Origin of the sequence: Kitasatospora sp. NPDC087314 (genome assembly GCF_044744365.1) — a bacterium.
Classification (GTDB): domain Bacteria; phylum Actinomycetota; class Actinomycetes; order Streptomycetales; family Streptomycetaceae; genus Kitasatospora.
Genome location: NZ_JBIUYE010000006.1, coordinates 56,098 through 112,397, shown reverse-complemented (window position 1 = coordinate 112,397; position 56,300 = coordinate 56,098). Strand labels below are relative to the sequence as shown.

General features: G+C 69.3%; 55 protein-coding genes and 4 pseudogenes (1 of these 59 running past the window's edge). 35 read left to right on the top strand and 24 right to left on the bottom strand.

From position 1 onward, the window contains the following. Positions 1 to 153, bottom strand: partial view of a RidA family protein gene (locus tag ACIO5E_RS14610; RefSeq protein ID WP_356290243.1) — the beginning only. The gene continues 258 nt to the left of window position 1, outside the view; 153 of the gene's 411 nt are visible here — the first part of the coding sequence; the start codon lies at positions 151 to 153; its stop codon lies off the left edge, out of view. Positions 154 to 778: 625 nt separating this feature from the next. Here ACIO5E_RS14610 and ACIO5E_RS14605 point away from each other — a divergent pair. Then, positions 779 to 916, top strand: coding sequence for a hypothetical protein (locus ACIO5E_RS14605; RefSeq protein WP_400667273.1), 138 nt, complete (start codon positions 779 to 781; stop codon positions 914 to 916). Positions 917 to 1,131: 215 nt separating this feature from the next. Here the strand turns inward: ACIO5E_RS14605 and ACIO5E_RS14600 are convergent, their stop codons facing one another. Both ACIO5E_RS14600 and ACIO5E_RS14595 read right to left on the bottom strand, forming a co-directional pair. Further along, a complete protein-coding gene (locus tag ACIO5E_RS14600; protein ID WP_400667272.1) occupies positions 1,132 to 1,305 on the bottom strand; it encodes a hypothetical protein in 174 nt (57 codons plus the stop codon). 96 nt (positions 1,306 to 1,401) lie between these two features. Next, the gene (locus ACIO5E_RS14595) at positions 1,402 to 2,424 is read right to left on the bottom strand and encodes an Lrp/AsnC family transcriptional regulator (RefSeq protein WP_400667270.1); all 1,023 of its coding nucleotides are present in this window, start codon (positions 2,422 to 2,424) and stop codon (positions 1,402 to 1,404) included. A gap of 47 nt (positions 2,425 to 2,471) precedes the next feature. On the opposite strand from ACIO5E_RS14595, the gene ACIO5E_RS14590 reads away from it, so the two are divergent. Continuing rightward, positions 2,472 to 4,097, top strand: coding sequence for an FAD-dependent monooxygenase (locus ACIO5E_RS14590; RefSeq protein WP_400667268.1), 1,626 nt, complete (start codon positions 2,472 to 2,474; stop codon positions 4,095 to 4,097). Between the two features lie 533 nt (positions 4,098 to 4,630). Beyond that, positions 4,631 to 5,470, top strand: a complete 840-nt coding sequence (locus tag ACIO5E_RS14585; RefSeq protein WP_400667266.1) for an NUDIX domain-containing protein — start codon at positions 4,631 to 4,633, stop codon at positions 5,468 to 5,470. On the opposite strand, the gene ACIO5E_RS14580 is transcribed toward ACIO5E_RS14585, so the two are convergent. Continuing rightward, entirely contained in the window at positions 5,377 to 6,105 is a 729-nt protein-coding gene (locus ACIO5E_RS14580) for a hypothetical protein (protein ID WP_400667265.1), read from the bottom strand. The genes ACIO5E_RS14585 and ACIO5E_RS14580 overlap by 94 nt on opposite strands. Positions 6,106 to 6,607: 502 nt before the next feature. Next, positions 6,608 to 7,150 carry a hypothetical protein gene (locus ACIO5E_RS14575; RefSeq protein WP_400667263.1) on the bottom strand — a complete coding sequence of 181 codons (543 nt, stop codon included), beginning with the start codon at positions 7,148 to 7,150 and terminating at the stop codon, positions 6,608 to 6,610. A 458-nt stretch (positions 7,151 to 7,608) separates the two neighbouring features. Between ACIO5E_RS14575 and ACIO5E_RS14570 the strand changes: the two genes are divergently transcribed. Further along, positions 7,609 to 7,770 carry a hypothetical protein gene (locus ACIO5E_RS14570; RefSeq protein ID WP_400667261.1) on the top strand — a complete coding sequence of 54 codons (162 nt, stop codon included), beginning with the start codon at positions 7,609 to 7,611 and terminating at the stop codon, positions 7,768 to 7,770. Between the two features lie 200 nt (positions 7,771 to 7,970). Here ACIO5E_RS14570 and ACIO5E_RS14565 read toward each other — a convergent pair whose 3' ends face one another. Further along, positions 7,971 to 8,333 carry a hypothetical protein gene (locus ACIO5E_RS14565; RefSeq protein WP_400667259.1) on the bottom strand — a complete coding sequence of 121 codons (363 nt, stop codon included), beginning with the start codon at positions 8,331 to 8,333 and terminating at the stop codon, positions 7,971 to 7,973. Between the two features lie 149 nt (positions 8,334 to 8,482). Between ACIO5E_RS14565 and ACIO5E_RS14560 the strand changes: the two genes are divergently transcribed. The 3 genes from ACIO5E_RS14560 (at position 8,483) to ACIO5E_RS14550 (ending at position 10,946) form a co-directional block, all read left to right on the top strand. Beyond that, a complete protein-coding gene (locus tag ACIO5E_RS14560) occupies positions 8,483 to 8,632 on the top strand; it encodes a hypothetical protein (RefSeq protein WP_400667257.1) in 150 nt (49 codons plus the stop codon). Positions 8,633 to 8,908: 276 nt separating this feature from the next. Continuing rightward, positions 8,909 to 9,700 (top strand): IS21-like element helper ATPase IstB, encoded by a 792-nt coding sequence (gene istB / locus ACIO5E_RS14555; protein WP_400667255.1) that lies wholly within the window; start codon positions 8,909 to 8,911, stop codon positions 9,698 to 9,700. A gap of 178 nt (positions 9,701 to 9,878) precedes the next feature. Continuing rightward, the gene (locus tag ACIO5E_RS14550; protein WP_400667253.1) at positions 9,879 to 10,946 is read left to right on the top strand and encodes a protein kinase family protein; all 1,068 of its coding nucleotides are present in this window, start codon (positions 9,879 to 9,881) and stop codon (positions 10,944 to 10,946) included. Positions 10,947 to 11,506: 560 nt separating this feature from the next. Here ACIO5E_RS14550 and ACIO5E_RS14545 read toward each other — a convergent pair. From ACIO5E_RS14545 to ACIO5E_RS14535, 3 genes are all read right to left on the bottom strand, one after another. Continuing rightward, on the bottom strand, positions 11,507 to 11,935 hold the full coding sequence (locus ACIO5E_RS14545) for a hypothetical protein (RefSeq protein WP_400667251.1): 429 nt from the start codon (positions 11,933 to 11,935) through the stop codon (positions 11,507 to 11,509). A gap of 64 nt (positions 11,936 to 11,999) precedes the next feature. After that, on the bottom strand, positions 12,000 to 12,200 hold the full coding sequence (locus ACIO5E_RS14540; RefSeq protein ID WP_400667250.1) for a hypothetical protein: 201 nt from the start codon (positions 12,198 to 12,200) through the stop codon (positions 12,000 to 12,002). A 278-nt stretch (positions 12,201 to 12,478) separates the two neighbouring features. After that, a complete protein-coding gene (locus tag ACIO5E_RS14535) occupies positions 12,479 to 13,096 on the bottom strand; it encodes a TetR/AcrR family transcriptional regulator (protein ID WP_072653288.1) in 618 nt (205 codons plus the stop codon). Positions 13,097 to 13,250: 154 nt separating this feature from the next. On the opposite strand from ACIO5E_RS14535, the gene ACIO5E_RS14530 reads away from it, so the two are divergent. Both ACIO5E_RS14530 and ACIO5E_RS14525 read left to right on the top strand, forming a co-directional pair. Further along, positions 13,251 to 14,111 carry an enoyl-CoA hydratase/isomerase family protein gene (locus tag ACIO5E_RS14530; RefSeq protein ID WP_072653289.1) on the top strand — a complete coding sequence of 287 codons (861 nt, stop codon included), beginning with the start codon at positions 13,251 to 13,253 and terminating at the stop codon, positions 14,109 to 14,111. A gap of 299 nt (positions 14,112 to 14,410) precedes the next feature. Then, positions 14,411 to 15,249 (top strand): annotated as a pseudogene (locus ACIO5E_RS14525) (IS5 family transposase). 268 nt (positions 15,250 to 15,517) lie between these two features. Here ACIO5E_RS14525 and ACIO5E_RS14520 read toward each other — a convergent pair. Then, positions 15,518 to 16,375, bottom strand: coding sequence for a helix-turn-helix domain-containing protein (locus ACIO5E_RS14520; RefSeq protein ID WP_400667247.1), 858 nt, complete (start codon positions 16,373 to 16,375; stop codon positions 15,518 to 15,520). Positions 16,376 to 16,502: 127 nt separating this feature from the next. Between ACIO5E_RS14520 and ACIO5E_RS14515 the strand changes: the two genes are divergently transcribed. The 7 genes and pseudogenes from ACIO5E_RS14515 (at position 16,503) to ACIO5E_RS14485 (ending at position 23,981) form a co-directional block, all read left to right on the top strand. Next, complete coding sequence (locus ACIO5E_RS14515; RefSeq protein ID WP_400667245.1) at positions 16,503 to 17,567, top strand: aldo/keto reductase; 1,065 nt, start codon at positions 16,503 to 16,505, stop codon at positions 17,565 to 17,567. Positions 17,568 to 18,964: 1,397 nt separating this feature from the next. Continuing rightward, on the top strand, positions 18,965 to 19,228 hold the full coding sequence (locus tag ACIO5E_RS14510) for a hypothetical protein (protein ID WP_400667243.1): 264 nt from the start codon (positions 18,965 to 18,967) through the stop codon (positions 19,226 to 19,228). A 66-nt stretch (positions 19,229 to 19,294) separates the two neighbouring features. Continuing rightward, on the top strand, positions 19,295 to 19,714 hold the full coding sequence (locus ACIO5E_RS14505; protein WP_400667241.1) for a hypothetical protein: 420 nt from the start codon (positions 19,295 to 19,297) through the stop codon (positions 19,712 to 19,714). Beyond that, positions 19,711 to 20,211, top strand: a complete 501-nt coding sequence (locus ACIO5E_RS14500; RefSeq protein ID WP_400667239.1) for a hypothetical protein — start codon at positions 19,711 to 19,713, stop codon at positions 20,209 to 20,211. The genes ACIO5E_RS14505 and ACIO5E_RS14500 overlap by 4 nt, the downstream gene beginning before the upstream one ends. Before the next feature lie 451 nt (positions 20,212 to 20,662). Then, the gene (locus tag ACIO5E_RS14495; protein ID WP_400667237.1) at positions 20,663 to 22,030 is read left to right on the top strand and encodes an erythromycin esterase family protein; all 1,368 of its coding nucleotides are present in this window, start codon (positions 20,663 to 20,665) and stop codon (positions 22,028 to 22,030) included. Positions 22,031 to 22,200: 170 nt separating this feature from the next. Next, positions 22,201 to 22,338 carry a helicase associated domain-containing protein gene (locus ACIO5E_RS14490; protein ID WP_400667930.1) on the top strand — a complete coding sequence of 46 codons (138 nt, stop codon included), beginning with the start codon at positions 22,201 to 22,203 and terminating at the stop codon, positions 22,336 to 22,338. Between the two features lie 446 nt (positions 22,339 to 22,784). Continuing rightward, positions 22,785 to 23,981, top strand: a pseudogene (locus ACIO5E_RS14485) (IS110 family transposase). A gap of 52 nt (positions 23,982 to 24,033) precedes the next feature. Here ACIO5E_RS14485 and ACIO5E_RS14480 read toward each other — a convergent pair. After that, positions 24,034 to 24,576 (bottom strand): CGNR zinc finger domain-containing protein, encoded by a 543-nt coding sequence (locus ACIO5E_RS14480; protein WP_400667236.1) that lies wholly within the window; start codon positions 24,574 to 24,576, stop codon positions 24,034 to 24,036. 194 nt (positions 24,577 to 24,770) lie between these two features. On the opposite strand from ACIO5E_RS14480, the gene ACIO5E_RS14475 reads away from it, so the two are divergent. Together ACIO5E_RS14475 and ACIO5E_RS14470 are read left to right on the top strand one after the other, a co-directional pair. Then, positions 24,771 to 25,451, top strand: coding sequence for an alpha/beta fold hydrolase (locus ACIO5E_RS14475; protein ID WP_400667234.1), 681 nt, complete (start codon positions 24,771 to 24,773; stop codon positions 25,449 to 25,451). Positions 25,452 to 26,266: 815 nt separating this feature from the next. Next, entirely contained in the window at positions 26,267 to 27,058 is a 792-nt protein-coding gene (locus ACIO5E_RS14470; RefSeq protein WP_400667232.1) for an IS5 family transposase, read from the top strand. On the opposite strand, the gene ACIO5E_RS14465 is transcribed toward ACIO5E_RS14470, so the two are convergent. The 4 genes from ACIO5E_RS14465 to ACIO5E_RS14450 form a co-directional block, all read right to left on the bottom strand. Beyond that, positions 27,015 to 27,560 carry a hypothetical protein gene (locus ACIO5E_RS14465; protein ID WP_400667230.1) on the bottom strand — a complete coding sequence of 182 codons (546 nt, stop codon included), beginning with the start codon at positions 27,558 to 27,560 and terminating at the stop codon, positions 27,015 to 27,017. The genes ACIO5E_RS14470 and ACIO5E_RS14465 overlap by 44 nt on opposite strands. Positions 27,561 to 27,689: 129 nt before the next feature. Next, entirely contained in the window at positions 27,690 to 28,331 is a 642-nt protein-coding gene (locus ACIO5E_RS14460) for a hypothetical protein (protein ID WP_400667229.1), read from the bottom strand. A gap of 468 nt (positions 28,332 to 28,799) precedes the next feature. After that, a complete protein-coding gene (locus ACIO5E_RS14455) occupies positions 28,800 to 29,030 on the bottom strand; it encodes a hypothetical protein (protein WP_280685146.1) in 231 nt (76 codons plus the stop codon). 135 nt (positions 29,031 to 29,165) lie between these two features. Then, complete coding sequence (locus ACIO5E_RS14450) at positions 29,166 to 30,137, bottom strand: LuxR C-terminal-related transcriptional regulator (RefSeq protein ID WP_400667226.1); 972 nt, start codon at positions 30,135 to 30,137, stop codon at positions 29,166 to 29,168. A gap of 383 nt (positions 30,138 to 30,520) precedes the next feature. On the opposite strand from ACIO5E_RS14450, the gene ACIO5E_RS14445 reads away from it, so the two are divergent. The 9 genes and pseudogenes from ACIO5E_RS14445 (at position 30,521) to ACIO5E_RS14405 (ending at position 37,232) form a co-directional block, all read left to right on the top strand. Continuing rightward, entirely contained in the window at positions 30,521 to 30,667 is a 147-nt protein-coding gene (locus ACIO5E_RS14445) for a hypothetical protein (RefSeq protein WP_400667225.1), read from the top strand. Positions 30,668 to 30,674: 7 nt separating this feature from the next. Then, positions 30,675 to 31,001 (top strand): hypothetical protein, encoded by a 327-nt coding sequence (locus ACIO5E_RS14440; protein WP_400667223.1) that lies wholly within the window; start codon positions 30,675 to 30,677, stop codon positions 30,999 to 31,001. Between the two features lie 136 nt (positions 31,002 to 31,137). Further along, positions 31,138 to 32,067, top strand: a complete 930-nt coding sequence (locus tag ACIO5E_RS14435; RefSeq protein ID WP_400667221.1) for a hypothetical protein — start codon at positions 31,138 to 31,140, stop codon at positions 32,065 to 32,067. Between the two features lie 53 nt (positions 32,068 to 32,120). Continuing rightward, a complete protein-coding gene (locus tag ACIO5E_RS14430; RefSeq protein ID WP_400667219.1) occupies positions 32,121 to 33,332 on the top strand; it encodes a hypothetical protein in 1,212 nt (403 codons plus the stop codon). Positions 33,333 to 33,426: 94 nt separating this feature from the next. Next, positions 33,427 to 34,458 (top strand): transglycosylase family protein, encoded by a 1,032-nt coding sequence (locus ACIO5E_RS14425; RefSeq protein ID WP_400667217.1) that lies wholly within the window; start codon positions 33,427 to 33,429, stop codon positions 34,456 to 34,458. Positions 34,459 to 34,676: 218 nt separating this feature from the next. Continuing rightward, complete coding sequence (locus tag ACIO5E_RS14420; RefSeq protein WP_360334868.1) at positions 34,677 to 34,988, top strand: transposase; 312 nt, start codon at positions 34,677 to 34,679, stop codon at positions 34,986 to 34,988. Beyond that, the gene (locus ACIO5E_RS14415) at positions 34,919 to 35,764 is read left to right on the top strand and encodes an IS3 family transposase (protein WP_400667928.1); all 846 of its coding nucleotides are present in this window, start codon (positions 34,919 to 34,921) and stop codon (positions 35,762 to 35,764) included. The genes ACIO5E_RS14420 and ACIO5E_RS14415 overlap by 70 nt, the downstream gene beginning before the upstream one ends. Continuing rightward, positions 35,761 to 36,042: pseudogene (locus ACIO5E_RS14410) on the top strand (hypothetical protein); the annotation flags it as partial. The gene ACIO5E_RS14415 and the pseudogene ACIO5E_RS14410, both read left to right, overlap by 4 nt. Before the next feature lie 365 nt (positions 36,043 to 36,407). Then, a complete protein-coding gene (locus ACIO5E_RS14405) occupies positions 36,408 to 37,232 on the top strand; it encodes an IS5 family transposase (protein WP_400667215.1) in 825 nt (274 codons plus the stop codon). A 429-nt stretch (positions 37,233 to 37,661) separates the two neighbouring features. Here the strand turns inward: ACIO5E_RS14405 and ACIO5E_RS14400 are convergent, their stop codons facing one another. After that, positions 37,662 to 38,069: a hypothetical protein gene (locus ACIO5E_RS14400; RefSeq protein ID WP_400667213.1), complete on the bottom strand. Its 408-nt coding sequence runs from the start codon at positions 38,067 to 38,069 to the stop codon at positions 37,662 to 37,664. Between the two features lie 866 nt (positions 38,070 to 38,935). Here ACIO5E_RS14400 and ACIO5E_RS14395 point away from each other — a divergent pair. Further along, complete coding sequence (locus ACIO5E_RS14395) at positions 38,936 to 39,136, top strand: hypothetical protein (protein WP_400667211.1); 201 nt, start codon at positions 38,936 to 38,938, stop codon at positions 39,134 to 39,136. A gap of 100 nt (positions 39,137 to 39,236) precedes the next feature. Next, positions 39,237 to 41,363 (top strand): NPCBM/NEW2 domain-containing protein, encoded by a 2,127-nt coding sequence (locus ACIO5E_RS14390; RefSeq protein ID WP_400667209.1) that lies wholly within the window; start codon positions 39,237 to 39,239, stop codon positions 41,361 to 41,363. Positions 41,364 to 41,904: 541 nt separating this feature from the next. Here ACIO5E_RS14390 and ACIO5E_RS14385 read toward each other — a convergent pair. Both ACIO5E_RS14385 and ACIO5E_RS14380 read right to left on the bottom strand, forming a co-directional pair. Further along, positions 41,905 to 42,780, bottom strand: coding sequence for a transposase family protein (locus ACIO5E_RS14385; RefSeq protein ID WP_400667207.1), 876 nt, complete (start codon positions 42,778 to 42,780; stop codon positions 41,905 to 41,907). Positions 42,781 to 42,838: 58 nt separating this feature from the next. Beyond that, positions 42,839 to 43,315 (bottom strand): hypothetical protein, encoded by a 477-nt coding sequence (locus tag ACIO5E_RS14380; RefSeq protein WP_400667205.1) that lies wholly within the window; start codon positions 43,313 to 43,315, stop codon positions 42,839 to 42,841. Positions 43,316 to 44,044: 729 nt separating this feature from the next. On the opposite strand from ACIO5E_RS14380, the gene ACIO5E_RS14375 reads away from it, so the two are divergent. Further along, on the top strand, positions 44,045 to 45,910 hold the full coding sequence (locus ACIO5E_RS14375) for an Ig-like domain repeat protein (RefSeq protein ID WP_400667203.1): 1,866 nt from the start codon (positions 44,045 to 44,047) through the stop codon (positions 45,908 to 45,910). A gap of 703 nt (positions 45,911 to 46,613) precedes the next feature. Here ACIO5E_RS14375 and ACIO5E_RS14370 read toward each other — a convergent pair. Then, positions 46,614 to 47,357 carry a TIGR04222 domain-containing membrane protein gene (locus tag ACIO5E_RS14370; RefSeq protein ID WP_400667201.1) on the bottom strand — a complete coding sequence of 248 codons (744 nt, stop codon included), beginning with the start codon at positions 47,355 to 47,357 and terminating at the stop codon, positions 46,614 to 46,616. A gap of 453 nt (positions 47,358 to 47,810) precedes the next feature. Beyond that, positions 47,811 to 47,912 (bottom strand): annotated as a pseudogene (locus ACIO5E_RS14365) (type I restriction endonuclease subunit M); the annotation flags it as partial. A gap of 43 nt (positions 47,913 to 47,955) precedes the next feature. Between ACIO5E_RS14365 and ACIO5E_RS14360 the strand changes: the two are divergent. The 5 genes from ACIO5E_RS14360 (at position 47,956) to ACIO5E_RS14340 (ending at position 51,779) form a co-directional block, all read left to right on the top strand. Then, complete coding sequence (locus ACIO5E_RS14360) at positions 47,956 to 48,366, top strand: HNH endonuclease (RefSeq protein ID WP_400667199.1); 411 nt, start codon at positions 47,956 to 47,958, stop codon at positions 48,364 to 48,366. A gap of 56 nt (positions 48,367 to 48,422) precedes the next feature. Next, positions 48,423 to 49,673 carry an IS256 family transposase gene (locus tag ACIO5E_RS14355; RefSeq protein ID WP_400667926.1) on the top strand — a complete coding sequence of 417 codons (1,251 nt, stop codon included), beginning with the start codon at positions 48,423 to 48,425 and terminating at the stop codon, positions 49,671 to 49,673. Next, a complete protein-coding gene (locus tag ACIO5E_RS14350; RefSeq protein WP_400667197.1) occupies positions 49,670 to 50,002 on the top strand; it encodes a hypothetical protein in 333 nt (110 codons plus the stop codon). The genes ACIO5E_RS14355 and ACIO5E_RS14350 overlap by 4 nt, the downstream gene beginning before the upstream one ends. Positions 50,003 to 50,125: 123 nt before the next feature. After that, positions 50,126 to 50,749 (top strand): hypothetical protein, encoded by a 624-nt coding sequence (locus ACIO5E_RS14345; RefSeq protein ID WP_400667196.1) that lies wholly within the window; start codon positions 50,126 to 50,128, stop codon positions 50,747 to 50,749. A gap of 352 nt (positions 50,750 to 51,101) precedes the next feature. After that, positions 51,102 to 51,779, top strand: coding sequence for a hypothetical protein (locus ACIO5E_RS14340; RefSeq protein WP_400667195.1), 678 nt, complete (start codon positions 51,102 to 51,104; stop codon positions 51,777 to 51,779). Positions 51,780 to 51,798: 19 nt separating this feature from the next. Here the strand turns inward: ACIO5E_RS14340 and ACIO5E_RS14335 are convergent, their stop codons facing one another. The 4 genes from ACIO5E_RS14335 to ACIO5E_RS14320 form a co-directional block, all read right to left on the bottom strand. Beyond that, a complete protein-coding gene (locus ACIO5E_RS14335) occupies positions 51,799 to 52,584 on the bottom strand; it encodes an SDR family oxidoreductase (protein WP_280686088.1) in 786 nt (261 codons plus the stop codon). Positions 52,585 to 52,667: 83 nt separating this feature from the next. After that, positions 52,668 to 53,243 (bottom strand): TetR/AcrR family transcriptional regulator, encoded by a 576-nt coding sequence (locus tag ACIO5E_RS14330; protein WP_400667193.1) that lies wholly within the window; start codon positions 53,241 to 53,243, stop codon positions 52,668 to 52,670. Positions 53,244 to 53,535: 292 nt separating this feature from the next. After that, positions 53,536 to 54,255 carry an IS6 family transposase gene (locus ACIO5E_RS14325; RefSeq protein WP_400667192.1) on the bottom strand — a complete coding sequence of 240 codons (720 nt, stop codon included), beginning with the start codon at positions 54,253 to 54,255 and terminating at the stop codon, positions 53,536 to 53,538. Between the two features lie 39 nt (positions 54,256 to 54,294). Continuing rightward, a complete protein-coding gene (locus tag ACIO5E_RS14320) occupies positions 54,295 to 56,166 on the bottom strand; it encodes a tetratricopeptide repeat protein (protein WP_400667190.1) in 1,872 nt (623 codons plus the stop codon). Positions 56,167 to 56,300 lie beyond the last annotated feature (134 nt).

The window sequence follows — 56,300 nt, the reverse complement described above, 5'->3', positions numbered from 1 at the left end:
GCCGACCGTGGCTCCCTGGGCATCGATCGGCGCCTGCCCTGATGTGAAGACCAAGTTCCCGACCCGGACGCCGAGCGAGATACCGGCCGACTCGTACCAGTCGGGTTCCGCGGAGACGCGCACGCGCTCGGCGGCAGGCTGTGTGACGGACATATTGCTGACACTCCCTCAAAACTGCACAAGCGGAGCCGGGCAGCTGTGATCACCCCGGCTTGATCGACAGCCACGAGATCCTGAGATTCATTCCCGAGGGCTTGCAAGTCCGCCTCGGCACGACTCGGGTGATGGTCGCCCACCTACGCGAGCGTGCCGCATTCCAGGCATGATCCGCAGGACAGGCCCTAACCGTCCCAACTGGTTAGGCGACGCCGACCAGCGCGCCCGGGAGGCCGCCGGACGCGAGCGGGCCGAAGCCGAGGCCGCGGCTGCCGAGGCGAAGCGCCGCAGCTCCTGGTGGCGCCGCTCCTGACCCGACCTCACCCCCAGGCGCAGGCCGCTGACCTGCACTGGGGAGTTTCGCCTCGGGCTGGTGAGTTTCGCCCTGGGGTCGCCGGTGAGTTTGCCCGCCCCGGGCACGGCCGCCCCGGCCGGAAACTCCCCACCGTAGGTCAGGGGCGGTGAGTTTCGCCCCGGCGTGGTCCGTTCGGGTGGCGGCCGGGTTCGGTGGGACGGCGCGGTGGGCAGAGCCTTCGGCATGACGACACCCTCGACCAGGCGCCGCCGTGGCCGCCGTCCGGCCGCGCCTACCGTGTCCGCTCCCGTCACCTCGGTCCACGCCGTGAGGCTGCCGCTCCCCGTCCGGCCGGGCGGCGGCGGGTGCTGCCGGACCTGGTCCAGCGAGCACCTCACCCAGGGCGGCCTGGTCGTCCGTACGACCTGGCACGAGCCCGCCTGCCCGGCCTGGGCCCGGCGCTGACCACCGGCGGTGCGGGGACCGGGACGGGCGCCCACTGGCCCCTGCGCCGGGCTGGACGGTACGTCAGCCACCCACGCCCACCGGTGCGGTACGGAACGGACATGGGCTGATCGTGGCCTTGCCGGGGGCGGTTTCGGCCGCCCGGGAAGGCAGAACAGCGATGGAAAGGGGCGGCCCGCGCTGGCCGCCCCTTCGCCGTTCCCGCCCACCGTGGCCTACAGCTCCGTCCACCCGCAGCCCCGCCCGCCCCGGCTGCCGAGCGAGTGCCAGACCGGAGCCGACGGTCCACGCTGCACCAGGTCCTCGATCCGGGCGGCCCCGGCCGGGACGGCGTCCAGCATCTCGGCGACGGCCGGGTTCTCCTCGGCGGCCAGCCGCAGATCCGCCACCGCGCCGCGCACCCCGGCGGCCGCTGTGCCGACCAGGACGACCAGCAGCCGCGGGAAGGACCGCCAGCGCCGCTCCCACCGGCCGCGCCGCGCCGCTCAGGTATCGGTGGCGGGGCCGTGGAGGCCGGCAGCGCCCTTGAAGGTCTGCAGCACCGGGGCGCTGTCGACGCCTTGTACGCCGCGCAAGGTGGAGATCCGCGTACTCAGGTACGTGTACAGCGCGGGGATGTCGCGTGTTGCCAGCGAGGCGTGGAGGTTGGGGGACCCGCTCGTGGCGGCGACGAAGGCGACCTCGGGGTGTTCGGTGAGGGCGAGCCCGACGCGTTCCAGGTACGCGGGTTTGACTGAGAGCCACAGCAGCGTGCGCACGCCGAGGCCGAGCATGGGCCACCGTGCGTCCACGTGGAAGTAGAGCACTCCGGCGGCGCGCAGTTCGGCGATCCGGCGCTGCACCGTGGAGCGTGAGGCGCCCGTCTCTGCGGCCAGCCGGGCGGTGGGCGCGCGACCGTCATCGCGCAGTAGGCCGAGCAGTTGCCAGTCGAGGTCGTCGAGGTCGGTGGGTTGCGCCAGGTCGGTGGCTGGCAAGTCGGTAAGGCGCAGTTGTGCGACTTGCTCGGGCGTGAGGGCGCTCAGCTTGGACACGACCCCCGTAGCACGTCCGGAGTAGATGTGGAGCAGGCAGTGGGCGGTGACGTCCAAGACGCGGGCGGTTTTGGGCAGTTCCCGCAGGAGCAGGCTGTCACCAGGGGTGGCGGCGGTGGTCACGCAGACCAGTTCGGTGCCGCCTGACGTGCGGCTGATCCACGAGGTGTCGCTCCGCCGGGCCAGGGACTGCGCGATCGCCTGCGCCGAGTCCGGGGTACAGCGGATGCGTACCAGCCACTCCACGTGTCCCAGCCTGGTTCGGTCGACCAGGCCCCGCACGCGCAGGGCATCCGACGACCGCAGGCGGCTGTAGCGGCGGGCGACGGTCTGGTCCGACACACCGATGACCTGGGCGACCCGGGAGAACGGAACGCGTCCGTCGACGTGGAAGGCGTGCATGATCTGTGCATCGAACCGGTCGAAACCAACAGAATGCATCAGGAAATCCTTCAGGGCATCGGATTGGTTCACCATATGCGAGGTGGATGGATGTACGGCATCCGTAGGCCGACGATCGGGTCATGAACGAGAACACTTCGACCCCGGCGCCGTGCAGCGCGGCCCCGGACCGCGCGTCGGTCCTGATCGTGGGCGGCAGCATCGTGGGCGTCTCCGCCGCGCTCTTCCTCGCGGCACGCGGCGTCACGCCGATCCTCGTCGAACGGCACACCGGCGTCTCGCCCCGGTTGCGCGCCAAGCTGTTCTACCCCCGCACCATGGAGGCATACCGCGCCGTCGGAGCCGCCGACGACATCTACGCGATCGAACGAGAGCGCCCCCGCAGCGAGTACGCCGCCGTCGTGGAGTCACTGGCCGGCGCCGAGATCCGCCGCTGGCGCCTGCCCGCCGCCGACGACTACAGTGCCATCTCCCCCTGCCAGGGCGCCATGGTCAAGCAAGGGGACGCCGAGCGCGTGCTCCGGATGCGGGCGGCTGCCGACGGCGCGGACCTGCGCTTCGGGCACCACTTCGTCGACTGTGAGCAGACCGGGCAGCGGGTCACAGCCCGTGTACTCGACGACCGCGGCGTGCCTTACACGGTTGAGGCCGACTACCTGCTGGCGGCGGACGGGAGCGCCAGCGCGATCCGGGAAGGCCTGGGGATAGCCCGAAGCGGTAACCAGGCCCTCGCGTCCTCCATGGAGCTGACGTTCACGGCGGACCTGCGGCCGCTGCTCGACGGCCGCGCTCTGGCCCTGGCGTTCGCCGACCATCCGGGCCGCCCGTTCATCTCCTGGACCACAAGCCAGGACGCCGGCACCGTCTCCGTCGGCTACGACCCTGCGACCATGGATACAGACACCGCGTTCGCCCCCGACCGCTGCCAGGCCATCGTCTCCGCGGCCCTCGGGCTGCCCACTTCCGGCTTCCAGATCACCGGAGCCCGCCCCTGGCAGATGGGCGCCTGGGTCGCCGACACCTACCGCGTAGGGCGGGTGTTCCTCGTCGGCGACGCCGCCCACGTCTGCCCGCCGGTCGGCGGGTTCGGCGCCAACACCGGTGTCCAGGACGCCTGGAACCTCACCGCCAAACTGGTGTCCGTGCTACGCGCGGACGCCGGGGAGCGACTGCTCGACCGGTACGAGACGGAACGCCGCCCCGTTGCCGAACTGACGGCGCGCCAGGCCGTGCAGCGCATGGCAGGCCCTCGCGAACACGCCGCCGGGAGCGGGCAGTCGCTCAGCGAAGCTGCCGTGGCGGTCGGCTACCGCTATCCCGCGCCCGTCACCGACGCCGTCGCGCCCTGTGCCGAGGCGCCGCTTCCACTGGCCGACGAACCTGAACGCTGGCGAGGCGAACCCGGTACTCGACTGCCGCACATCCCACTCGCCGAGGGCACGAACATGGGCTCCTCGACCCTCGACCTGGTACGCGGTGGACGCCATGTGCTCCTGATCGGCCGGCAAGGACGAACCTGGGCGCAGGCAGCCCAGACCCTCGACCCCGACCGCGCTCTCCTGGACACCGTCGTCCTCACCCCGCAGATCCTGGCACCCGGTTCGAGCTTCGCGGACCGCTGCGGCATCGGCGAGGACGGAGCCGTGATCGTCCGGCCCGACGGCGTCGTGAGCTGGCGCTCCGTCCACCGCGCCGACGCGCCGTGCGCGGCGCTGGAGACCGCGCTCCGGCAGACGATGCAACGGTGATATCGGCTGCAGACCCGGCCCACACGGCGGATGACCGCCACGATTCCAGGAGCCAGCCACCCAGGCCACACGCCGAAGCCGAGCGGCCGGACGGATCCCGGCCTGACCCACCGGGCAGGCCGCTGACCTGCGGTGGGGAGTTTCGCCCCGGGGCCGCTGGTGAGTTTGCCCGCCCGACCTGGTGAGTTTCGCCTCGGACCCGGTGAGTTTCGCGTGTCGCCGCAGGTCAGCGGCCGGCTAGAACGGACTTCAGTACGCCGTCCGGGTGGCGGCGGGGCTCGGCGGGAGGGCGGGGTGGGCAGAGCCTGCGACATGACGACACCCATGACCAGGCACCCTCGTCGCCGCCGTCCGGCCGCACCCACCGCGTCCGCGCCCGCCTACCCGGTCCGCGCCGGATGGCCGCCCGCCCCGGCCCGCCCGGGTGGCGGCCAGTGCTGCCGGACCTGGTCAGTTGACTGCACCTCACCCCCGGGCGGGGTGGTCGTCCGCACGACCTGGCACGAACCCGCCTGCCCGGCCTGGGCCCGGCCGTGACCACCAGCGAGGTGACCGGCCCGGCCCGGGTGCGGGTGTGCGCGGTGCTGGTCCACGACGGCCGCCTCTGCCTGATCCGCCGCCAGCGCTCGGCCGGCCTCCAGCACTCGCTGCCCGGCGGCCTGGTCGAGGACGAGGACGGCGAGGACCCGATCGACGCGCTGCGCCGGGAGCTGATCGAGGAGCTCGGCCTGGACCTGGCGGTGCTGCCCGCGCCGCCGGTGCTGCGCTTCGTCCAGGACCAGGAGACCGAGCGGCCGGGCGAGGTGGAGCTGTTCCGGCGCCGGCACCTGGTCTTCACCGCCCATCTGCCCGTCGCCCTGGCGCAGACCGTCGCCGAGACCGAGCAGGACGACCCGGGCCGGGCACCGGTGGTGTGGCTTCCGGCGGCCGACGCGGCCGGCCTCCACCTGTACCCGGACGTCGCTGCCGTTCTCGGCCAGGCCGTCCGGCCCGACACCGCCGCAGGCGGCCCGGTGCTGCTCCCGGCGATGACCGCCGCGTCCTACCAGTGGCGCGGACCTCCCGAGCGCATGTGTGCCGAGACACGCTGGTTGTCACCGGCGACAGAGCGAGACCTGTACGGCTGGTCTTGCTGGGACAGGCTGGTTGACGCCGTTTGGTCATGCTTCTTGTCACCAGAAGGGCATGGTCGGTCTTGTTGTCGCCGGTCACGAAGAGCTGCTCGGAGATCTGCAGGAGGTCTGCTCCTTGAGTATTCGACGGCCGTGGCGTCCGTGGATCATCCGCTGCGGCCGAGGCCGGGCCAGGCGGCCCGCAGCAGGGCGGTCTCGGCCGCAGAGAGCGGGCGATGGCCGAGGGCGACGTCGTCCTGATGATGGGTCCACTCCCCGTAGAGCAGGATCGCCCTGCCGTGCTCGTCGTCGGTGCACACCGCCCAGCGCCCGATGTTGCTCTGGATCGACCAGTCGTAGTAGCGCAGGCCACCCGAAGCGGCCTGGCTGGACGTCACCTCGATTCCACGGGGAGGGAGCAGGTCTTCCAATGACCCGGCGGTCGAGGGCAGGAACCTGTGGGCGGCCTCGACTATCTCCGTGACCTCCTCCACCCTGACGCGCAGCCAGGCGTACCCGTTTCCCTGAGCGAGCACGGAGAGGGGCGTGCAAGCGGCCATCGCGCAGTTCCGCATCAGCTCTGGATGCTCGTCCAGCCCGTTGAGCGCCGCGAGAGCAGGTGCGAACAGCGCCCAGAACGGGACTCGGCCGTCGGTGAGGAAGGGCCCGCGTATCCTGGCCACCCGCTCCTCGCCGGGCAGCGGCAGCGAGTCGGATCTGGGGAACGGCTCACTCGTTCCCAGCGGCAGGCCGGGGGGAGAGCCGTCCGCCCACTCCACACGCGCTGTGCCGGCCAGCGCGGCCCAGTGCGGCGCGGGACTCTCCGACCAGGCGGGTCGGGCGCATCCTGAACTCGTCGGGCACGGAACGGAGACGGCGATCGACATGTCGGGCATGATCGCAGACTCCTGCTCCGGCAGGTTGTGCCCCAGCAGCCGCGTCCACGCCACAACCGAGGGCCGGCAGGCTCGGCCACAGCTGCGCGCCCTCCCACGCCAGGCCTGATCGAGCTGGGTTTCGTCGGTCTGGACATGTTCACCCAGCGGTTGGAACAGGAGCACCGGGCCGGCCGTGTTCTGCACGGAACAGCATCGGTGCAGGTAGGAGGGCCTCGCAGTGGAGGGGGCGCGGCCAGTGAGCGGAGCAGCTGACGTTTGATTACTAGAACAAATGCTCGAATAATGAGGATGAAGCGGGCGCAGCTGAAGCGGATCAACGCCGCCCACTGTCCGGTGACACCGATCTTTGACCGCGTGCCACCGAACCTTGACGGACGCGAGTTCGTGTCATCGAAGATTGATCGCACTGGTCAGAGGTTCTGCGTGTAGTTCAGTCCCGCGTAGGCAGCTGGCTGCCACGGCATTGGAGCGCGCGTGTGCTCGGCTGCAGGAAGGCCGGTCAGGAGGTCTCGCGAACGATCCAAAAGCGGGATTGGCGGTACGCAGTGCCGTTGGGGTCGTCAGCCGCGACGCGAACCGGAGTGTGGAGACACACGACCCGACCGCCCAACTGCTTCTCCTCGGCCGCCAACCACCGCGACTGCCAGAGCATCGCGGCCGCCATACCCGCCAGAAACATGCCGACCGGTATCCCCGTCGCGTAGCTGGCAGTGAGTCCGATCAGCAGTACCAGGAGCAGCGGCTTGGTGAGGCTGCGGGAGAACAGGTCGAAGGTCTTGTCCCCCGCGACCATCTCAGCGGTCGGCGGAGGAGGAGACAGTCTTTCCAGCCTCGTCTCGTACCAGGGCCGACGGACCTTCAGAAGTCCCCAGAACGTCGTCACGAAGAGGATCAGAGCGGTTCCCACGCTCGTCGCGGGGTCCAACTGGTGGGATCCCCCCGTGTAGGCCGGCACGCAGCTCACCAAGCTCACAGGGAGCAGCAGGGACGCCTGAATCCGTACCGACGCGACGAGTCTTACCAGCCGCAGACCACCGCTCACGAAGCATCCCCCCAACTCGACCAAGATCCGCACGATCCTAACGCCGACGAGACGCCCACCCGGGTCTACCCCGTCACCGCCCAGCGGTTCCCCCGATACCGCCACCGCCTAGGAAGCGCAGGACCCCGGCACGGACCTTTACCTCGCCGGGCGCCCACCGCCGGACTCACCAGCTCGGCCCCGACCGGTAGGAGACCCTGGTCTGCCCCGGCGTGATGGGATTGCTGCTCTGGCCTCCCCAGCGCGCTTCGGCAAATCGGTCTCCAACCACGGTTTGAGCACTGGTGGGGGCGCCAGATCTGAGTATGGCAAGGGGGAGCCGCGCGCCGACCAGTCTGCCGGGGGAGCAGGGCGGGTCCGGTGTTCTGGGTCCGCGCAGAGTCTCTGACCAGTGCGATCAACCTTCGATGACACGAACTCGCGTCCGTCAAGGTTCGGTGGCACGCGGTCAAAGATCGGTGTCACAGGACACCCACGACGCCGTCCTGAACGGCGGTGCAATGCCCGGACGTCGGCTCACCGAGGCGCTGCACGCTCTCGACATGCCGCTGCGCACCCACCTCGACCTGCTGCGCACCACCCGCCCGCCGCAGCCGGCCGCCCTCGCCGGTGCCGGGTGACCAGGACCGCTTCACCAGCCGCTCCGAGCCCCCTACCCTCGATCCGGCGGTCGGGTCCCGTCTTCTGGCTGTGGGGTCGCCCCTGGTGGCAGGTGCAGCAGTGGTCTCGCTGTGGTCCACTGACCGTGGTGGGAGCGAACCCGCTGTTCATGGTGAACTGGATCTTCGAGACCGTGGAAGCGACCGGACCGACCGGTTTGTCACGCGATATTCCCGATGGCGGTGACCTGGTAGGTCAGCCTGAGCAGATTGCTTGTCCCGCGGACGGCAAGATCGCAGCTCAGCTGGATACGACCGTCCACGAAATGGAAGTTCGACCTGTCCACGGCCCAGCCGGCGTTGTTGCCGTCTGCCTCCGTGCTGATGGCGGCGAGGGACACCGCGGGGGCGACCGCCGGGGCGCTGGACCACGCGACCTCGTCGAGGATGAAGGTGATGTTGAAGCGCTGCCAGTCAGGCCCTGTCGCGTTGGCCGCCTCGATCACCGTGCCGCTGAAAAAGACCATGCTGCCTCCACCAGCAGCGGGCGTGATGAGGTGGAACCGGTTGTCAAAGGTAACCATTGCAGCTCAACTCCTTTGCACTGATGGCGAGTTGTGATACCTTGCAAGGTGAATCGTACGGTAACTACTTGGAATGCGCTCGTTGGCCGACCGGCTGTCGGCGGATCGGTCGAGGACACTGGGACCAGCATCGAGCCGCCCGCACGCACATGGTGCGGGTTCCGGACGACGGGCGCCTGGTGGTCTTGGCCGCCCGCCACACCGTGACCCTCGCCCGGATCCTGGAGACCCGCGTCGTCGACGAGCGCCTTCGCGGCGCCGGCGAGCTCTGTACCACCCGCGCCCGCGCCCCGTTCTAGGAACCCCGCCCGAACCGGCCGCTTCGTCGTCCTGCACCGAGATCCTCGACCGGCACTTCCCGCCGCAGGACGACCCTGCCTGATGAGCCCGGCCCCCGCAGAAGGCCGGCACCCCGCCCCGGCCTGGGCCGTTCGGGCGGTGCGCGCCACGGGCAATGGGATGCGGCGTGCACCGGCCGCCCGATCCTGCCAGGGGCCCGCCGCCCACCTCGCACCGGGTGATCTCTCGCCCACTTCGCCTGACGACGCAGCCCGGGCTACTTCGGCACTGCCAGTGTGGGGGTTTGGACGTTCACCCAGGAGGCTCCCGGCGACCCGGAGGACATGCTCATCGACGAGGCCTGCCGGGACCTGAAGCTACCCGCCTTCCGCGAGCGGTTCATCGAGCTCGCCGCCACCGCGCGGCGCGAGCAAGCCACCTACAAGCAGTTCCTCCTGGACCTGCTGCAGGTCGAGCTCGCCGACCGCGACGTTCGCCGCCAGCAGCGACTGCTCCGGATGGCCCGCTTCCCACGCCCGAAGCGGCTGGACTTCGACTTCTCCAAGAACCCGAACGTCACCCCAGAGGTCGTCGCCGACCTGAAGTCGCCCGCCTGGGTGCGCGAGGGCCGCCCACTGGTGCTGATCGGTGACAGCGGCACCGGCAAGAGCCACCTGCTGATCGGGATCGGCACCGCGATCGCCGAGGCCGGCCTGTCAGTCCGCTACACCACCACCTCGGCCCTGGTGAACGAGCTCGCCGAGGCCGACGCCGCGCGCCGCCTGTCCTCCGTGATCGCCCGCTACAGCAAGATCGATCTTTTGTGTCTGGACGAGTTCGGATACCTGAACCTGGACCGCAAGGGCGCCAAACTGCTGTTCCAGATCTTCACCGAACGCGAGGAGTGCAAGGCCACCGCCGTCGCGACGAACTCACCGTTCACCGAGTGGGACAAGACCTTCGGAGACGCCCGGCTCTGCGCGGCCATCGCCGACCGGATCACCTTCCGTTGCACCCTGATCCAGACCGGCACCGAGTCCTACCGCTACCAGGCCACCCAGGAAGGCCTCTTCGCAGCTCCGAAATGACCTCCGCCAGAGGCCGACCGATCGGCGTCGGACATCGTGCGGGCAACGGCCCGCCAACGGCAGATCAGCAGATCAGATGCCGAGCACTTTTGCGGTTCGAGGGTGACCTTGGCGGCGGGAGTCGATTACGTTTGAGCGATCACCGACGCCCTGGTCCGGGGGCGCAGAGGAGCCGTCGATGCGCTACGAATCTCAGCACGACGCACGTCTTGCCGCCTACGGGACCGTTGCTACCCGCCTGTCCCTGCTGAGCGACCGGCGTCTCGGCGAGATCGTGGCGTCCGCTCCTCCGGTCGGATCCGGTATCGGCGGCAGGTCGGCGGAGCTGGACATCGACGGGACGCGGGTCTTCGTCAAGAGGGTGCCGTTGACGGACGTCGAGACCCAGCCGGAGAACATCCGGTCCACGGCGAACCTCTTCGGTCTGCCGCTGTTCTACCAGTACGGAGTGGGCTCGGCCGGGTTCGGTGCCTGGCGAGAGCTGGCCGTCCACATCATGACCACCAATTGGGTCCTCGGGAAGGAGTACGAGGGCTTTCCCCTGATGTACCACTGGCGGGTCCTGCCCGACTCCCCTCCCGAGGGCTTCGTGGACGAGTTCGGGGGCATCGACGGAGCGGTTGCCTATTGGGAAGGCTCGCAGGCCGTACGCGAGCGCCTGGAAGCCATCGGCCGATCCTCCCGCAGCCTGGTGCTGTTCTTGGAACACGTGCCGCAGACACTCCGCGCGTTGTTGCACGAGCACGGGGAGACTGCGGTGGCCACCGGCGGCGACTCTCCTGCGTGGGCGGAGAATGCCTTGGCGCGGGGCACGGCGTTCATGAGCTCTCACGGACTCGTGCACTTCGACGCCCACTTCAACAACCTGCTGACCGACGGCCAGCTGATCTACTTCGCGGACTTCGGACTGGCCCTGAGCTCAGGCTTCGAGCTCTCAGCAGCCGAGCGGCAGTTCTTCTCGGACCATCTCGGGTACGACCGCGACTACACCGCAAGCCAACTGGTCCACCACCTCGTCGACCGCGTCCGGGGCGGCATGGAAGCAGACGTGTTCCTTCAGGACTGGATCTCACGTCGAAGGCCCGAGGCCGTTCCACCGGAGATCGCTGTGATCGTCGAGCGGCATGCCCGGGCCAGCGTCGTCCTGGACGGCTTCCACCTCCGGCTGCTGTCGGAGAGCAAGCAGACTCCGTTCCCCGGTGCCGAGCTCAACCGCGTCGCAGACGCCGGTGAGGCATCGCGCTGACATTCGAAGGAGCGGGCCCCGGCCGCGACTTGTCAGGGAGGCGACCCGCGGGCCCACAGCCACAAGCTAACGACATCCCTGGTACTCCAGCACCTAGACACTCCGCTCCGGTCGGGAAGGTCACTCGATCAGTGGCTCCCAATCTCGCCGAAAAACCTTGAGTACGGTCAAGTACATCTGCCTCACGAACGGCCCAACGATGGGGCCGACTCTCGCCGGAGACGTGGTGCCCTTATGACCCGATGAAATCACCGGTCGAGGGCCTGAGCTGCCGGTTCCGCCGTCGGGGCCGTGGCCGGCCCCACCGTCGGCCCGTCCCCTCACCGGCCGGGCCGTGACCGGCCCGGCCTGGCCCCGCCCCTGGTGTTGGTGAGTGGCCGAGCAGCGTGCGGTCCGTGGTGGCGGGTACCTGCCTCGGGGTGCGGGTCGTGTTCGGAACCGGGAGCCATCTGCGGATGGTCGGGTCGGTTGCGGGCGTGCGCGGAAGGGGCGGTGGACGGCTCTCGGGCGTGCGTTGTTGGGCCGCCGTGTTCGGGCTGCGGCCCGGTGGCGGGCTGTGGTCAGGTGTGGGTGTGGGGGACTGGTTCGCCGGTGAGGGTGTCGGCCAGGGCCCGGGTGCTCAGTGGCTGATGCAGGACGACGGTGAGTTTGGCGATGCCGCCGTCCTCGCATCCGATGTCCGGGCCTGAGGCGTCCCGGCGCCTGAGCAGCAGTGTGACCTGCTTGGTTGTCTCCCGTGCCACCAGGTCGGGTTTGTAGTCGCAGCCGCTCCAGGAGACTTCCATCGTGATCGTGTGGTCGTCCGCTGCCACGGTGGTGTTTTTCGTGGACGGGTCGGCGAGCTGGATTCGGCGCAGGACGGAGGCGTCCTGCCGCTTGAACGGGAGCGGATAGTCGGGGTCACGCTCCCTCGTGTCGCACGCCGACGTCATGACCGCGATCAGCCCCGCCGCAGCTATCCAGCGCATGTTGCGCACCGTCAGTTCCACGTCCCCGCCCTCCTCTTGTCGTGGATCAGGGTAGGTCCGCCGGGCGGCGGCGTTGCGGGCGGTGTCAACGGGTGGCGTCGACGGCGACGCCGACGAACTGGAGGATGGCGTGACCCCAGGCGGTGGCGGCGATCAGGACGCCGAAGACGACGGCGGTGAAGACGGTGAAGGCCTCGTCGACGCGGCTGCGGGCGTGGGTAGTGCGTCGCAGTCGGGCGATGATGACGATCGCGAGGAACACCGACGCGCTGATCGTGTACTGCACTGCCCACCCCGGGTCTCGGCTTGACGCTGTGTGAGGCTCCGGTCGCCAGGAGCCTGCTGTATTCGGGTGAGCATGCCAGAGCGGCTTAGAGGTCGCGCAGATAGGTGCTGCGGGGGCGCCGCACGGCTGCGAGTGGACACCGTCCGCTTCGGCCGGATCGACACCCCACTCCTGCACTCGCGGCCGGGGCTGGACTCCAACGACGCGATCACCGCCGCCGGGTCGATCACTCCTTTCGGCCGCTTCGGCACCGCCGAGGAAGCCGCCGCCTCGGCCCTTTACAACGGAGCGTCCGTCTGCTGGCATGCCGGGGTCGAGAAGGCGGCGAACGCAGCGTCCAGTAGTTTGCCGAGGTCCTCTTGGCCGTCGCTCGCACCCCATTGCCCGAGGACGATCCACAAGATTTCGAGCGCCGCCGCTACGCGAACGTTGGCGATGACCGATGACCCGTCGGTCGAGGAGGTTGTCTTCTGCAGTCGGGCGACGATCTCTGGTCGCCATTCAGCCTGCTTCTCGCGGAGGCGTGCGCACAGGGCTGGGGTCTGCTCGATGAGGCCGAGGATCGTCACGAGTTCCTGAACGTCGCCCACGAGGAACCTCACGGCTGACTCTAGGGCGTTGCGCAGCCTGCTCCAGTCGTCCTGGTTGGCCCGCTCGGCATCGAGCGCGTCAGTGATGACGCCACCGACAGGGTCGAAGACGAACAGGACCACGTCTTCCTTGGTGCCGAAGTAGCGCAGGAAGGTGCTCCGCGACACTCCGGCGGCTTCGGAGAGGTCGGCGAAGGTGACCTGGTTGAAGCCGGTGAGGCAGAACCGGTTGAACGCGACGCGGGCCAGCTCTGCTCGCACCGCGTGGCGGCTGATCTCACGGGTACCGACTGGCGCTGCGCTCATGGGGACGAGTGTACTCCGACACACTCGTTTGCTTCTTCGGATGCAGGTTTCTAATCTGATACTCAGTGTCAGTCACGATGCTGAGATTCGCGACACTGTCCCCAGCCGGCGGCCCGGTCACGGACCGTCCCTCACCGCGATATGGAGCCACCTCATGAGCTACGAAGGCCTTCCCGCCCTGACGATCGACGTCTCGGACGGGGTCGCGACAGTGACAATCGATCACCCGCCGCTCAATCTGATGGACGCGGTCCTCCTGCCGTCACTCCGGGCATTCGTCGCACGTGTGCGGGACGATGCCGACGTCCGCGTCATTGTCTTCGAGAGCGCTGACCCGGAGTTCTTCGTTGCGCACGGTGACATGGCGTACCTCACCGACCCTGACGCGCTGCCTGCAGCCACTCGCGCTGCGATCGCGGCCGCGCCGGGCTCGACCGTCCCGGAAGGCCTGAACATCCTCCAGGCGATGAGCGAGGAGGTCCGCTCGCTGCCGCAGGTCACCATCGGCAAGCTGGCGGGCTTCGCGCGCGGCGCGGGCAACGAGTTCTTCATGTACCTGGACATGCGATTCGCGGCAATCGGCAAGTCGGGGCAGGGGCAGCCGGAGTCCTTGATGGGGATCCTCCCCGGAGGCGGCGGCACGGTGAATATGACGCGCCTGGCAGGAAGGGCCCGCGCGCTGGAGCTCATCCTCGGCGCCGAACTCGTGGGTGCGGAGCTCGCGGAACGGTACGGCCTGATCAACCGTGCCCTGCCCGCCGCAGAACTCGATTCCTTCGTCGACACCCTCGCCCGACGGATCGCCGGCCTCCGGCCGGAGGTGATCTCCATCACGAAGGCTGCGGTCGACGCGGTCGCGCAGCCGATTCCGCATGCGGCGTATGCCGTTGAGAACGAGGGCCTGTTCGCGGCGTTCGGCGATGAGGTCACCGAGCTCGCCCACAAGCTGCTCGCCGCTGGTATCCAGACCCGCGAGGGCGAACGGGACCACGAGCGCATCGCCAACAGCATCTGAGTGCCCAAGCTCTCGCCATCCGTGCGCAGAGGCTTCGTGGGAAGAGTTCCTCAGCCATTGCCGGCACGCGCGTTGTCGAGTGGTCAGGTGGACCACCCTGGTTCGCCGGGCCTGTCGGGACCACGACCGGCTGAAGCGCCGGAAACGGCGGGCAGGTGAGTGGATGGCACAAGTAGCCGTAAGCTTGACAACGCTGTTCGGCCGCGCGGATAGGCGCGGTTGGGAAGGTAGGTAGCCGAGCGGGCACAGGTCCCGTTAATCATGGAGTTGCTGACGCTCTGTGATCACCGAGGAGACCCGTGCCTGCGCTTCCATCATGGCTGACCGAGCCGCTCTGGGACCAATTCGCGGTCCTGCTGCCCGAGCGGCCGGAATACCACCCGGACCATCCACTTGGCTGCCACCGCCGACGCATCAGCGACCGGATCTCGACAAGATGCTGCAACTGCTGCGCTTCGGCTGTTCTTACGAGGCGATCGCCGACACAACCTGCTCGGCCACCACGATCCGCAGCCGCCGCGACGAATGGATACGACTGGGCGTCTTCGCTCGACTCAAGCAGATCGCGCTCGACGCCTACGACCGGATCGTCGGTCTCGCCCTCGACCAGATCGCCGTAGACGGCTCCATCACCAAAGCTCCAGGAGGCGGTGAGATGGCCGGGCGTTCCCCGGTCGACCGCGGCAAACAGGGCCTGAAACGCTCGAACATGACGGACGGATACGGCATTCCACTGGGTCGTGTTCTGGCCGGCGCCAACTGCCATGACTCCCCGCTGCTCGCCCCGACCCTGGACCGCCTGGACGACCTGGGTCCGTTGCCCGACAAGATCACCGTCCACCTGGACGCCGGCTACGACTCGAACAAGACTCGCACGATGCTCGACGAACGCGGCCTGCACGGCCGCATCGCGCACAAAGGCGAGAAGGCGCCCGTCCAGGCCAGTCAGCGCTGGCACGTCGAACGCACCCATGCATGGCAGAACGCCTTCCACCGGCTCGCCCGCTGCTACGAGCGGCGCGCCCCCGTCGTCAACGCATTCTTCGACCTCACCGACACGATCATCACCGTGCGCAGCCTGATCCGGCGAGCATGGATGACTCATCGCTGGGACGAACGCCCGAACCGCCGACCATGACCGCACCCCTTTCCGCGCCACCTCTTACATGGAGCGACCTCGTGTCGCACACTGAGCGCTTCAGTTGGCGGGTTGAGCAAAAACCGCTGACCAGCAGCAATACCCAAGAGCGGCTTCCCGTGGAGCGGACATTCGAGCCACGCAGCCCGCTGATGAGCCTGGACACGTCAGTTGGAACCAGTCAGGGTCGGTGAGCTGTGGTTTCTGGTCCGTGGGACACGCTTGTTGGCACCAAGTGGTCACGCTTCTTGCAACCAACCGTGAATTGTCAGCCTTCTTGGCACCCATCACCGCCGCACAGCCGGTGCAGGGCCGCGCGGCTCTCGTCGTCTGCGGCGCGGTAGACCAGAAGCCTCAGCTCCGGGTCCTCCAGCGGGAGCAGGACCTCGAAGTCGACGGCGATCGTCCCGACGGCCGGGTGCCGCAGCAGCTTGCGGCCGCGGCCGTTGACGCGGACCTCCCGCTCGGCCCAGAGCCGGGCGAAGTCCTCGTCCTGCGCGGTGAATTCGGCGATCAGCCCGGCCAGTGCCCGGTCCTCCGGGTGGGCGGCCCAGGCCGCGCGCAGATGGGCGACGCCGTCCCGCAGCACCCCCTCGCGGTCGGCGTAGAAGCCGCGCATCGGCGGGTGCAGCAGGCAGAGCCACATCGCGTTCCGCCGCTCCGGCGCAACGGCGTCGAACTCCGGTAGCAGCCGGGCCATTTCGGGGTTCCAGGCCAGCAGGTCGTAGCGGTGGTCCAGCAGCGCGGCGGGCAGTGGGGAGAGTTCGTCGACCAGGTGGGCCAGCGACGGTGCCGCACCGGTGGCTGCCCCGCCGCGGGTGCCGCCGGGGCGGCGCCGTCGGGCCAGGTCGAAGAGGTAGTCGCGTTCGCCGGGTGCCAACCGCAGGGCCCGGGCCAGCGCCGCCAGCACCTCCGCGGAGGGCCGAAGCCCCCGGCCCTGCTCCAGCCGGACCACGTAGTCGGTGCTCACCCCGGCCAGCTCAGCGACCTCCTCGCGGCGCAGTCCGGGCGTCCGCCGGGCCCGCCGGTGCGCGGGCAGGCCAAGCCGGTCCGGGTCCAGCCGTTCGCGCCTGCTACGCAGGAAGGCGGCCAGTTCCTCGGTGGTGTCCACGGTTCGTGTCGTCATGACCGGTCCAACCGCCAGGGTGGGACCGGCCTTCCCAGGAAAGTCCCTCCCTTATCCGGGGCCCGCCGCCGCCGCAGACTCGGTCCCGGCAACGGAACACGAACACACGCGAGCACAGGAGAACCTGATGGCACTGGCCCTCGACGACTACCGGCTGCTGGGCCGCTCGGGACTGCGGGTCTCACCGCTGGCCCTGGGCACCGCGACCTTCGGCACCGAATGGGGGTGGGGCGCCGAGCGGGCCGAGGCCCGCAAGCTGTTCGACCGCTACGTCGGGCTCGGCGGCAACCTCCTCGACACCGCCGACACCTACACCGACGGCAGCTCCGAGCGCCTGCTGGGCGAGTTCGCCCACGAGGAGCGCGAACGCCTGGTGCTGGCGACCAAGTACTCGACCCTGCGCCGCCCCGGCGACCCGAACTCCGGGGGCGGGCACCGCAAGGCGCTGTTCGGCTCGGTGGAGGGCAGTCTGCGGCGGCTCGGCACCGACTACCTCGACCTGCTGTACCTGCACGTCTGGGACTTCCGGACCTCCGTGGAGGAGGTGCTGCGCGGCCTGGACGACCTGGTCCGGCAGGGCAAGGTGCTGTACGTGGCGATCTCCAACACCCCGGCCTGGCAGGTGTCCCGGATGCAGGCGATCGCGGACCTGCGCGGCTGGTCGCCACTGGTCGCGCTGCAGCTCGAGTACAGCCTGATCGAACGCACCGCGGAGCGCGACCTGATCCCGATGGCCCGGGAACTGGGCCTGGGCGTGGTCCCGTACTCGCCGCTCGGCGGCGGGGTACTCAGCGGCAAGTACGGCCGGGACGACGTGGGAGCGACGGGCGCCGGCCCCGACGGGAGCACCCGCCGGAGCCACAACCTCGCCCTGGGCACCCTCACCGAACGCAGCCTCGGCGTGGCCGGGGTGGTCCGGGAGGTGGCCGGCGAGCTGGGATACACCCCGGCCCAGGTGGCGCTGGCCTGGACGCTGCGGAAGCCGGGCGTGACGAGCACGCTGCTCGGCGCCCGCACCCCCGCCCAGTTGGAGGACAACCTGGGCGCCCTGGCGGTCGAGCTGACGGACTCCCAGCTGGCCCGGCTCGACGCGGCGGGCGCGATCACCCTCGGCCAGCCGCACGAGCTGCTGGCGAGCGAGCCCATCCGCCGGGTGACCACGGGCGACCTGCGGATTGAGACCCGCCGCTGACCCGGCCGCCAGCGGCGGTAGCTGGAGTCCGGAGCCGCAGTCGCTTACCGTCCGGGCGAGCCACGTCCGGATCGCTTCCGCGTCGGCGACGGTCGAACTGGTTCCAACTCTCGTGACCAGGTTCCAACCAGCGTGTCATGACTCATCGGTCGCGGGATCGACGCACGACTCGGGACGACAGATTCCGTGCTGACACGACAGTTAGCGTGCTGAGTCACAGTGGTCCGCAACGACTCCCGGACCACCGCTCGCAAACTACAGCTCGGATTCGCAATCTATCGATCGAAGTCACAACCCCCGCTGGTTGCTGCATTCAGCGTTGCACCTGCTGCACCTGCCGCTGCATCTGCGGTCGCCGCCTGGGCCAACGACGACCGTTGGAGCGAAGACGGCCGCTACCTCCTCAGCCTCACCGACGCGCTGCGCCGCAAGCTCACCGTCTGCGGACCGTCGCGCAGCGGCTGGACGGGCCACCGAGTCGCTTAGCCGTCGGCGAGGGCTGGGTAGTCCCGCCAGCCAACTTTGACATCCTCCTCTGGGCTGGCTCTTACTCTCAGTAGGCTCACCTCCATGGTCTCGGACACGGTCCTGGTCGGTGTGCTCACTTTCGTAGGGACAGGCCTGGCCACAACGACAGGGTTGTGGCAGTGGCAGCGTGTGCAGGTCCGCGACGCGCGAGCGAGCTTTCATAGCCAGCGGGTGGAGGCCCTGAGAGAGGTTTGGGAGGCCTTGTCAGCCCTTGAGGAGGGCCTCCGCACGTCCATGGCGAGTGACGGAGGCCCTACTACTACCCCGACAGGGACTGGGCAGCTGACACAAGTCAACCTTCTGCTGCTCCGGCGTTTTCCGTTCCTTCTACCAGATGAGCAGGAATGGGCACAGGCTTTCGTGCAGCATGTGACCGAAATCGACACCTTGCTCAGGGCAGAGATTGCCACTGGTGCGCCGGACGCCACGTGGTGGGCAACGTCCCGCGCCCAACCGCCGTCTTCAAGCATCGTGGTTCGAGCTGCATCCCAGCTTGAGACGGTCCGAATGAAGTTGGGCGAGCGGTACGCGGCGGTCGTTCGAGGAGACAGCAAATAGGGGCTGACGCTGTCGGGCTGGAGCCGGTATTCCACTGCTCCAGGGGCCGGCTGAGACGGTTTGTCCCGCCTGCCAGCCCTGGGGTTTCGCCCCGTCGCCGGGGTGCGGGGCGAAACCCGGCCGGTCCGCCCGCCCCGACTGCTCCAACCCAGTCTCGACGCCCCGCACCGAGGGCAAGCTGACCGGCCAGCAGACCGCGCTCCCGGACGCGCTCCACCTGCACGCCGAGACCGTCGCCGGCTGACCCGCCCCGCACCGACCACCTCGCCGTCCCGGCCCGCCAGTGGCCCGCCCCGTTCCGAGGAGAGACCGTGACGACCCAACAGCACACCTACAAGCCGCCGACCGTGAACTGGTGCGCCGACTGGTACGGCGGCGACTGCGGCAGCACGGGCGAGGCCTGGTTCGAGGACGGCACCCTCGTGGACGCCGACCACGACTGCGACGACGGCGACGGCGACCAGATCGACTGGGACGGCCGCGCCGAGTGCGGGCAGTGCGGCTGGACGCTCGACACCGACTTCGCCGACGGCGACTACGTCGAGGCCAACCACGACTGCGCCACCGACCAGTAGCACCACCCCCACGGGGCGGCCCCAACCCCGGGCCGCCCCGCCCCCGACCCCCGGAGGCACCACACGATGACCGACACCACCACCCCGGAGCCCACCGCTGACGAAGACCGCTCCGACGAACGCTTCCCGCTGGTGCTCTACCGCCACGACGGCGAGCTCATGATGCCGAGCACCCACGTCACCGCACTGCTGCGCCATACCGCCGAGACCGTGCGGCTGTGGCGGGTCCGGGACCGGGTGCCGCTGGACCTGATGACCACCGCCCGGATCTACGAAGCCCTGATGCAGTACGCCGCCGACCTCGACACCGCCATCGCCGGCGCGCACGGGCAGTGCGACCCGGTGGACCGGTCCCGGGCCGACGAGTTCGCACGGGACCTGGCCGAGACAGCCGACGCCTACCTCGCGGCCGGCGATCCCTCTCCGGGGTCGCCCCGGCCTGCCCTGTACCACGCCACCGACGCCTCGGAAGGCACCGCGCGATGACCGCCGACACCACCGCCCTGCCGAACCAGCCCCGGACCGGCTCTGAGCCGACCCCGCACCGCCCGGCCACCACGGGCACGCCGGCGTCCGGCTTCCCGCCGGTGCTGGTCCTGGACCCCGGCGCGCTCGCCGACCCGGTGGAGCGGGAGCGGGCGTTCGTGCAGCTGCTCCGTTACCAGGCCCAGGTCCGCACCAGCCATGTGCGCCTGGAGGAAGGAGACCGGGTGGAGCTGCTGGAGCCGGTGCGGGCGTCGTGGATCGACGAGGCCCTGGCCGCCGAGGAGTACTGGGAACAGGACGCCCGCGTCCGCGTGGCCGTCCCGGCCGGCGCCCTCGGCGTCATCACCCGGGTCCGCCGCTACCCGACCCCGTTCCCGTACGTCGTCGCGTTCGACCGCAGCCCCGAGTGCGGCGTACGCGACCACCAGATCACCCGCTGCGCCGACCAGTCGCTCACCCCCGCCGCGCCGCCCGCGCCGGAGCGGTGGATGCGCTGACCACCAGCCCGGCCGCCACCACCCGGTGGCGGCCGCCGAACCGTCACCCGGTCAGAAGGGAAGCACCCCCGTGACCAGCCCCCTGCCGATGCTCGGCGACCGCCGTGCCTACCCGGCCATCGCCAAGGCGGCCGCGGCCGCCGAGGCGGCGGCGCGGTTCCTGGTGGCGCCGCTCCTGATCACGCCTCACCCCAGGGGCAGGCTGCTGACCTGCACCGGGGAGTTCCACCTCACCCATGGCGACATGGTCGTCCATACCACCGGGCACGAGCCCCCTGCCCGGACGGGGCCCGGGAGGTGGCCGCCAGCACGCGGAGTGGCGGGACTTGTGTGCCTTCGGATGAGGGGGTTAGCCCCCGGAAGAGTTCGGTGGCTGCCCTCAGCGCGGGGCAACGGATCACGCGAAAGGATCTTCTTACGTCGTCATACGCAAGTTGAGGGGCAAGAAAGCATGGCTATTAGGTACCCGAAGCGCATCAGTCGGCGGGGGCTGCTGGTGACGGCGGTGACCGTGGCGGGGGCGGTCCTCGCTCCGGTGGCGGTCCAGGCGGCCACCGCCGACACGGTCCACACGGCCGACGGGAAGCAGGATCCGGTACGTGCACTGGAGCGGGCAGCCCACCCGCTGCGTGCGACCGAGCCCGGCGGAAGTACGGCCGACCTGCGAGCCCTGTCCGCAATGATCGGCAACGCCAAGGTGGTCGGCCTCGGCGAGGCCACCCACGGCTCCCACGAGTTCTTCACCATGAAGGAGCGGGTCTTCCGCCACCTCGTCGAAGAGAAGGGCTTCACCACCTTCGCCCTGGAGCTGAGCTGGTCCGCGGGACTCCAGATCGACGACTATCTCCAGACCGGCAAGGGCGGTGACGCCCGCAGCGTCGCCAAGCAGACCTTCGCCGACTCGCCCTGGGACCGCGAGGAGTTCGTGAGCCTCATCGAGTGGATGCGCGACTACAACCGCCACCACCCCGACCGCCCCGTGCACTTCATGGGCGACGACATCGGCGCCCCCTCGTTGAATGACGCGTTCTTCGGACGGGTGACCGGTTACGTGCAGAAGAACCACCCCGAGGCACTGCCGCGGCTCAACGAGCTCTACACCGGCCTGCGGCCCATCGACAACGTCTTCGCCTACCTGGGCAAGCCGCTCGCCGAACGGCAGCAGCTCGCAGCCAAGGCGCAGCAGGCCCTGGAACTGGTCAGCAGCCGGAAGGGCTCCGGCGGAGACGCGTTCGACTGGGCCGAGCAGAACGCCCGTTCAATCGCCCAGACCGCCAAGTTCCTCACCATCGACCCGAACGACCCCAAGTCGCTGCCCGACTTCGAGCTGTTCCGAGACGAGGTGATGGCCCAGAACGTGGCCTGGTGGCGGCAGCACACCGGCGACAAGATCCTGGTGTCGGCGCAGAACAACCACGTCGGCTACGTCTCCGACAACCCCGAGCTGTACTCCAAGACGCAGGGGTCGTTCCTGCGCGACACCATGGGCAAGGACTACCTGCCCATCGGCTTCACCTTCAACCAGGGTTCCTTCCTGTCGAAGGACGCCGCACTCGGCGGCGACTGGAAGAAGTTCACCGTGGGCGCCGCCGAGCCCGGCAGGAACGAGCACACCCTCGACCAGGTCGGTTACCAGGACTTCTACCTCGACGTCCGCAAGGCCCCGGCCGCCGCGCGCGCCTGGTTGAACGTCGCCCGGCCCACGCTCAACATCGGCACGCAGTTCCCCGAGAAGCCCCGCGACACCGCGATCGCCCAGTCCTTCGACGTCCTCATCCACCTCCACGAAGTCCGGGAGGCCAACAAACTGAAGCCGTGACGACGCTGCCGTGCGACCACGTCCTCGCCACGCTGTGCCTTGTCCACGCGAAGCCGTAGCAGAGGCAGCCGTTTCGATCCCGCCGAATACTTGGACGGCCCTGGTCCGCCGCGGGCGTATCTGTACTCACTACCCGGTGAAGTTCTCGGACGAGCGGCGACGGCACGAGCCTGCAGATCGGACAATGGCTGGTCAAACAGCGCAGCAGCTACCGCCGGGGAACTCTCGCCCCCGAACGCGTCGCCGCCCTCGACGCCCTGCGCATCGAATGGGATCCCATCGAGGCCGGCTGGCGGCGTGATGAATGACATTTGGGTTGCAGTGTCTGGGCGTCACTTGTTTTCGGTGGTTGGTTCCGGGTTAGTGCTGGTCAGGGCTTTGCCCGCTGAAGAGTGGTGTCGTCTTCGTACCGAAGAGAGGCGTCGTAGATGGGTGAAGCCCTGGGGACACCCGCTGTGACGGTGCGTCGGGTGGGCTGAACGGTGGTGTCCTCGTGCCGTGTCCACCCACTAGGGCATCAGGCGGCTCTACCTTCTGAGCTGGGTTGATCGAGCCACTCGTAAGGTTGGGTCGCCCAGGGGTGCTGGGTGTGGCTATCAGGCGGCTGCCGTTTCGTGGCTTCCGACGCTTCGCCGCTCGGTACCCCACGACGACTCGGCCGCCGATTAGGAAGTGCGAGCAAGTCGCTGAGTAGAGCAATGCCGGCGAGGTCGTCCGCAGTCCGAACAGCATGAACACGCACGTCAGGAGCACGATGAGCCGAATATGGGCGGGGATCGACAGCGGCAAGGGCCACCACCACGGCCTGGCCCTGGACACCGAGGGCAAGACCCTGCTGTCGCGGCGGGTCGCCAACGACGAGCCCGAGCTGCTGAAGCTGATCGGCGACGTCCTCGCCCTGGCGGACGGCGACCGGGTGACCTGGGCGATCGACATGACCGGCGGGGAGCCGGCCCTGCTGCTGAGCCTGCTGACGGCCCACGGCGAGGAGGTCCTGTACATCCCCGGCCGCCTGGTGAACCGGGCCTCCGACGGCTACCGCGGCGAGGGCAAGACCGACGCCCGCGACGCCTACGTGATCGCCGACCAGGCCCGGATGCGCCGCGACCTGCAGCCGATCCGCCCAGGTGACGAAGCCGCGATCGAACTCAAGCTGCTGACCGGCCGCTGAGCCGACCTGGTCGAGGACCGCACCCGCGCCGTCAACCGCCTGCGCGGCACCCTGCTGAGCATGTTCCCGGCCCTGGAGCGGGCCCTGGACGTGACCAACACCGGTCCGCTCAAGCTGCTGACCGAGTACCAGGCGCCGGCCGCGATCCGCCGCGTCGGCGTCGCGCGGCTGACGAAGTGGCTGGCCAACCGCAAGGTCCGCAACGCAAGGGCCCTTGCCGAGACGGCAGTTGAGGCCGCGCAGCGTCAGCACACCTCCGTCCCAGGGGAGAAGACCATCGCCAGACTGGTTCACACCCTGGCCGAGGGGGTGATGGCCCTCAACGAGCAGATCGCCGAGATGGACAAGCTCATCGAGGGCCGGTTTCGCGAGCACGAACTCGCTGAAATAGTCGAGAGTGTCCCGGGCATCGGCACCGTGCTCGGCGCCGAGTTCCTGGCCGGCGTGGGCGGCGGCCTGGACGGCTTCGCCTCCCCGGACGCCCTGGCGGCCTTCGCCGGTGTCGCTCCCGCGCCCCGGGACTCGGGCAAGGTCAGCGGCAACCTGCATCGGCCGACCGTCTACCATCGCAGGCTCCAACGCGTCTTCTACACCTCGGCGTTGGTCAGCATCCGCTGCGATCCGAACTCGCGGGCGTTCTACGACCGCAAGCGTGCTGAGGGCAAGCGGCACGTCCAGGCCGTGATGGCCCTGGCCCGTCGACGGGTCAACGTCCTGTGGGCACTGATCCGTGACCGACGGTGCTACCACGTCACGCCCCCAGTGACCGAGACGGCTTGACAACGACATTAGGAAGCGTGGGCGGCAAGCCTGGCCGCCTGGTCCGGCGCGCTCAGGTCTCGCGTGTCTTCGCGTGGTGGCGTGAGGCTTTCGCGCGGTTGCCGCAGGTTGCCATCGAGTGCCAGCGGCGGGTGCCGTTGCGTGAGGTGTCGAAGAAGTGCAGGATGCACGCCTCGTTCGCGCATTTGCGGATCCTGTCGGGGGCGGTGCGCAGGAGGTCGAGGTAGTCGCGTGCCGCAGTCCAGGCGGCGCCCCAGGACGGGTCCTCGAATTCTGTCTCTTCGCCGGGGCCCTCGGCGGTCAGGGTGGCGCGGATCCGGCCGTGGTCGAGTACGGCGTTGACTCGCTCGGTGGCGGTCGCGGTGCCCGGGCTTTCCACGGCCGTAGCGAGGGCCTCGCGGGTGAGCAGCAGATGCTCCCGTGTTTCGGCGTCGGGGGAGAAGCGGCGGTCGAGACCGTTGCCGGCCAGCCAGATGCGCAGCCCTTCAGGGCCGGCGAGCAGGTCGTGGTGCACGCCGTCGTGAATCCAGCGGGTGTTCAGTAGGTCCAACGAGACGGGTTCTCCGGTCAGAGGGCGCGGATCGGTGACGGGCATCTCTGGCTCCTGCTCCTGTCCGGATCTCCTCCGGGCTAACCGTTCAAGAGTACGTGAGCGGTTGACCTTGCAGCATGTAACCACTAACGTCCATAACAGTGGTTAGATCGGCGGGGTTGCTGCCGACCCGACCTGCGCGGGAGGCCCATTCGCCTCCCGTGCCACTTCCCTCACACTCTCCGGAGGTCTGCATCATGACCGCCATCGTTCTCGTCCACGGTCTGTGGGCCGACGGCTCCGCCTGGAGCGAGACCATCACCGCACTGCACGCACTGGGCCACGAGCCGATCGCCGTCCAGCTCCCCCTGGAGTCACTGGAGGGCGACGTCGCGGCCGTACGCCGGGTCCTGTCCACCGTCGACGGACCGGTACTGCTGGTCGGCTGGTCCTACGGCGGCGCGGTGATCACCAATGCGGCCGTCGGCCAGGAACAGGTCAAGGCCCTGTCCTACATCGCCGCCTTCGCCCCCGACCAGGGCGAGTCCGTCAGTGACATCGCGCACCGCCATCCGGGCAGCCTGATCGGCGAACACTTCAAGGTCACCGAAGACGGGCACTCGTACCTTGACCGGCCCGCCTACGGGACGGTCGTGGCCGCCGACGCCCCCGCCGAACGCACCGCGCTCGCCGCGGCCGTACAGAAGTTCCCGCGCCTGGGCATCGACGCGGCCCCCTCCGGCGCGCCGGCGTGGCGCGAGGTGCCCGTCCACTACCTGATCGCCACCCAGGACCGCGCGCTGCCCACGGTCACCCAGCACGAGATGGCCGGCCGCATCGGCGCCCAGACCACCGAATGGGACACGGGCCACGGCCCCATGTACTCCCGCCCCGGCGACCTGGCCACCTACCTGGACACCATCACCAAGGGCCTGTGACATGCCCTGGGACGGAACGAGCGTGCGGGCTCGAAGCTGGAGCTGACGGCGCGGGCCGACCCGGGACCGGCTGGAGTGCCCGGCCTGCGAGGGCAAGCGCGAGCGGAAGGACCTCGGGCTGCTGATCCTGCCGAACCTGACGACTAGTACTGCAACGGTGCTTACCGTGACGAGGCTTCAGCTTTTGGGCTGTGGCCTCGTCTCTTGTAGTGGCCGGCGCCACCCTCTACGACCGCACCGTGCGCCTGACCGGCTCTCCCTCCGAGCTGCGCACGAGAACTGACCTGACCTGTCGGACCGTCAGTACGGCGGCCGCCTTGTATTCGCATCGCTCCCAGCCGCCGCACTGACCCGGGCGCCAGGCCGCCCGGGTCAAGAAGGCCCGCCAGGCCCACCGCGAGCTGATGCGGACCCTCGCCTGCGTCGACTGCGGCGACGTCCCCGAAGAGGAGAGCTCCTGGGCACACGGCAGTCGACAGCGGACCCGCTGGCCCGGCGGCCGTTGCTGGACCCGTCAGGGCACCGCCGGCCGTCCCCGGCGCCTGAGTGGCTGTTGCCGTTCCGATCTTGAGCGGTGTTGGTCGAACGGGAGTCTCGATTGGGTGAGTGCGGCGGCCGCCGCGCATGAAAGCAGGGCCTCTTGGTAGCTCGAAGGGTGTCTACGCCAAAGAGCGGTCCAGGAGGCCCTGTTGTCGCAGTTCTACGGCATTGCGGGAGCGGGGTCCACTTCGGCCACTCTTGCGTGTGACTGTCTGGCTCACCGGTTCGGGAACGCCGGCGACCGCAGGGTTCGCGAGCGCCGGTATCCGTCGGACATGTCCGATGCGGAGTGGGCTGTGGTGCGGCCGCTGCTTCCGGTGCCGGGCTGGCTGCGCGGGCGGGGCGGGCAGCCGGAGGCGTACTGCCACCGAGCGATACTGGACGCGATCCGCTACCTCGTCGACAACGGAACGAAATGGCGGGCCATGCCGGCCGACTTTCCGCCGTGGGACCGGGTCTACGCCTTCTTCCGCCGCTGGCGCGACCACGGTCTGGTCAAGGAGTTCCACGACCGGCTCCGCCGCAAGGTCCGCGAGCAGGCCGGGCGGGACCCGGAGCCGAGCGTGGGCGTGATCGACTCCCAGTCCATCAAGGCGGACACCGTCGTCGGCGCCGACAGCCGCGGCTTCGACGGCGGCAAGCTGATCAACGGCCGCAAGCGCCACGCCGTGGTAGACACCCTCGGCCTGCTGCTCGCCGTGCTGGTCACCGCCGCGGACATCGGCGACCGCGCCGCCGCGCAGGTTCTGCTCGCCCGGGTCGCCGCCGCGCACCACCGGCTGGCGCTGGTCTGGGCTGACGGCGGCTACACGGGCAGCCTCGTCTACTACTGCCTCGCGGTCCTCGCCCTGGTCCTCGCCGTCGTCAAGCGCAGTGACGACATGCGCGGTTTCGTCGTGCTGCCCAAGCGGTGGATCGTGGAGCGGTTCTTCGCCCACTTGATGCGAAGCCGCCGGCTCGTGCGGGACTTCGAACGGTCCACCGGCAGCGCGGAGGCGATGGTCTACTGGTCGATGACGCATCTCATGACCCGCCGCCTGGCCCGGTCACGCTCTTCGAGAGCGTGAACCGGCCCGGCGCCGGCTCGGCCAGCCACCCGCGCGCTGTCAGCCGTTTCGCCTTCGACCGCAACGCCTCGATCTTCGCGGGCACCGGGTCCAGGCCGAAGCAGGCGGCCATCTCCTGGCACGTCAGCGGGCCTTGACCCAGACGGCCCCGGTCCGCGAGAGCCTGCAGGATCCGCTGGTAGTCCGCCGACAGTGTCGACCAGGCCAGCCCCGCACGCCACACCGGCACCACCGACTTCGGCTTCGCCGCCTCCGAAGATGCAGGCAGCGCGGGCCGTTCACCGCGATCCGACGGCTCCTCGGCGGCGTCCGGGCCGACGGTGTCTCCTTCGCTCGGGGACAGTACCTCGCCGACGCGTGAACGGGCGATGACCCACTCGTTCCACTCCCGCTCGGCCACGACCAGCTCAGCCTGGATACGGTCCGCCTCCTCCCGCAGCGCGTCCACACGACGGCGAGCGGTCAGCTCACGCTGTTCCAGCAGCCCCACGACCGACGGCATCCCCGACCTCCACCAGAGCGACGACTCGACACGTCACCACTCTCCGAGACCACCGACCCTATTCCTGACCAGCGGAAACGCAGCCCTCAAGCCCGGAACGACAACAGCCACTGACGCACCGACAAGACCTCAACCAGTGGCCGACGAATCCGTCCCGGTGCGAGGCGATACAGCGCCGGCGGCACCGGGAGCGGTCCGATCGAGCCCGACCGCACTGACACCGGTGATCCACACCGCGGCGAGCAACCGCCACAGCGGCTCCGCGCGGGTCACCGCCGGCACCGGTATCGAGACCAGGGAGAGCAGCAGCAGGGGGCCGACGGCGACACCGAAGAGGACCAGCCACCGTGGCCCGCGCCCTTGGGCGAGCGCGCGTCGCGAGACATACCACAGCAGCCCGGCGAGCCCGGCCAGGTGGATCGGGCCGCCCACCGCGAGCGTGAGCCGGGCCAGGACGAGAAGGGTGCCGTCACCCGCACGGGCCGCGACCGCCGCCAGAGCCAGCGCCAGCACGCTCGACACCGCGAAGGCCCCGGCGGCGAGCCACATCGCAAACCTCGCCCGGCGATCGGCACCCACTGCAGCGGATACCCCGAGGCCGAACCGGAGCAGTCCTGCGGCGGCGACCAGCTGGAGAAGCGAGGACACCGCAACCGCCGTACCGCTGTGGTCGTAGTAGCCCCTCAACTGGCCCGCTGTGGCGGTGGGCAGGAAAACGGAGCCCCTGGCCAGCACCGCCCCGAAGACCAGGCTGGCGATGAAGCCGACCACGAAGATCGGTCCGCCGAGTCGCCACCCCCGACGTAGATTTCTGCTGTCCATGTCCCCCTCATTCCGAGTCCGACCACACAGGAGCGGCCGCGTCGACGGAGGTCGCACCACCTGCCGTCGCGGCTCTGCCCAGCAAACCCGGAACTGCCGTGGGGCGGCGTCGTACCGATGGAGGCGGTTCCGCTACTCCCCGGGGAGTAGCTCCGGGGGAGAACGCGTGGCTGAGATCGGTGCCGTGCCGCGAGTACAACCGCGGAGCGGGGCCGGCCGCCAGCAGGCCACACTCGACGCGGGGCCCGGTCCGGTCCCTCCGCAGGGAGGTCGGCGGCGCCTTGGCCCCGGTGGTCTCGCCGCCCGGCCCACCGCCTGACGACACGCCGCAGCGGGTCCGGCAAGCCGTCGGGCCCGCGCTCACGTCCGTGGCCGGAGACCGCCCTGCTGCGTGGCGCCGTTCTCGGCGAGCCGGCTTCAGGCGAAGTCCCAGTCCGGGCGGCCGCAGGAGCGCCGGACGAAGTCCCGCAGTTCGTTGCTCGTCCCCGCCGAGCAGTCCCCTTCGATCCGCTGCCACCGCGTGGCCTCGTCGGCAGCGCGGTCGGTCAGCGCGTGGACCATCAGCGCAATCTTGAAGTAGCGAAGGAACGCCTCGCCGACCACACTCAACCGGCTGCCCGGCCAGACGCAGCGAAGCGGGGTCGGCACCGCCGGATCGGATGAGGGCCGGCGGGCCTGTCCGTCGGCCTCTCACGGCTACGTAGGTCTGCCCGCTGTATCGGGTATGGCCCCGGGACACGCCCGCTGGGGCACCGGGGCGGCCTGCCTTGTCGCCCCGGTGAATCAGAGCCAGCCTCTGTGGGCGGCTTTGATCCCGGCTTCGAAGCGGCTGGCGGCACCCAGACGTTCCATGATCGAGGCCATGTGGCGGCCGACGGTGCGTGAGGAGATGCCGAGGCGCTGGCCTGCCACGTCGTCGGTGATGCCGGAGCTGAGCAGGCGCAGGAGTTCGCGTTCGGTAGCGGTGAGGTTGGTCCGGGGGTCCTCGGGGCGGGTGGCTCCGAGGAGAACGGCCGTGTTCCACGCTTGCTCGAAGAAGTCGAGAAGGGCGGCGAGGATGCCGGGTTCGGTGACGTGTAGGGCGCCCTTGCGGTTGTCGGCGGGGTCGATGGGCACAAGGCCCTGGGTGCGGTCGACGATCACCATGCGCTGGGGGATCGCCGGGGCGGTGCGGATTTCACTGCCCTGGCTGAGTAGCCAGTGGGCGTAGGTGGTGACGTGGGGCTGGTTGCGGGCGGAGTCCTGGTAGAGGGTGCGCATGGTGATGCCGCGGCCGAGGGCCTCGGCGTCGGCGGGGCGGCTGGCGGTGAGGTCTTCGGGGCGCTGGTTGCCGGGCTGGCTGCTGAGGACCTCGGTGGTGGCGGAGCGGCCCATCTGTTCGAGGCGGCTGTGTATGGCATCCATGCCGAGGAGGCGTTCGCCGTGAGCTGTGCGATGCTCGGCGCGTTCGGCGACCATGCGGGTGACGGCGGCTCGTGAGGCGGCGAGCTGGGCCTGGCGGGCGGCGAGTTCGGCTTCCTGACCGGCGAGGATGTCGGCGAGGCCGATTTCGGGGCTCACGGCGCGCATCTGGCCGGGGCGCTCGGCGGAGGCTCGTATGAGTGTGAGCCGGCTCAGCTCGTCGAGGTGGTCGTGCACCTGGACGGGGGGCAGGGCACAGTGGGTGGCGATCTCCTCCAGGCTGTAGCCGGGATGGTCGAGCATCGCCTGATAGACCGCCGCGGCACCGGCAGTCAGGCCCAGTACTTCCAACATCGAACCCCCAGGTCATTGGCCCTGTCACGCGTCAACGCGTCACGTTTGCATCCAAACAACACACGGCCGCCTGATTCAAGATCCATTCATACCGCTTGTATCGCCTTGAGTCCTTTGTGCAGGGATTGAGTCCCGCATCACTTCGCGGAAGTGCTCGGGCGCACTCTTGGTGCGCTAGGTATGTCATGAGCATGACTTGATGTCGGGATTCGGACTGGCCGGTAGGCGACAGCCTCAAGATCTTCCGATGGCGTTGACGAGCGGCGAAGCTGTTCATCGCCGCCAGGGAAACGCCCCGAGGCGGCAGCCGAACTGAGCGTCAACCGCGGGGCGCTCGAACGGTGCAGGACCAACCATCCCACTATCAGCCAAGGACTCCCGTCGTGATCCACACCCGTATCGCCAAGGCCGCCGCGGTCGCCACCGTCTGCCTCACCGCGATCATCCTCGCGCCCTCCGCTGCCATGGCCGCGACCACGGCGGCGCCCGCCCCAGCCGCGGCCGCCGAGAGCCTCGGCTGGGGCGGATGAGCCTCGGATGGAGATCATCTACGCCAGCCTGGAATTCAGGCGGCCCGGCGAAGCCGCGAACGAGAGCGATGTCGCCGCGGCCGTGGACGCCCTGTGGGCCAGCGCCCTGCCCAGCGACGGACTCCAGCACGTCAGTGCGCGCCCCGAGCCCGGCCGGATCGACGTCCTGTTCTACCTCCTGAGCCAGGACGCCCCTGATACGACCGGCGCCCTGTCCCGCGCCCGCGCCCTGATCGCCCGAAGCCATCGGACCTCACCCCGGCTCCACCGGCTCTACCTGCCCCCGGAGCCGCTCGCGGAGAGCACGGAACCCGTCGCACGCCCCACCGCGTAACCCGCCAGACCGGCGAGGTTCGCACGTTACCCGTGGCCTGCCGGCCCACACCTGCGCGTTCGCGCGCCGTCCGGACCGCCTCGCAGTGGCCATCCGACGATCCATCATCATCTTTCTGCTTTAGGAGAGCCCGGCCGTGGCCATCAAGAAGTCGACCCTTGTCCGTGCCGCCGTCGCGCTGTGCGCCATCACCGCCGGCGGTTTTGCCTGGGCCGGCCTCGACACCGGCGCCCAGGCCTCGGCCGTGGTGCCCGTCGCCACGCCGGCTCCGGCGGCCTCGTCTCCGTCCTTCACCCCGTCCGCCCTGGCTACGGCGCCGACGACCGCGCCGTCCGGACAGGCCGCCCCGGCATCGGAGAGCACCTCCGCCCAGCCGGCAGCCACCGGCACGCCGACGCCGCCGCCCCGGCCGACAGGTGACACGTCGAACACGGCCGCTCCCCAGCAGGCACCCGGTGCACCGGTGGCCGAATCCAGCGACGCCCGGACCGCATCCGCCCCCCTGCCTCCCGCGCAACTGCCCGACAACGCGGCCGCCGCTTGGAAGCCGATCGCCCAGCCGCACACCCAGGCCGCCACCCACGACGTCCGTCTCAACGAGTGCGTGGCCGTCAAGGGCGCCGCGACCTGGCAGCAGCAGGGCTACGTCAGCAGCTTCAAGACGCCGGCCATTCAGGACACCTTCACCTTCGCCGACGCCGCGAGCTCCCAGCAGGCCTATGCCGACCTCCTCAGCGCGATGAACACCTGCCAGGAGAAGTCCCGTGCCCTGCAGAGCGCCGCGAAGCTGCCGCAGGACGCCCAGGTAAGCACGACGGATACGACCGCCGAGGGCACCGCCTACGTGCGGCAGTGGACCGCCGTCGCTGGGATGTCCGCGCCCGGCCCCCAGACCGGCCACATCTACCTCGTCCACCACAACAACACCGTGACAGCCCTGCAGTTCGCGATCCCCGCAGGAACCCCCGGATCCGGCGCCCTGACGGCGGCCGACGACCGGACCACCCTGACCAACCTCACCGCCCACCTGAGCACCACGCCGGCGGCGGCCGAGCAGCGCCCCTAGTGCCGCTCACCACTCGACTTCACCCCAGTCCGACGCCAAGAGGAAGCACACCCATGTCTCGCATATCCCGCGTTGCCGCTCGCTCGCTCGCAACCCTCGTCGCCGCCGGTATCGGCGCCACCATGTTCACCGCAACCGCACCGGCGCAGGCGGCCTCGACCGCGGGCGGCACCATCACCCGCAGCGAGGTGCTGGCCCGGGCCCAGAGCTGGGTCGACGAGGGTGTCCCCTACAACAAGGGGGGCTACAAGACCGACGCCAACGGCACCTACCGCGAGGACTGCTCCGGCTACGTCTCCATGGCCTGGCACCTGACGAGCAGCCTGACCACTCAGAGCCTGCCCAGCGTCTCCACCTCGTTCAGCGACTTCTCGCAGCTCAAGCCGGGCGACGCCCTCGACTACACCGCCGAGCACACCTTCCTGTTCGCCAACTGGACCAACAAGGCCAACGGAGACTTCACCTACTACGCCGAGAGCAACGCCCACAACCCCACCCACGGCCCGACCTCGGCCAACATCAACAGCAGCAGCCTGGAAGGCTGGCCCACCAGCTTCTACACCGGCCTGCGTTACAAGAACATTGTCGACGACAAGAAGCCGAGCTCGATCGGCGCGTACGACCCGGGCACTGGCACCTTCTACGAGGGCAACCATTCGGGCGCGACGCTGGGTTCGGCGAAGTTCGGCAACCCGGAGTGGAAGCCGCTGGCCGGCGACTGGAACGGCACCGGCACCAGCAAGGTCGGCGCCTACGACCCGAGCACCGCCACGTTCTATCTGAGCAACGACAACGCCAACACCACGACCACCGTGAAGTTCGGCAACCCGGGCTGGATCCCGCTGGTAGGGGACTGGAACGGCACCGGCACCAGCAAGGTCGGCGCCTACGACCCGAGCACCGCCACGTTCTATCTGAGCAACGACAACGTCAACACCACGACCACCGTGAAGTTCGGCAACCCGGGCTGGATCCCGCTGGTAGGGGACTGGAACGGCACCGGCACCAGCAAGATCGGCGCCTACGACCCGAGCACCGGCACCTTCTACGAGGGCGACCAGTCCGGCGCCACGCTCGGTTCCGCCAAGTTCGGCAACCCCGGCTGGACTCCGCTCGCCGGCGACTGGACGGGCAGGGGCACCGCGACGGTCGGCGCCTACGACCCGAACACGGGCACCTTCTACCTCAGCAACGACAACGCCAACTCCGCCGTGACCACCAAGTTCGGCAACCCCGGCTGGACCCCGATCGTCGGCCGCTGGTAACCCGCCGCGCCACCGTCCGAGATTCGTCCGGATCGCCGGTGGCCGGGTCCAGCCCGGCCACCGGCGGTCGTCCCTGCCGAGGAGCCCCGCAGCCATGACCAACCGTTCGTTCACCCGCCGCCTGCGCGCCGCCGCCACCGTTCTGGCCGGCGCGGCCTGCCTGACCGTCGCCATCCAGGCTCCGGCAGGCGCCGCGTCCGTGAGCACCTGGGACAAGATCGCCCAGTGCGAGAGCACCAACAACTGGAGCATCAACACCAACAACGGCTACTACGGCGGCCTCCAGATATCCCTGAGCAACTGGAGGAGCTATGGCGGCACCGCGTACGCGGCGCGCCCCGACCTCGCCACCAAGAAGCAGCAGATCCTCATCGCCGAGAAGATCCTCGCTTCCCAGGGCGCTCGCGCCTGGGGGTGCGCCCCGGGCACCGGGCTCGCGACCGACACCGCCGCCCCCTACCCGGACGGCATCGGCGCCTACGACCCGGGCACTGGCACCTTCTACGAGGGCAACCAGGCGGGCGCGACGCTGGGTTCGGCGAAGTTCGGCAACGCCGGGTGGAAGCCGCTGGCCGGTGACTGGACGGGCAAGGGCACCTCGTCGCTCGGCGCGTACGACCCGGCCACGGGCACGTTCTACCTCAGCAACGACAACGTCAACACCGCCGCCACCATCAAGTTCGGCAACCCGGGCTGGATCCCGCTGGTCGGCGACTGGAACGGCACCGGCACCAGCAAGATCGGCGCCTACGACCCGAACACCGCCACCTTCTACCTCAGCAACGACAACGTCAACACCACGACCACCGTGAAGTTCGGCAACCCGGGCTGGATCCCGCTGGTCGGCGACTGGAACGGCACCGGCACCTACGGAGTCGGCGCGTACGACCCGAACACTGGCACCTTCTACGAGGGCAACCAGGCAGGCACGACGCTGGGCTCAGCAAAGTTCGGCAACCCGGGCTGGACCCCGCTGGTAGGGAAGTGGACCGGCAAGGGACCCTCGACCATCGGCGCCTACGACCCGAGCAGCGGCACCTTCTACCTCAGCAACGACAACACCAACACCGCCGTCACCGTGACCTTCGGCAACCCGGGCTGGATTCCGATCACCGGCAACTGGTAACCCGGCCGCTCCTCATCGCACGCACGCGGTTCGACCGACTCCGGCGGACCGCGTGCGTTCCCGCTGCCGTCCACACCCGTGCCGAACACCGACACCACCGCGCCGACCACCGACATCGCGCGGAACCCGGCTACCGTTCCCAGACAGCTCGAGGTTCCCCCGAGGTGCGGAAGGTTGCCGGACATGGCCTGATTGGTCGTGAGAAGGGAGCCTCTGCCATGGCTGCACCGATGAAGTATCCGCCCGAGTTGCGGCAGCGAGCTGTTGCCGCGTACCGGGCCGCCGACCCGAAGCCGGTGATCCGGCAGATGGCCCGGGACCTCGGGGTTCACCACGAGGCCCTGCGCAACTGGATCCGCCAGGACGAGGCCGACCGGGGCGAGCGCGACGACCGGCTGACCACCGCGGAGAAGGAGGAGCTGGCCGCGCTGCGCAAGGAGAACGCCGAGTTGCGCCGGTCCTGCGAGATTCTCAAGGCCGCCTCGGCTTTTTTCGCCCAGGAGCTCGACCCGACCCGGCGACGGTACTGAAGCTCGTCGACGAGCACCAGGACCGCTTCGGGGCCGAGCCCGTCCTCCGGGAACTGCACATCCCCGCCTCCACCTACTACCGCTGGCGCCGCGACGTCCACGCGCCGTGCGAGCGCAGACGCCACGACGCCGAACTGACCGAGCACATCCGCCGCATCCACGCGGACTCCGACGAGACCTACGGCTCCCCGCGCATCCACGCCGTCCTGCGGCGCGAGGGCACCCGTGTCGGCCGCAAACGGGTCGAGCGCCTGATGCGCCAGGCCGGCCTGCGGGGCGTGAGCCCGCGCCGGCCCCGCTCCCTCACTCGACGCGACCCTGCCGCTGACCTCGCACCGGACCTGGTCCAGCGCGACTTCACCGCCCGCGCCCCCAACCGGCTGTGGGTCGCCGACATCTCGCTGATCCCCACCGGGGAGGGCCCGTGGTGGCTGGCCTCGATCCGCGACGCGTTCTCCCGCCGGATCGTGGGCTGGCACACCTCCGAACGAGCGGACGCCGACCTGGTCCTCACGGCGCTGGAGTACGCCCTCCACGGCCGCCCGGTGGATCCGGGGAAGCTGATCCACCACAGCGACCACGGGTGTCAATACACGTCCATCAAGCTCACAACCCGCCTGCTGAAGGCGGGAATTGAGCCGAGCATGGGCACCGTCGGCGACTCCTACGACAATGCCCTGGCCGAGAACTTCTGGAGCGTGCTGAAGACCGAGTGCGTACGTCGCACGACCTTTGGGACCCGCACGGACGCCGACCGACGTTATGCAGAGCACTGAGGAAGCCGAAAACCTCCGGGACGGCTGGACATTGGGCTGAGTCGCCCAGTGGCGGACCCGTAGGTACGGAGCCACCATGTCGGCGAGCGCCGCCCGTGCCCAACTCGTCGGGCGGCGCGCTCGACGGCCTCCTGCTGGACGTCACCGGCTGGGACGCCGGACAGCTCGCCGACGGCGCCGCGCTCTCCGCGGAGATCGGCTCCTACGGTGCCGGCGGCCGTGCCCACTACGAGCCCCGCCTCGTCGACCCGTCCCGCTGGGACTGGGCCGGCGACACCCCTGACGGACGCTGTCACGTTGATGCGCGCGTGTCGGGCCGAGGGTGTGCCGGGGTGCGTGGGGTGCTGGGTGGGGCGCCTGGCTCAGAAGCGATCCGCAAACCCGTCGCGGGGCTTGGGATTAGCGCGAGTGTTCGCGTGTTCCCGATTCGGGTGATCTCGACGTTGTCGCCGCATGAAGACAGGGCCCCTGTGCAGCTTGGAGGTTGTCGAGACCAAAAAGCCACAAGGAGGCCCTGTTGCCGCTTTTGTGTGCCGTCGCCGGAGTCGGCCGCAACTCCGTTCCCCCAAGGTGTGACTGCTTCGCTCACCGGTACGGCAACGCGGACGACCACCGCGATCGTGTTCGACGCTACGACGGCGACATGACCGACGCCGAGTGGGCGGCGGTGCGGGACCTGCTGCCAGTGCCGGCGTGGATGAGCGGCCAGGGCGGGCGGCCGGAGGGCTACTGCCACCGTCAGATGCTCGACGCGATCCGCTACCTCGTCGACAACGGCGTCAAATGGGCCGCGATGCCCGCCGACTTTCCGCCGTACAAGCGGGTCCACGCCTTCTTCACCCGCTGGCGCGACACCGGCCTGCCGACCGAGTTCCACGACCGGATGCGCGTCGCCGTCCGCACAGCGCACGGCCGCGACGCCGAGCCGACCGCGGCGGTCATCGACTCCCAGTCGGTCAAGGCCGCCGCCAGCGTGCACAGTGCGACGCGCGGCTGGGACGGCGCGAAGAAAATCAACGGTCGCAAGCGGCACCTGGTCGTCGACACCCTCGGCCCGCTCCTGATGGTCCTGGTCACGCCCGCCGACGCCGGCGACCGAGCCACCGCCGCCGACATGTTCCCCGCGCTGAAGGCCAAGTTCCGTCTCCTGCGGAGGATCTGGGCCGACAGTGGTTACACCGGCGACCTCGTCACCTGGGCGAAGGCCCGGCTCGCCCTGGTCGTGGAGATCGTCAAGCGCACCGACGACCTGTCCGGGTTCCGCTTCGTCCCGCGCCGCTGGGTGGCGGAAAGGACGTTCGGCTGGCTCGTGCGCTCACGCCGCCTCGCCCGCGACTACGAGACCCGCGCAGACAGCGCCCAGGCCGTGATCCTTTGGTCCATGACCATGGTCATGAGTCGACGCCTCGCCCGCCACCGCCGGGCCCGCAGTGTCACCCCGCGGCCTGGGGCCGGCGCTGCGGCATGAACCGGCTCCCGGACCCGTCGACCTCCAGCCAGCCCCGTTCCACCAGCCGCCTCGCCTTCTGCCGCAGGTTCTCCGTCACCGCCGAGACGGGCTCCCGGCCGACCGCGACCGCCACCTCCCGCATGGTCAGGCCGACACCGCCCTGCCCGCCGGACCACCGCCTCCACCAACCGCCGGTAGTCCGGCGCCAGCGCGTCCAACGGATCCAGACCCTCCCGCCGCTCCAACACCGCCCTCGCCGACCTCGGCTCACCCCCGAGGCGCTCCAACTCGGCCTCCAGATCCTCCACCCGCGCCCGGGCGGCCTCCCGACGCTCCTCCAGCAACCCCAGCGGCGACGGCGGCATCACACACTCCGTTCCGACCTCGACAACTCGACGCCGAAACCCTGCCGCCCAACCCCGCACACCATGCCTGAACAGCGAAAAGTCATACGCCGCAAGCGGATTGCGGATGCCTTCTGAAGCCGATCCGCGGGACGAGGTCGGTCCTGGCGCACTTGGCCGGGTCCGGGCCGGTGGCGCAGACCTGGTCGTCGGAGGTGAGCAGGGCGACCTTGCCGTCCTTGGCGGTCTGCACGACCTGCGGGCCGACGGCCGGGTCCGGGACGACGACGATCACGCCGTTGGTCTTCTGCGCGATGGCGGCCTGTACCTCGCCGACGAAGTACTCCTGGTCGCCCTGCTTCTGCAGGTAGGTGATCGAGATCTTCCCGCTCACCGGGGCGACCGAGGGAGCGCCGGAGGTGGTCTCCTGGCCAGTGGAACAGGCCGTGGTGGTCAGACCCAGGATGATCGGCAGATCCGCGGTGGCACGGCGGTTGATGGCACGGAACATGAGGGGGACGCTCCTTTGCGCCGAGGCCGCAACACGACCCGACGCGGGTGGGGATTCGAGGTGAGGGATGAAATCGGTCCGGCGACCGCCGGACTGTCGGCCCTGGCGGGGGCTCCTTGCTATCTCGATGGCGCGGCTGGGAAGGGGCACCTGACTCCGTCGTGCAGACCCCAAGGGCCCGTCAAGCCCTCAGAAACCAACACACTCAAACGCGATGTGACATATCACAGTGCCATTGCATCGCTAAGTCAAGGGGTCTGCACGTCGACACCCCCTTGCGATGTTCACTCCGAGGGCGGACGGCTCGCACACGCCACCGGCGAGTCGGAGGCTTCCATTCCCACGACGAGCTGCGTACGCCAGCAGCCCGTCAGGCAATCAAGCGCACTGGCGCCGCTTTGGACGTTCTCGTCGTTTCAGCCCCACTCGTACTGGCGCAAGTGGCCAAGTGGAGGCCGACGTGCCTGGTGGGAGATGCGAGAACCTGCCGGCCGCGTAGGCGCCGGGCGCCCCGGGCAGCGGCGGGGGATGCCGAATCCCGCAGGGGCGTCGCACATCCCGCCGCCATCCATGACGGTCCGTCAAGGCATGGGCTTCGCTGGGCGGCCTCGCGAAGACGGCGCGTGCGCGGTCTTGAGTAGCTCCTCCTCGTCTGGCTACCATGCGTTGCTTTCTGTTTGAAGTTTCCTCCAGCCGTCGACTCCTGGAGATGAATTCAACAGAATCAAACGTGACGCCCCACACCCCCACCCACGCACCTGGAGCATCCCGTGCGTCCACTCTTCCCCGTGCCGTGCTGCACGCCTTTGCGGCGTTGTCGCTCGCGGTATCCGGCCTCACCGTCGTCGCCACGTCCACTCCGGCGGTTGCCCTCGACAACGGGCTCGCCCTGCAACAACAGCAGCCAGGTGCACACCGCGCTCGCCTCGGGAGTGCCGGGCGGCGACAGCGCCTACCTGCTCAACTGCTTTCCCGGCAGCTTCTGGCAGGAGTGGCGGGTACCGGACCAACGGGGCAGCCACCGGCCAGAGTTGGACGCTGCTGTCCTGATGCGGCACACCTCATGAGCCCGGGCTGCGCCGACCGGGGCCGCTGGCCACGGCCGGCGCAGCCCGTACCCGCACCACCCGTCCCGCTCCACTTCCCTGGACCACAGGAGGAAGAGCCTTGCGCTCAGCACGCAGCAAGCCGCGCCGCCGGTTCGCCTCGGCGATAACGGCGCTCAGCCTGTTCATCGGCGGCGGTGCCCTCGCCGTCGGATTCGAACTCGCCGCCGCGCCAGCCGCATCGGCGCTCGACAACGGCATCAACCTGACCCCCCAGATGGGCTTCAACAACTGGAACACCACCTGGTGCGGCTCCCAGTTCAACGAGACCCTGGTCAAGGGCATGGCCGACCTGTTCGTCAGCAAGGGCCTCAAGGCGGCCGGCTACCAGTACGTCAACCTCGACGACTGCTGGGCGCTGCCCGACCGCGACGCCTCCGGCAACCTGGTCCCCGACCCGGTGCGCTTCCCGCACGGCATCAAGGCGCTCGCCGACTACGTCCACGCCAAGGGCCTGAAGTTCGGCATCTACTCCAGTGCCGGCACCAAGACCTGCGACGTCCAGGGCTTCCCCGGAGGTCTCGGCCACGAGCAGCAGGACGCCAACCTGTGGGCCTCCTGGGGCGTCGACTACCTCAAGTACGACAACTGCAACAATCAGGGCGTGGACGCCCAGCAGCGCTACAAGGCGATGGGCGACGCGCTGAAGAAGACCGGCCGCCCGATCCTCTACAGCATCTGCGAGTGGGGCACCACCGGCCCGTGGAACTGGGCGCCGCCGGTCGGCAACTCCTGGCGCACCACCGGCGACATCAGTGACACCTGGCAGAGCATGATCTCCATCGCGCACGCCAATCAGGGCCTGTCCGCCTATGCCAAGGTCGGCGCCTACAACGATCCGGACATGCTGGAGGTCGGCAACGGCGGCATGACCGGCACCGAGTACCGCACCCACTTCAGCCTGTGGGCGGAGATGGCCGCGCCGCTGCTGATCGGCGCCGACCTGCGCACCGCCCAGCAGGAGACCTTCGACATCCTCACCAACGCCGACGTCATCGCGGTCGACCAGGACCCGCTGGGAAAGCAGGGCTCGGTCGTCTCCAGTGACAACAGTCTGGTCGTGATGAGCAAGCCGCTCGCCGACGGCAGCCGCGCGGTCACCCTCACCAACGAGGGCTGGTACGACGCCACCGTCACCACCGACGTCCGGACCGTCGGCATCGCCGGCGCGCCCTCGTACACGGTCAAGGACCTCTGGTCCAAGAAGACCACCACCAGCACCGGCGCGATCAGCGCCACCGTCCCCGGGCACGGCACCGCGATGTTCCGGATCACCCCGAGCGCGCCCGTACCGCCGCCCACCGGTATGAGCTACCTCAGCGACCTGCCGTTCCTCACGCAGTCCAACGGCTGGGGACCGGTCGAGCGAGACCACAGCAACGGCGACTGGGCGGCCGGTGACGGCCGCACCCTCGCCATCCGCGGGACCACCTACGCCAAGGGCATCGGTGCGAACGCCTCCAGCGACATTGGCTTCAACCTCGGCGGCACCTGCAAGAACCTGGTGACCACCGTCGGCATCGACGACGAGGCGTACGGCAACGGCTCCGCCGTCTTCCAGATCTTCAAGGACGGCACCAAGATCGCCGACAGCGGAAAGCTCACCGGCGCCGATCAGCCCAAGCAGCTGACCGCCGACCTCACCGGCGCCACCACCCTGCGCCTGGTGGTCACCGACGCCGGTGACGGCATCAGTTGGGACCACGCCGACTGGGCCGACGCCAAGATCGCCTGCGGCAAGGGACCCGCCGCTGGAGCCCACCAGCTCTCCGACCTCACCTGGTCCTCCGCCAGCAACGGCTGGGGCCCGGTCGAGAAGGACATGAGCAACGGCGACAACCAGGCCGGCGACGGCCGGACGATTACCATCAAGGGCGCCACCTACGCCAAGGGCCTCGGCGTCAACGCGTTCAGCGAGATCGTCTACTACCTCGGCGGTACCTGCACCTCCCTCACCACCGACGTCGGCGTCGACGCCGAGGCCAACGGCCGCGGCACCGTCGCCTTCCAGATCTACAAGGACGGCACCAAGGTCGCCGACAGCGGCGTGCTCAACGCCACCGCCGGCGCCAAGCACCTCACCGCCGACCTCACCGGAGCCAACGAGCTCCACCTCGTCGTCACCGACGGCGGCGACGGCAGCAACAGCGACCACGCCGACTGGGCCGGACCTGTCCTGACCTGCTGACACCCGCTCACTCACCAGCACAGTGCGATGCGGTGCCGGACCACCCGTCCGGCACCGCATGTCGACGATGCCCGCGCGCGGTTCCGGACCGGATCGGCGCCGTTCCCCGTCGATGACCACGCATACTCGGCAACCACGTCTCCGCCACCGTACTCAGGCTCATCGTGAACGCTTCCCTTGCCGTCCAGGTCACCACGACGGCCGAACCACTCGGCCTCGCCTGCCACGGGCTTCGACCTGACGGAGTCGGTCCAGCTCCTCACCGGTCTGCCGGCGACCAGCCCGGCCGCAGCACGTGCAATTGGCGCCATGACCGCCGGCGACTTCGCCCCCCGACTTCCCGGCCCGGCTGATGACCGAGAACCTCGGCCATCTGACCGCGCCGACCGACGAACTCGCCGGCGAAGCCCCGATGACCCGTGCCTCATTGGGTTGTTTCCATCCTGAATTCGCAGGTCATGGGCCTGGCGTGAGCTGGTGGTGAGGTACTCACGCTGATGGCTGGCGTGATCGTCTTGCGGAGATCGTCCGCCGTGTCGGGTCAGCGGCTGATCTCCGCGTTCGTCAGAACGAGCAGGGCCCGCAGCAACGCGGTGCCGTGCTCGGCGTTCATACGGAGCTTGGTGGGGATCCTCCAGCTCTTCAGATCGGCGAAGCCGTGCTCGTTCGCCGCCCGCTCGCGGCTGACCAGCCGGTTCGCCTGCTTCTCGGCGTCGGTCAGCGGCCGGCCTCGGGCCGCCTTGCGGCCGGTGACGATCACGGGGTCGTCGGGGTCGTCGTCCAGGCCGACGAACCCGAGGTCGGCCAGAGCTCCGAGGCCGGCTTCCCGCAGCCTGGTGGTGACCTTGTCATGCCGGGCGGTGGCGATCTCCGAGGACCGCCCTGGTCGTGCCGCCGAGATCCACAGCAGATTGCCCCGCTCGTCCGTCAGAGCGAGGAAGAGCAGGCCGTGCACCTTGTGCTTCCCGCTGCAGTTCGGCCGGTTCTCCTCCCCGGTGCGGCGGCGGGTGCGAACGAGGGTGCCGTCGATCAACACCACCTCGCCACCCGATCGGGTGACCTTCTTCAGCGCCCGCTCCAGGCGCGGGGCGCGGGCGGCGAGCAGGACGATGACCTCCAGCAGCCAGCAGCCAGCAGCCAGCAGCCAGCAGCCAGCAGCCAGCAGCCAGCGGCGCACGGTGGAGGCGGAGACGTCGTTGCCGTCGGCCATGTCGGAAAGCCGCTGGTCGTGCCGCAGGGCCGCGAGGACGATCAGGGCGATCTTCCCAGGCGGCAGTTTGCGCCACCGGGAGCCGATCTTCTTCAGATGGGCGCGGATCAAGTCGGCGACCATCTCCAGGGTGGCGCTCGACAACGACGGACGGCACTGGTGGACAAGGCCGTCAGGGCCCTCGGCGGGGCTGGTCTTCTTTCGCATGGAATCCCCAACTCTCGCCGGGGGCCCATGCGTTACGCCGAAATCCAGTCCCAACCGGTTATGCGGCAGAAGCGGGCAGTGCGGTGAAACGTCCGGCGGGAGTTCGGTGTAGCCAGCCCCGGTCCGCCAGACGCCTGAGCTTGTCGCGCACCGGCTCGACCTGCCCGGGGCCGGTGCCCCTGCCGAGCTCGACGCTGACGTCCTTGGCCGGAACCGGCCGCGACGCCCCGGCCACGATCTTCATGATCGCCTGGTAGTCCACGGGCAGTGCGCTCGTGTCCATGCCCTCCTCGCGGTGCCGGACCAGCGGCATCCCGCCCGCCCCCGGTGAGGTCGTGACCCGCTCGAACTCCTCGGCCATGGCCGGGCCGTCGACCTTCCCGGCCCGCTGGGCGTCGGCGAACCGCCCGAACACCACCTCCGCCGCCTCCAGTCGGGCGACTTCGGCGTCGATCTCGGCGAGCTCTTTGCGCAGCCGCTCCGCCCGGTCGGCCAGCACCACCCGCCGCTGCATCACCCACACCAAAACATCCACGAGCAACCCCTCCCCGAACCTCCACCGAGCCTACGAGCCGCCCGCGGCCGTCACCGCGATTCCCGCGAACCCACCACACGACAGACGATCACCTGCCAACGATCACGCCCCCGACCGGCACGAGCACCCCAGCCGCGACCCACGCCAGCCCCGTGACCTGCAACTTCAGGATGAAAAATTCTCATTGGACGGCGATTCCTCCCGCGCCTACGGCACGGACTCCCGTGGGTCGCAGGTCGCCGAGGCGGGTTCCCCTACAACGCCGAGGACCGGCGACCACGCAGAGCTGGCGATCGAGACGTTCACGGTGGCGGGAGGTCAACGCGGCCACATTGCGTGGTAGTTCGTCCTCTCGTACGGCGTGCTCGGGTCAGGCTGCGGATTGGTCTGTTCGGGTGACAGTCGAGTCAAGGGGGTGGTGTCGTACTGGTTATTTCGGGTTAATGATGGTGACCGTTTTCCGGTGGGTTGCCCATCTCTCCGGCGAGAGAGGCAACCCCTGTGGCGCGCAGGTGCGCGGTGCGTGTCGGTATGTCCTCCCTCTGTCCCGGTGTGCAAGCGGTGATCCGGTTCGCGTATACCGGCGCCGTGCGACGTGGGCCCCGGTGGGAATTCTTGGGTGGCCCTCTCAGCTGAGAGAGGTTTGCCATGGAACCGAGTACGGGTTGGTTGGGAGCTCTGGCGATAGCCTGCGGGGTTCGGCCGGTTGTACCGGCGGGTGGATCCGAGGTGCCCGCTGTACGGGGGCTCGTGGCGCCGCTGTTGAGTGCGGCGTTCTCCACGGTGACGATCCCGGCGGGCACGACCCCGCTGGCGGTGACGGTGGCGCCGAACGGCAACGTCTACGTCGGCAACGCCAACTCGGCGAGCGTGACGGTGATCAGCAGCACCACGAACACGGTCCTGGCCACCGTCCCCGTCGGCGGGGACCCGGCCATGATAGCGGTGGCGCCGAACGGCAACGTCTACGTCACCAACCAGAGCTCGAGCAACGTGACGGTGATCGACAGTGCCACGAACACCGTCCTGGCCACCGTCCCCGTCGGCGGGGGCCCGTTCGCGGTGGCGGTGGCGCCGAACGGCAACGTCTACGTCACCAACTCCACTTCGGCGAGCGTGACGGTGATCAACAGCGCCACGAACACGGTCCTGGCCACCGTCCCCGTCGGCGCGGTCCCGGACGCGGTGGCGGTGGCGCAGAACGGCAACGTCTACGTCGCCAACCGGAACGCGAACACCGTGACGGTGATCGACAGCGCCACGAACACCGCCGTGACCACCCTCCCCTCCGGTGGTTTCCCGGGCGCGGTGGCGGTGGCGCAGAACGGCAACGTCTACATCGCCAACCAGACCTCGAACACCGTGACGGTGATCGACAGCGCCACGAACACCGTCCTGGCCACTGTCCCCGCCGGCACGGTCCCGGGGGTGATAGCGGTGGCGCAGAACGGCAACGTCTACGTCACCAACACCGTTTCGAACAACGTGACGGTGATCGACAGCGCCACGAACACGGTCCTCGCCACCGTCGGCACCGGCGCGGGCCCGTTCGGGGTGGCGGTGGCGCCGACCGGCAACGTCTTCGTCGGCAACTCCAATTCCAACAACGTGACGGTGATCAGCAGCGCCACGAACACCGTCGTGGCCACCGTCCCCGTCGGCGCGTTCCCGTTCTCGGTGGCGGCGGCGCCGAACAGCAACGTCTACGTCACCAACGCCAATTCGGCGAACGTGACGGAGATTTCGCCGTTGACGGTGACGACCTCGCCGGCGGCGCCGAGGTGCGGGCAAACGGTGACGTTCAGCATTTCCGGGGGGACTCCGAGCGGGACGGCGGTGGTGAACTTCGGGGACGCCAGCCCCACCGTCACCGTCGCCCTGGACGCCACCGGGAGCGGGCAGACCACCCACACCTACACCGCCGGTACGTTCACCGCGACCGTGAACGGCAACCCCACCTCCGTCACCGTGAGCCCCAACCCCACGACGCCGACGCTGTCGGTGACGCCGAACCCTTCCAGCTGCGGGCAGAGCGTGACCGTATGTGCCACCATCACCCCGACAGCGGCCACCACCTCAGTGCCGACCGGCACGGTCACCTTCACCCTCCCCAACGGCCAGACACAGATGCTCCCCGTCAACGTATCGGGGCAGGCCTGCTTCACCACCACCGCCCTGACCACGGGCACCCTCACCGCCGCCTACGGCGGTGACAGCTGCTTCAGCGGCTCCAGCTCCAGCACCCCCGTCACCGTGAACCCCAACCACACAACGCTGACCGCGCAGCCAGGCACGATCCGGCTCCGGCTGACCCCGCTGCCGGAGTACTACATCCCCACCCTCAGTGCCACCCTGACGACCGCCTCGGGGATGCCGGTGGCTGGTCAGCCGGTGACCTTCACCGCCACCACGCTCTTCGGCCCGGTCAACCTCGGCACCGCCGTCACCGACGCCAGCGGCACCGCCACCATCCACAACGCCATCGTCCCCGTCTTCGCCGTCGCCACCCCCTTCTACACCGCCACCTTCCCCGGCACCGCCTGCTACACCGCCGCCACTGCCCACAGCATCCTGCTGTTCATTCCCCTCCCGTAGTGACAGCGGCTCCAGCACCGGCACGGTGATCCAGCGGACCACGGCGCAGGGGGCGAGGTTGTCCGGGGCCGGCGCTCGCCTCGCCCCCGACGCGTGGGCCTGGAGGAACGGATCGTCGACGGCGCGAACCCGCGCACCACCCACGTCGCCCGGAACGCCAGGGCGCACGCGTCCTGGAACGCCCACGGATCCGCGTCGGCCACCGGGCCGGTACCCGGATCCACGACGCCGCCGTTGATCAGACACAGATGACGCTGCCCCACCACCGGTTTCCAGCCCCTGCCCCTCGTAGACGCTCATTCAGGCAGCACCTGAAAGCCACTGGCACCACCGGATGAATCAACGAGCCACCGAAGGAACCGCAACGCTGCCAACACGCCGACCCCGCATCCCAGTGCATTCGCGGGAGAGCCACTGGGCTTCGTCGCGGACCTGTCCGGTCGATCAGGTGCGGAGCGCCGGAACGGGCTCCGGGCCCGTCCTGACGTTGACCTGACGGGTGTCCACATCTCCTGGCCCGCTCTTCCCGGAAGCGTGGGCCAGGGCTCGTACGCTCCTGTGGTCAGGAGCCGCAGCTCGATCCACAACTGGTCCCGCAGCCGATCGGGCCACCGCCCCCGCAGCTCCTGCCGCTGTAGCTGCCCCCGCTGTGGGAGCGGCCGGCGGGCCTGTTGGCCCGAGCCCGGGTCCGGGCCCGGGAGGCTTACAGGCAGATCCGCAGGTCGTGCTCGGCGGGCAGGGCCGACAGCCCGGCCAGGGCCACGGCCATCGGCGCGTGCTCGCGACGGTCGGCCGACCGGGCTTCGGAGAGCACCCGGGAGCCGAGCCCGGTGTGCCGGCTGAAGTTCCCGTACATGTCCACCAGCGTGATGACCAACCGGGCCACCGCGAACAGCGCGGGGAAGGCCAGCAACGGGAGGAGCCAGTTCTCGTGCCGCACGAGTGCGTACACGAAGGCGGCCACGCCCACCACGGCCACCACGAAGGACACCAGGACCATCGACTCCTCGGCCAACGATGCCCGGTCGAGAAGCTTTCTGTCATTGAGCAGACCCGCGGCCACCAGTCGGCGGCGCACGGCGTGTGGCGGCGCGTCGTCGTCCAACCACTTGGTCAGCATCTGCAGGTCACCAGTGCGGGTGGGACCGAGCTCGCGGACAGCCGCCGCCTCGAAGTTGCCTGCCGGGCCGGTCGAGGTCGAGGTCGTGGTCGCGGTGACGTCCCCCTTGCGGGAGACGACGATCCGGCCCGCGTCATACATCTCCAGGAGCCTCAGCTCCACCAGGTGGCGCGCCAGGCAGGCTACTTCCTCCAGGCTGGGGTCGAACTCCCGTCCTTTCGCGCGCCGTTCTGCCCGGTACAGCTTGCCCATCCAGACGCCTGCATTCAGCCAGGTCGCGGCCACTGCCGCCCCTGTCCCCACCAGCAGCCCCGATACCACCCACATGACGCCCCCTCCGAATCACTCCAGTGTGGGTGCGCCCCGGGCCACCCGGCAAGCCCGGCGACGAGGGCGGGCGTCGGGCTTCGGTGAGGAGCGATACAAGAAGCGCAACACCGTCGAAGGGGTCACCAACAAGCTCAAATACCGCAGAGCGGTGGCCACCGGATTCGACAAACGCGGCAACGCCTACCTCGGCACGGTCACCGCCCCGGAGTCCCTCGTTTCGCCCCGGGGCGAAACAGCGGCCCCATCCGGCAGCGCCCCGGCCGCGGATGTGACTTCAACGGATAGATTGCGAGTCCGCCGTCTGCGACCTTGGGTTTCGACTTGTAGTTTGCGAGCCATTCCGAGGGTTACTTTGCGAGGTACCGTCCGGCAGTGGTGACCGCTGGCAAGGGTTTGATCGGGGTGTGGCGCTTCGTCACACCGAGCGGTCTCCCACCACCTTGCGGACAGCTAAGCCTTGATTGGTGCGGCCGACCTGGCGACTTGCTCGATCTTCGCGCGGTAGGCTGCGCGGGCTTCCTCGTCGATCTGCTTCTCGTGTTCGGCGCGCAGGGTGTTCGGTACTCCCGAGCACTACTTGCAGCAAGCCTCCTGGATGCCGATCCAGCGACACATCCTGGTCAAGGACGATGCGTCGCCCGATGATCCGGAGCTGGATGAGTACTGGGGGAACCGTCGACGCAGGCGGGTGCAGGCGGTGGGAGAGCCCAGGAACATCCTCTCCCTCGCCTACCGTCAGCGGGGGCTGTGTCCCAGGTGCGGACTGGATCTGATCGACGGAGCCGGGTTCGACCCGGACGACGTTCAGGACTGGGTCAAGTGGTTCACAGGGAGCCTTCGGGCGATCCACGTGCACCACCTGACCTACCGCAGCAAGGGTGGCAGCGACCACCCGAGCAACCTGGAGCTGATCCACACGACCTGTCATCGCCAGGTTCACGCTGGCGACCGGAAGCTTGACACCCAACAGCAGCTACAGGCCAGCTTGAGCCGGATGCGGGGATGACTCGCACGTCCGGTTCTGAGGGGGCCGGGACGCAGCAATGCGTCCCGGCTACCCGACTGCTCAGCGTAGTGAATGCCGACGGTTCGACCCAGTCCGGCTCCCTGATCGACGAGATCGTCCGCGAGGGTGCCCGGCGAATGCTGGCCGCCGCGCTGGAGGCGAAAGTCAACCAGTACATAGCCGAGTTGGCCGCCGAGACCGATGAGCGGGGGCATCGCCTGGTGGTCCGCAATGGCCGTCACCGGCCGCGGACCGTGGCCACTGCGGCCGGCCCGGTGGAGGTCACCGCGCCGCGGGTGAACGACCGCCGGGTCGACGAGGCCACCGGCGAACGGAAGCGGTTCTCCTCGGAGATCCTCGCGCCGTGGTGCCGCAAGTCGCCCAAGGTGAGCGAGGTCCTGCCGCTGCTCTACCTGCACGGCTTGTCGTCGGGGGACTTCGTACCGGCGCTGGAGCAGTTCCTCGGCTCGGCCGCCGGGCTGTCGCCTGCCACGGTGACCCGGCTGACGAAGCAGTGGGGCGACGACCACACGGCGTTCCAGGCTCGGGACCTGTCGGACCGCGACTTCGTCTACGTGTGGGCTGACGGCGTCCACCCCAAGGTCCGCCTCGGCCAGGCCCACTCCTGCATCCTGGTCCTCCTCGGCGTCCGCCTGGACGGCACCAAGGAGCTGATCGCGCTGGCCGAGGGGCTGCGGGAGTCCACGGAGTCGTGGGCGGACCTGCTGCGGGACTGCCGTCGCCGCGGCATGCGCGACCCCGAACTCGTCGTTGGCGACGGCGCGATGGGACTGTGGCGGGCCCTGGCCGAGGTGTTCCCCGCAGCCAGGCATCAGAGGTGTTGGGTTCACAAATCCCGGAATGTCACGAACGCCCTGCCGAAGTCCGCCCAGCCCGGCGCGACCAAAGCGATGCAGGAGATCTACAACGTCGAGGACCGCGCCCATGCGGAGAAGGCGATCGAGGCGTACGCGAAGACCTACGGGACGAAGTGGCCCAAGGCCGTCGCGAAGATCACCGACGATGCGGAGGAACTGCTGGCGTTCTACGACTTCCCGGCCGAGCACTGGATCCACCTGCGGACTACGAACCCAATCGAGTCCACGTTCTCCACGGTCAAGCTGCGGACCAAGGTCACCCGTGGGGCCGGCAGCCCGGCCGCGGCCCTCGCGATGGTGTTCAAGCTCGTCGAGTCCGCCCAGGAACGCTGGCGCGCGATCACTGGAGCTCATCTCGTCGCCCTGGTCCGCTCCGGCGCCCGCTTCGAGAACGGCATCCTGGTCGAGCGCACCGAGGCGGCGGCATGACCGAGCCCCTCAACACCGGCAGCCACGCGGTCGAGGTGGAACTGGCGATCGATCAGGTCACCATCGTGAGCCCGGCCGAGGCTACCGCCACGGTGCGCTGCATGCTCGGGCCGGTTCGCCTCGGCACCCGCTTCGACCGCATCCGCGACTCGGCCGAAGCCATCGACCTGGAACTGACGCAGATTCTCGCCTACCACCGTTCCGTCGAGGAACTCGACCCCGTCCACACCGCGCTCGTGACTCTCCGAGGCACAGGAGTCCAACTCCTGACTTCAGCTACACCGCGCTCCCGCTGGCAGTCCATCCGGGGAACCAACCCGCTGCCATGACCAGTGGCGCGGGCCTGTTGCGTGACCGGGGTCAGGCAGCGCCATTTGGTCCTACTCGCCTTCGAGGGCTGGCGGTTGGGCCCGACGATCCGTTGCCAGCGGGCGGTGCCAGTATGTCTCACCATGGAGATAGCAGAGATCCTTGATCGGATCGCGCGTGACCACCACGGCAACGGATATGGCTGGTGGCCGTACCTTGGGGGCCTTGGCGTGTTTCACCGGGTCAGCGACATCGTCGTCAACGGAAGCCTAGGCTGGGCGCAGCCCGCGCCCGGAGAGCTCGTCCCGATCTACGTTCCGCCCGGCCGCTATCCCGTGTACCTGGAGTTGGTCGCCAATGCCGATCCCAAGAAGCGTGGGGAGTACGGCCTGCCCGCGTCCTGGGTGTCCCTGGCCGTCGTTCCGCTGGCAGCCCCCCAGGTGATCGCCGAGGCCCTGGCCGCCGGACGTCTGGATAACCCGATCGAGGACTACCAGCCCCTTGGTCCCGTGGGTGCGATCTGGAGCGACGACGGACCGATGCCGATCGGCTGGGACCGGGCCTTCGCAGCTCGCGCCGATGCGCAGCTGGCGGCCGGGGCGGAGGCCGGACGCGTGCCCAACGTCGTGGAGGTGCCGGCCGAGTCGGGTGACGGGGCGAAGTGCATCGCCTTCCACGTCGAGACCGCCGCCGGGTGCGGCTCTGCTGCCGCTGTCCGCGACCCCGCTGGAAACCTGGTCTGCCTCATCCTCGGCAACTCCGGTTGAGAGCCTCGTGGCAGTCCTTTGACCACAGGTTTTGACAATTGCTCGAAGACCAGGCTCATCATCCGCCGAGGCTTCGGCTTCCGCTCCGCCGACTCCGTCATCGCCCTCGTCATGCTCTGCCTCGGCGGCAACCGTCCCGTCCTACCCCGCCGCCAGCTCACATGACCCGACCCACAGGTCCAGCACAAGAGCCGGAAATATCTGGCCGTACTCGGGGAATCCCGCGGCCATAAAATGCGCCGTATACGGCCGCCAGCGGGGAGCTTACGAAGGCCGCCGTCACGCACGCCTGCAGGCCGGGGCCTGCACAAGGACCCCATGCTCCGTCGGCGCCGACGAGTAGGCTCCGACGGTGGAGAACGAGTACAGCGCGGCGGACATCACGGTCCTGGAGTTCCGCGAGAGTGTCCGCCGACACCCGGGCATGTACTTCGGCATCGGCCCCACCCACCCCGACTTCCCGACCCGCGTGCTGCGCCGACTCATCGAGTGGCAGCTGGCCCCGGCCCCCTCCGTGCGCGCCGGCCGCGTCCTGCGGACGGTCGCGGACATCCACGGCCCTCTCGCGTTCACGGTCACCGACGACCACCCGGACCTGCCCGAGCCCGGCACGCCCATGGGAGGCTACTTCGACAGCCTGCTCGCCCGGGACAGGTGGCTGCACGCCGCCATCGCAGCCATCAGCACCCGCACCGCCGTCGAATCCTGGAACCACAGCCGCGCCCTGCGCCAGCAGCTCGACGGCACCACACCCACCGCCCCAGCCCGGCCGGTACCCGCGCGGCCGGGGGCTGGCACCCGCATCGCCTTCCACCTCGACCCCGCCTACCTGGGCCCGAATGCTGCCATCACCACCGACCTGACCGCCTTCATCCCACCCGACCTGGCCGACGCCAAGGCGCACGACATCGGCGGACACATCACCATCCGCGACCACCGCACCCCGTCGGGGGTCCGACTCAGGCTTCTGAGTCGGAACCCCCGCGTTCTTGACCCGCGTAGTCGACAGAACCCCTGCCGACTGCGCTGAGCGGCCCGCCGCAGCCCTGTCAGACGGCCTTGAGGGTGCCGCCGTCGATGACGTGGTCGGCGCCGTGGATGTTGGCGGCACGGCCGGACAGCAGGAATGCGACCAGGTCCGCCACCTCCTCGGGTTCGGTGAGACGTCCTGAGGCGATGCCGAACTGCCCTGGCAGGGCCGTGAGCAGGTCGCTGTGGCCCACCCCGGACGCGGCGGCCACCTTGCCGCCGAAGCCGTCCGGGTCGGTCCACACCGGAGTGGCCGTGGGGCCCGGGGAGACGGTGTTCACGCGGACCCCGCGCGGCGCCAGTTCCTCGCTGAGCCGCTTCCCGAACTGGTTCAGCGCGGCCTTGGCCTCCGCGTAGCCGACCGGCGCGCCGGTGGGCATGCGCGCGTTGATCGAGGAGATGTTCACGATCGCGCCCTTGCGTTCCAGAATGCTCGGCAACGCCGCCTTGGTGGTCCACACCGCGCTGAACAGGTTGAGGTCGAAGATCGTCTGCCACTGCTCGTCATCGACGTCCAGGAACCCGTCGAGGGACAGATTCCCCGTGTCGCCGCCGACGTTGTTGACGAGGAAGTCGATTCCGCCGACCGCGGCGAGCGCCTGGTCGATGACCGACCGCGCTCCGTCGCGGGTGCTCAGGTCGACGGACACGGCCGCGACGGCGACCTTCTCCAGCTCGGGCGTGACGGTTCGGGCGGCACCCACCACCCGGACCCCCTCCGCGGCCAGGATCCGAGCGATCGCGAGGCCGATGCCGCGACTCGCTCCGGTGACCAGAGCGGTCTTCCCACTGATGCCGAGATCCATGATCTCCCCCTCTTGAATGACTAATTCTTGAACTTAAGGTCTAAAATCAGGGCGCAAAAAGCCGCCGCCCGAGACGTCGCGCCTCAGAGGCCTGCCAGAGCCGTGTCGATGATCTGATACAGAACCGGCCGGTCGAACGTCTTGGCCATGACCCGCAGCCCCGCAAGGATGGCCTGGAGAAACAGCGCCTGGGCCCTGGCGTCGACGTCCCGGTCGACGTCACCGTCCCGCTGCCCCTGTTCGATGCGGGCGGCGAACAGCCCGATCATGCGCTCCTCGATGCGGCGCACCGCGCGGGTGGCCTCCTCGTCCCGCCCGCCGAGCTCCTCGACCGTGTTTTGGGCCAGGCAGCCGCGACGGGCCGGCCCGTCCAGGTCCATGTCCACGAGCAGCACGAAGTACGCGCGGATGCGCTCCTTGGCGGTGCCCGGCCGCGAGAGGAACTCCTCGGTCACCTCCGAGCCCGTCCGGCCATAGAGGTCCAACGCCATGGCGAACAACTCACGCTTGGATCCGAAGGAGTGATACAGGCTGCCCTTGGCCACCCCGGTCGCCTCGGCGAGGTCGGCCGGGGAAGTGCCGGCATAGCCCTTGGTCCAGAACGTCTCCATCGCCTGCGCGATCACCACGTCCGGTTCGAAGCTCTTCGGTCTGCCCATGCCGCTACCGTAGTGATTATTTGACCTATGGGTCAAATAATCGTGCCCCGGGCTGGCGCCGCCCGGGGATCGGCCGCCGCGCGAGCCGCGATCGGGCCGTCAAGATCACCTGGCAAACGGCCGATATCGCCTGTCAGAGGACAATCAGAACCGTTCGGTTGCTCGCGCGTCGCCGGTCAGCGCGTACCGGCGGCACGCGAGCAACTCCTCGGCGCGGCGTTGTCACGTTGTTGGGTGCGAGAGTGCCTGAGGGTGTGTCGGGGTGTGGTGGGGCCGGGTTGCAACTGTGTGTTCAGGCCGTGGTGGGCGGGCTGGCGGCTCCGGTGACCTGCTCCCAGATGGTGAAGCGGAGGGTCGTCTCGGCTCGGTAGCCGGTGGCGGCCATCAGGTGGCGTCGGGGTCGGAAGTGGGGTGAGATGCCGCTGAACGCGGACAGGAACCGTTGGGCGGCGCCGGGTGAGCGGAAGCCCTTCATGGCGCGTTCGCGCTGGCGGGTGGGCTGGTGGGAGTTCTCGGCGCGGTTGTTCAAGCCCTTGTGCGAGCGGTGCTCGACCGAGGTCATGAGCTCGCGGTGGGCGACGCCGTAGCTTTTGAGCTTGTCCGTGACCAGCACCCGCGGCACACGGCTCCGCTTCTTCATGAGCCTGGCCAGGAACCGCTTGGCGGCCCTCGTGTCCCGCTTCGACTGGACCAGGATGTCCAGGACGTCGCCGTGCTGGTCGACAGCCCGCCACAGGTACCGCCGCTCGCCGTTGATCTTGACGAAGACCTCGTCGAGATGCCATTTGTCACCGGAGCGCGGCCGGCGGCGACGCAGCCCGTCGGCGTAGGCCTGCCCGAACTTCAGGCACCAGCGGCGGATCGTCTCGTGGGAGACGATGACACCGCGTTGGAGCATCAGCTCCTCGACCTCGCGAAAGCTGAGCGGGAACCGGAAGTACAGCCACACGCAGTGCGCGATGATCTCCACCGGGTACCGGTGGCCCCTGTACGACGGCGAAGCGCTCTCCACTACAGGCCCTTCCCAGCCACGACCAACCCGAAGATCATCTCACTCACCGATCAACGTGACAGCACCCTGCTCACGCAGGACGTCGTACTCCAGCGCATGGAAGACCAGTCCATCGGCGATGATTGCGGCTGCCGCACACAGGTGCCCCTCAGCGTCCGCGAGCCGACCCAATTCCCGGAGGGCACCGGCAAGGTTGAGCGACACGTCGCCGTGCATCCGCAACTCGAGGTCGGCCTGGCGGCAGATTTCCAGAGCTTGCCGTGCCAGGTCGGCCGCTTTCTCGGGCTGTCCCATTTCGCGGTAGGTACTGGCCAGGTTGTCCAGCGCGACGGCGCTCCACTCCTGCTGCCCCTGTTCGCGGGCCAGAACGAGGGTCCGCTCGAGGTACTCGACGGCCGTGTTCAGCTCGCGCAGCTCCAGGTGGATCCGACCCAGGCTGTTGGCCGCCTCCAGCATGCCGAGTCGCTCGCCGATTTGCTGGTGGATGTCGAAGGCCGCGCGGAAGCAATCGGTGGCCGGCCCCAGTCGGTTGCGCTTCCGGTGGGCGTAGCCCAGGATCTGGTGCATCGTTGCTTCGGCGCGATGGTCGCTCAGGCGTCGCGCTGCCGCGAGACCGAGTCGAGCCGTTTCGAGTGCGTCCTCCACGGCGCTGTGCGCGTCGTGTAGCGGATCCAGCGTCGCGGGCAGTTGCCAGGTGATCTCGTCGAGACCGGCGGCAGCCGTGGCCCGCGCGAGAGCCAGCAGATTGGTCCGCTCTGTGATGTACCAGTCCGTTGCCTGTGCGTAACCGGTAAAGGTGAGAGGTTCGACTGCGGGCTCGGGTGGCCCTGCGATCCGTGAGGGGTAGAGGTGCTGCACGTTGCGGACTGCGGCGTCGGCGGTGTGCAAGTACCACTGGGCGACGCGGGCCAGGGCCGCTTGCTGCTGCCCGGGACTCTCTTCCCGGCGGGCTTGGTCTGCTGCGTAGGCGCGCAGCAGGTCATGGAATTGATAGCGGGCGGAACCAGTCTGCTCCAGGAGGTGGGCGCCGGCCAGCAGGTCGAGGTATTTTTGGACTCGACGGTGTGTGTGGCCGGTGAGGGCGGCGGCCGCAGCGGTGCCGAACTCAGGCCCGGGGTGTAGGCCCAGGAGGCGGAAGACACGCGCGGCCGGTGCGGGCAGGGCGCGGTAGGACCAGGTGAAGACAGCGCGCACCGCATCGGCTTCCGAGTCGTCGTCGGTGGTCAGGGCCTCCCAGAGGGAGGATTCTTCTCGCAGGCCGGCGATCAGGTCGGTCAGGGGCATGTGCGGGCGGGCGGCGGCGCGTTCGGCGGCGATCCGCAGGGCCAGCGGCAGCCGGGCGCACAGCCGGGCGAGTTCGGCCAGGTGTTCGGTCTCGTCCCAGCGGCGGTAGCCAGCGGTGGCGGTGGTGAGAAGGTCGACGGCTTCGGTCTCAGTGAGTAGGCCAAGCGTGAGGCGGTGAGCGCCGTTGCGGGCGGACAGGCCAGACAGGCGTTCGCGGCTGGTGACTACCACTAGGCAGCCGGCGTCGCCTGGTAGCAGGGGGCGGACCTGTCCCACGGCGGCGGCGTTGTCGAGCACCACCAGCACCCGGCGCTCCGCGAGCAGCGAGCGGTACAGCTCAGCCCGCTCCTCCAAACTCGCAGGGATCGCGTCCGCCGCGATGCCCAGGGCGTGCAGGAAGCGTTCCAGTGCTGCCTCGGGGGCCACCGGCGGGCCCGAATCGTACCCGCGCAGGTTGACGAACAATTGCCCGTCGGGGAACCGGGCACGCACCCGGTGGGCGAAGCGCACCGCGAGCGAGGTCTTGCCCGCCCCGGCGGTCCCTGCAACCACCACCAACCGCACACCCCCGCCCGGCGCGGTGGCCTCCAGCGCCTCCAGACGCTCAAGTTCGGTCGCGCGGCCCACAAAGCCGGGCGCCTCTCCGGGTAGCTGACGCGGCACCGGCCTCTCAGGCTGCTGGCGCGGCCAGGCGCCCGACGCAGGGCGCGCGGTCTGGTAGTAGACGACCTGCTGGGCGTAGCCGACAGCGAAGCCGCCGT

Excerpts from the sequence above, each read along its gene's own strand:
- ACIO5E_RS14400 (WP_400667213.1), bottom strand. The coding sequence starts at position 38,069 with ATGTTCCGTGCCATCAACCGCCGTGCCACCGCGGATCTGCCGATCATC.
- ACIO5E_RS14360 (WP_400667199.1), top strand. The coding sequence starts at position 47,956 with ATGCCGATCCAGCGACACATCCTGGTCAAGGACGATGCGTCGCCCGAT.
- ACIO5E_RS14535 (WP_072653288.1), bottom strand. The coding sequence starts at position 13,096 with ATGAGCGCAGCGCCAGTCGGTACCCGTGAGATCAGCCGCCACGCGGTG.
- ACIO5E_RS14590 (WP_400667268.1), top strand. The coding sequence starts at position 2,472 with ATGAACGAGAACACTTCGACCCCGGCGCCGTGCAGCGCGGCCCCGGAC.
- ACIO5E_RS14370 (WP_400667201.1), bottom strand. The coding sequence starts at position 47,357 with ATGTGGGTGGTATCGGGGCTGCTGGTGGGGACAGGGGCGGCAGTGGCC.
- ACIO5E_RS14470 (WP_400667232.1), top strand. The coding sequence starts at position 26,267 with ATGTCCGATGCGGAGTGGGCTGTGGTGCGGCCGCTGCTTCCGGTGCCG.
- ACIO5E_RS14595 (WP_400667270.1), bottom strand. The coding sequence starts at position 2,424 with ATGGTGAACCAATCCGATGCCCTGAAGGATTTCCTGATGCATTCTGTT.
- ACIO5E_RS14475 (WP_400667234.1), top strand. The coding sequence starts at position 24,771 with ATGACCGCCATCGTTCTCGTCCACGGTCTGTGGGCCGACGGCTCCGCC.
- ACIO5E_RS14565 (WP_400667259.1), bottom strand. The coding sequence starts at position 8,333 with ATGGTTACCTTTGACAACCGGTTCCACCTCATCACGCCCGCTGCTGGT.
- ACIO5E_RS14495 (WP_400667237.1), top strand. The coding sequence starts at position 20,663 with ATGGCTATTAGGTACCCGAAGCGCATCAGTCGGCGGGGGCTGCTGGTG.
- ACIO5E_RS14480 (WP_400667236.1), bottom strand. The coding sequence starts at position 24,576 with ATGCCCGTCACCGATCCGCGCCCTCTGACCGGAGAACCCGTCTCGTTG.
- ACIO5E_RS14385 (WP_400667207.1), bottom strand. The coding sequence starts at position 42,780 with ATGCGAAAGAAGACCAGCCCCGCCGAGGGCCCTGACGGCCTTGTCCAC.
- ACIO5E_RS14430 (WP_400667219.1), top strand. The coding sequence starts at position 32,121 with ATGTCTCGCATATCCCGCGTTGCCGCTCGCTCGCTCGCAACCCTCGTC.
- ACIO5E_RS14405 (WP_400667215.1), top strand. The coding sequence starts at position 36,408 with ATGACCGACGCCGAGTGGGCGGCGGTGCGGGACCTGCTGCCAGTGCCG.
- ACIO5E_RS14420 (WP_360334868.1), top strand. The coding sequence starts at position 34,677 with ATGGCTGCACCGATGAAGTATCCGCCCGAGTTGCGGCAGCGAGCTGTT.
- ACIO5E_RS14530 (WP_072653289.1), top strand. The coding sequence starts at position 13,251 with ATGAGCTACGAAGGCCTTCCCGCCCTGACGATCGACGTCTCGGACGGG.
- ACIO5E_RS14345 (WP_400667196.1), top strand. The coding sequence starts at position 50,126 with ATGGAGATAGCAGAGATCCTTGATCGGATCGCGCGTGACCACCACGGC.
- ACIO5E_RS14350 (WP_400667197.1), top strand. The coding sequence starts at position 49,670 with ATGACCGAGCCCCTCAACACCGGCAGCCACGCGGTCGAGGTGGAACTG.
- ACIO5E_RS14440 (WP_400667223.1), top strand. The coding sequence starts at position 30,675 with ATGGAGATCATCTACGCCAGCCTGGAATTCAGGCGGCCCGGCGAAGCC.
- ACIO5E_RS14515 (WP_400667245.1), top strand. The coding sequence starts at position 16,503 with ATGGCACTGGCCCTCGACGACTACCGGCTGCTGGGCCGCTCGGGACTG.
- ACIO5E_RS14335 (WP_280686088.1), bottom strand. The coding sequence starts at position 52,584 with ATGGATCTCGGCATCAGTGGGAAGACCGCTCTGGTCACCGGAGCGAGT.
- ACIO5E_RS14450 (WP_400667226.1), bottom strand. The coding sequence starts at position 30,137 with ATGTTGGAAGTACTGGGCCTGACTGCCGGTGCCGCGGCGGTCTATCAG.
- ACIO5E_RS14330 (WP_400667193.1), bottom strand. The coding sequence starts at position 53,243 with ATGGGCAGACCGAAGAGCTTCGAACCGGACGTGGTGATCGCGCAGGCG.
- ACIO5E_RS14520 (WP_400667247.1), bottom strand. The coding sequence starts at position 16,375 with ATGACGACACGAACCGTGGACACCACCGAGGAACTGGCCGCCTTCCTG.
- ACIO5E_RS14425 (WP_400667217.1), top strand. The coding sequence starts at position 33,427 with ATGACCAACCGTTCGTTCACCCGCCGCCTGCGCGCCGCCGCCACCGTT.
- ACIO5E_RS14550 (WP_400667253.1), top strand. The coding sequence starts at position 9,879 with ATGCGCTACGAATCTCAGCACGACGCACGTCTTGCCGCCTACGGGACC.
- ACIO5E_RS14560 (WP_400667257.1), top strand. The coding sequence starts at position 8,483 with ATGGTGCGGGTTCCGGACGACGGGCGCCTGGTGGTCTTGGCCGCCCGC.
- ACIO5E_RS14465 (WP_400667230.1), bottom strand. The coding sequence starts at position 27,560 with ATGCCGTCGGTCGTGGGGCTGCTGGAACAGCGTGAGCTGACCGCTCGC.
- ACIO5E_RS14505 (WP_400667241.1), top strand. The coding sequence starts at position 19,295 with ATGACCGACACCACCACCCCGGAGCCCACCGCTGACGAAGACCGCTCC.
- ACIO5E_RS14500 (WP_400667239.1), top strand. The coding sequence starts at position 19,711 with ATGACCGCCGACACCACCGCCCTGCCGAACCAGCCCCGGACCGGCTCT.
- ACIO5E_RS14580 (WP_400667265.1), bottom strand. The coding sequence starts at position 6,105 with ATGCCCGACATGTCGATCGCCGTCTCCGTTCCGTGCCCGACGAGTTCA.